General features: G+C 55.4%; 49 protein-coding genes (2 of these 49 running past the window's edge). 30 read left to right on the forward strand and 19 right to left on the reverse strand.

The window, feature by feature from the left end:
- Window positions 1-1,046 carry the 3' portion of a GNAT family N-acetyltransferase gene (locus DTL42_RS25425; RefSeq protein WP_114373658.1) on the forward strand. The gene continues 103 nt to the left of window position 1, outside the view, so 1,046 of the gene's 1,149 nt are visible here — the last part of the coding sequence; its start codon lies off the left edge, out of view; it ends in the stop codon at window positions 1,044-1,046.
- A gap of 480 nt (window positions 1,047-1,526) precedes the next feature.
- Here DTL42_RS25425 and DTL42_RS25430 read toward each other — a convergent pair whose 3' ends face one another.
- Window positions 1,527-2,798 carry a DUF1501 domain-containing protein gene (locus DTL42_RS25430; protein WP_234824359.1) on the reverse strand — a complete coding sequence of 424 codons (1,272 nt, stop codon included), beginning with the start codon at window positions 2,796-2,798 and terminating at the stop codon, window positions 1,527-1,529.
- 84 nt (window positions 2,799-2,882) lie between these two features.
- On the reverse strand, window positions 2,883-4,562 hold the full coding sequence (locus DTL42_RS25435) for a DUF1549 and DUF1553 domain-containing protein (protein ID WP_234824360.1): 1,680 nt from the start codon (window positions 4,560-4,562) through the stop codon (window positions 2,883-2,885).
- Window positions 4,563-5,536: 974 nt separating this feature from the next.
- Between DTL42_RS25435 and DTL42_RS25440 the strand changes: the two genes are divergently transcribed.
- The 4 genes from DTL42_RS25440 (at window position 5,537) to DTL42_RS25455 (ending at window position 9,123) form a co-directional block, all read left to right on the forward strand.
- Entirely contained in the window at window positions 5,537-6,199 is a 663-nt protein-coding gene (locus DTL42_RS25440) for an RNA polymerase sigma factor (protein WP_234824361.1), read from the forward strand.
- A 55-nt stretch (window positions 6,200-6,254) separates the two neighbouring features.
- Window positions 6,255-6,767: an anti-sigma factor gene (locus tag DTL42_RS25445; RefSeq protein ID WP_114373661.1), complete on the forward strand. Its 513-nt coding sequence runs from the start codon at window positions 6,255-6,257 to the stop codon at window positions 6,765-6,767.
- Window positions 6,757-7,869 carry a hypothetical protein gene (locus DTL42_RS25450; RefSeq protein ID WP_114373664.1) on the forward strand — a complete coding sequence of 371 codons (1,113 nt, stop codon included), beginning with the start codon at window positions 6,757-6,759 and terminating at the stop codon, window positions 7,867-7,869. Before DTL42_RS25445 ends, DTL42_RS25450 begins: the two co-directional genes overlap by 11 nt.
- A gap of 138 nt (window positions 7,870-8,007) precedes the next feature.
- Window positions 8,008-9,123 carry an alpha/beta hydrolase family protein gene (locus DTL42_RS25455; protein WP_234824362.1) on the forward strand — a complete coding sequence of 372 codons (1,116 nt, stop codon included), beginning with the start codon at window positions 8,008-8,010 and terminating at the stop codon, window positions 9,121-9,123.
- A gap of 34 nt (window positions 9,124-9,157) precedes the next feature.
- Here DTL42_RS25455 and DTL42_RS25460 read toward each other — a convergent pair whose 3' ends face one another.
- Together DTL42_RS25460 and DTL42_RS25465 are read right to left on the reverse strand one after the other, a co-directional pair.
- On the reverse strand, window positions 9,158-10,876 hold the full coding sequence (locus tag DTL42_RS25460) for a mechanosensitive ion channel family protein (RefSeq protein ID WP_114373668.1): 1,719 nt from the start codon (window positions 10,874-10,876) through the stop codon (window positions 9,158-9,160).
- Between the two features lie 167 nt (window positions 10,877-11,043).
- Window positions 11,044-11,799, reverse strand: coding sequence for a hypothetical protein (locus tag DTL42_RS25465; protein ID WP_114373671.1), 756 nt, complete (start codon window positions 11,797-11,799; stop codon window positions 11,044-11,046).
- A 386-nt stretch (window positions 11,800-12,185) separates the two neighbouring features.
- On the opposite strand from DTL42_RS25465, the gene DTL42_RS25470 reads away from it, so the two are divergent.
- Window positions 12,186-12,434, forward strand: coding sequence for a BON domain-containing protein (locus DTL42_RS25470; protein WP_114373674.1), 249 nt, complete (start codon window positions 12,186-12,188; stop codon window positions 12,432-12,434).
- 74 nt (window positions 12,435-12,508) lie between these two features.
- Here DTL42_RS25470 and DTL42_RS25475 read toward each other — a convergent pair whose 3' ends face one another.
- The 3 genes from DTL42_RS25475 to DTL42_RS25485 all read right to left on the reverse strand — a co-directional run bounded on the left by DTL42_RS25475 (window position 12,509) and on the right by DTL42_RS25485 (window position 18,535).
- A complete protein-coding gene (locus tag DTL42_RS25475) occupies window positions 12,509-16,819 on the reverse strand; it encodes a DUF7133 domain-containing protein (protein WP_114373677.1) in 4,311 nt (1,436 codons plus the stop codon).
- A gap of 206 nt (window positions 16,820-17,025) precedes the next feature.
- On the reverse strand, window positions 17,026-17,436 hold the full coding sequence (locus tag DTL42_RS25480; protein WP_114373680.1) for a YidH family protein: 411 nt from the start codon (window positions 17,434-17,436) through the stop codon (window positions 17,026-17,028).
- Window positions 17,437-17,449: 13 nt separating this feature from the next.
- Window positions 17,450-18,535 carry a fatty acid desaturase family protein gene (locus DTL42_RS25485; protein WP_234824363.1) on the reverse strand — a complete coding sequence of 362 codons (1,086 nt, stop codon included), beginning with the start codon at window positions 18,533-18,535 and terminating at the stop codon, window positions 17,450-17,452.
- Window positions 18,536-18,999: 464 nt separating this feature from the next.
- Here DTL42_RS25485 and DTL42_RS25490 point away from each other — a divergent pair, with 464 nt between their 5' ends.
- The 7 genes from DTL42_RS25490 to DTL42_RS25515 all read left to right on the forward strand — a co-directional run bounded on the left by DTL42_RS25490 (window position 19,000) and on the right by DTL42_RS25515 (window position 23,777).
- A complete protein-coding gene (locus tag DTL42_RS25490) occupies window positions 19,000-20,262 on the forward strand; it encodes a beta-ketoacyl-[acyl-carrier-protein] synthase family protein (RefSeq protein WP_114373683.1) in 1,263 nt (420 codons plus the stop codon).
- Between the two features lie 31 nt (window positions 20,263-20,293).
- Window positions 20,294-21,454: a hypothetical protein gene (locus DTL42_RS25495; protein WP_114373687.1), complete on the forward strand. Its 1,161-nt coding sequence runs from the start codon at window positions 20,294-20,296 to the stop codon at window positions 21,452-21,454.
- 46 nt (window positions 21,455-21,500) lie between these two features.
- A complete protein-coding gene (locus DTL42_RS25500) occupies window positions 21,501-21,986 on the forward strand; it encodes a hypothetical protein (RefSeq protein WP_147274438.1) in 486 nt (161 codons plus the stop codon).
- Window positions 21,983-22,174, forward strand: coding sequence for a hypothetical protein (locus tag DTL42_RS25505; RefSeq protein ID WP_114373693.1), 192 nt, complete (start codon window positions 21,983-21,985; stop codon window positions 22,172-22,174). Before DTL42_RS25500 ends, DTL42_RS25505 begins: the two co-directional genes overlap by 4 nt.
- Window positions 22,161-22,328, forward strand: coding sequence for a hypothetical protein (locus DTL42_RS26460; RefSeq protein ID WP_158545552.1), 168 nt, complete (start codon window positions 22,161-22,163; stop codon window positions 22,326-22,328). Before DTL42_RS25505 ends, DTL42_RS26460 begins: the two co-directional genes overlap by 14 nt.
- Window positions 22,297-22,725, forward strand: coding sequence for a hypothetical protein (locus DTL42_RS25510; RefSeq protein WP_114373697.1), 429 nt, complete (start codon window positions 22,297-22,299; stop codon window positions 22,723-22,725). The genes DTL42_RS26460 and DTL42_RS25510 overlap by 32 nt, the downstream gene beginning before the upstream one ends.
- A gap of 134 nt (window positions 22,726-22,859) precedes the next feature.
- Window positions 22,860-23,777 carry an alkaline phosphatase family protein gene (locus tag DTL42_RS25515; RefSeq protein ID WP_114373700.1) on the forward strand — a complete coding sequence of 306 codons (918 nt, stop codon included), beginning with the start codon at window positions 22,860-22,862 and terminating at the stop codon, window positions 23,775-23,777.
- A gap of 224 nt (window positions 23,778-24,001) precedes the next feature.
- Here DTL42_RS25515 and DTL42_RS25520 read toward each other — a convergent pair whose 3' ends face one another.
- Entirely contained in the window at window positions 24,002-25,660 is a 1,659-nt protein-coding gene (locus DTL42_RS25520) for a 30S ribosomal protein S1 (protein WP_114373703.1), read from the reverse strand.
- 252 nt (window positions 25,661-25,912) lie between these two features.
- On the opposite strand from DTL42_RS25520, the gene DTL42_RS25525 reads away from it, so the two are divergent.
- The 5 genes from DTL42_RS25525 to DTL42_RS25545 all read left to right on the forward strand — a co-directional run bounded on the left by DTL42_RS25525 (window position 25,913) and on the right by DTL42_RS25545 (window position 28,765).
- Window positions 25,913-26,467, forward strand: a complete 555-nt coding sequence (locus tag DTL42_RS25525; protein WP_114373706.1) for a hypothetical protein — start codon at window positions 25,913-25,915, stop codon at window positions 26,465-26,467.
- A gap of 91 nt (window positions 26,468-26,558) precedes the next feature.
- Window positions 26,559-27,059, forward strand: coding sequence for a MarR family winged helix-turn-helix transcriptional regulator (locus DTL42_RS25530; RefSeq protein WP_114373709.1), 501 nt, complete (start codon window positions 26,559-26,561; stop codon window positions 27,057-27,059).
- A 210-nt stretch (window positions 27,060-27,269) separates the two neighbouring features.
- The gene (locus DTL42_RS25535; protein ID WP_114373713.1) at window positions 27,270-28,139 is read left to right on the forward strand and encodes a radical SAM protein; all 870 of its coding nucleotides are present in this window, start codon (window positions 27,270-27,272) and stop codon (window positions 28,137-28,139) included.
- Between the two features lie 13 nt (window positions 28,140-28,152).
- Complete coding sequence (locus DTL42_RS25540; protein ID WP_114373716.1) at window positions 28,153-28,383, forward strand: hypothetical protein; 231 nt, start codon at window positions 28,153-28,155, stop codon at window positions 28,381-28,383.
- A 172-nt stretch (window positions 28,384-28,555) separates the two neighbouring features.
- Window positions 28,556-28,765, forward strand: coding sequence for a CDGSH iron-sulfur domain-containing protein (locus DTL42_RS25545; protein WP_114373719.1), 210 nt, complete (start codon window positions 28,556-28,558; stop codon window positions 28,763-28,765).
- Window positions 28,766-28,865: 100 nt separating this feature from the next.
- Here DTL42_RS25545 and DTL42_RS25550 read toward each other — a convergent pair whose 3' ends face one another.
- Window positions 28,866-30,980, reverse strand: a complete 2,115-nt coding sequence (locus DTL42_RS25550) for a DNA topoisomerase VI subunit B (protein ID WP_234824364.1) — start codon at window positions 30,978-30,980, stop codon at window positions 28,866-28,868.
- Between the two features lie 451 nt (window positions 30,981-31,431).
- Here DTL42_RS25550 and DTL42_RS25560 point away from each other — a divergent pair, with 451 nt between their 5' ends.
- Entirely contained in the window at window positions 31,432-31,797 is a 366-nt protein-coding gene (locus tag DTL42_RS25560; protein ID WP_114373725.1) for a hypothetical protein, read from the forward strand.
- Between the two features lie 60 nt (window positions 31,798-31,857).
- The gene (locus DTL42_RS25565) at window positions 31,858-32,484 is read left to right on the forward strand and encodes a hypothetical protein (RefSeq protein ID WP_114373728.1); all 627 of its coding nucleotides are present in this window, start codon (window positions 31,858-31,860) and stop codon (window positions 32,482-32,484) included.
- 513 nt (window positions 32,485-32,997) lie between these two features.
- Here DTL42_RS25565 and DTL42_RS25570 read toward each other — a convergent pair.
- The 6 genes from DTL42_RS25570 to DTL42_RS25595 form a co-directional block, all read right to left on the reverse strand.
- Window positions 32,998-35,496, reverse strand: a complete 2,499-nt coding sequence (locus tag DTL42_RS25570) for a tetratricopeptide repeat protein (RefSeq protein WP_114373731.1) — start codon at window positions 35,494-35,496, stop codon at window positions 32,998-33,000.
- Between the two features lie 246 nt (window positions 35,497-35,742).
- The gene (locus DTL42_RS25575) at window positions 35,743-36,186 is read right to left on the reverse strand and encodes an ExbD/TolR family protein (RefSeq protein ID WP_114373734.1); all 444 of its coding nucleotides are present in this window, start codon (window positions 36,184-36,186) and stop codon (window positions 35,743-35,745) included.
- Window positions 36,183-36,614 (reverse strand): ExbD/TolR family protein, encoded by a 432-nt coding sequence (locus DTL42_RS25580; RefSeq protein WP_114373737.1) that lies wholly within the window; start codon window positions 36,612-36,614, stop codon window positions 36,183-36,185. Before DTL42_RS25580 ends, DTL42_RS25575 begins: the two co-directional genes overlap by 4 nt.
- Window positions 36,615-36,618: 4 nt before the next feature.
- Entirely contained in the window at window positions 36,619-37,449 is an 831-nt protein-coding gene (locus tag DTL42_RS25585; protein ID WP_114373740.1) for a MotA/TolQ/ExbB proton channel family protein, read from the reverse strand.
- Between the two features lie 9 nt (window positions 37,450-37,458).
- The gene (locus DTL42_RS25590) at window positions 37,459-38,406 is read right to left on the reverse strand and encodes a tetratricopeptide repeat protein (protein WP_147274439.1); all 948 of its coding nucleotides are present in this window, start codon (window positions 38,404-38,406) and stop codon (window positions 37,459-37,461) included.
- Between the two features lie 112 nt (window positions 38,407-38,518).
- On the reverse strand, window positions 38,519-39,514 hold the full coding sequence (locus DTL42_RS25595; RefSeq protein ID WP_114373746.1) for a hypothetical protein: 996 nt from the start codon (window positions 39,512-39,514) through the stop codon (window positions 38,519-38,521).
- A gap of 559 nt (window positions 39,515-40,073) precedes the next feature.
- Between DTL42_RS25595 and DTL42_RS25600 the strand changes: the two genes are divergently transcribed.
- From DTL42_RS25600 to DTL42_RS25610, 3 genes are all read left to right on the forward strand, one after another.
- The gene (locus DTL42_RS25600; protein WP_114373749.1) at window positions 40,074-41,888 is read left to right on the forward strand and encodes an alpha-amylase family glycosyl hydrolase; all 1,815 of its coding nucleotides are present in this window, start codon (window positions 40,074-40,076) and stop codon (window positions 41,886-41,888) included.
- 262 nt (window positions 41,889-42,150) lie between these two features.
- Complete coding sequence (locus DTL42_RS25605) at window positions 42,151-42,999, forward strand: PRC-barrel domain-containing protein (RefSeq protein ID WP_114373751.1); 849 nt, start codon at window positions 42,151-42,153, stop codon at window positions 42,997-42,999.
- 346 nt (window positions 43,000-43,345) lie between these two features.
- Window positions 43,346-44,326 carry an NAD-dependent epimerase/dehydratase family protein gene (locus DTL42_RS25610; protein WP_114373754.1) on the forward strand — a complete coding sequence of 327 codons (981 nt, stop codon included), beginning with the start codon at window positions 43,346-43,348 and terminating at the stop codon, window positions 44,324-44,326.
- A gap of 92 nt (window positions 44,327-44,418) precedes the next feature.
- On the opposite strand, the gene DTL42_RS25615 is transcribed toward DTL42_RS25610, so the two are convergent.
- The gene (locus DTL42_RS25615; protein WP_114373757.1) at window positions 44,419-45,465 is read right to left on the reverse strand and encodes a transaldolase family protein; all 1,047 of its coding nucleotides are present in this window, start codon (window positions 45,463-45,465) and stop codon (window positions 44,419-44,421) included.
- A gap of 416 nt (window positions 45,466-45,881) precedes the next feature.
- Between DTL42_RS25615 and DTL42_RS25620 the strand changes: the two genes are divergently transcribed.
- The 6 genes from DTL42_RS25620 (at window position 45,882) to DTL42_RS25645 (ending at window position 53,466) form a co-directional block, all read left to right on the forward strand.
- Complete coding sequence (locus DTL42_RS25620; RefSeq protein WP_158545553.1) at window positions 45,882-49,226, forward strand: efflux RND transporter permease subunit; 3,345 nt, start codon at window positions 45,882-45,884, stop codon at window positions 49,224-49,226.
- A gap of 145 nt (window positions 49,227-49,371) precedes the next feature.
- Window positions 49,372-49,950 carry a peptide deformylase gene (def, locus tag DTL42_RS25625; RefSeq protein ID WP_114373764.1) on the forward strand — a complete coding sequence of 193 codons (579 nt, stop codon included), beginning with the start codon at window positions 49,372-49,374 and terminating at the stop codon, window positions 49,948-49,950.
- Between the two features lie 11 nt (window positions 49,951-49,961).
- Window positions 49,962-50,936, forward strand: a complete 975-nt coding sequence (gene fmt / locus DTL42_RS25630; RefSeq protein ID WP_114373766.1) for a methionyl-tRNA formyltransferase — start codon at window positions 49,962-49,964, stop codon at window positions 50,934-50,936.
- A gap of 159 nt (window positions 50,937-51,095) precedes the next feature.
- Complete coding sequence (locus tag DTL42_RS25635) at window positions 51,096-51,332, forward strand: hypothetical protein (RefSeq protein WP_114373768.1); 237 nt, start codon at window positions 51,096-51,098, stop codon at window positions 51,330-51,332.
- Window positions 51,333-51,374: 42 nt separating this feature from the next.
- Window positions 51,375-52,805 carry a tRNA (N6-isopentenyl adenosine(37)-C2)-methylthiotransferase MiaB gene (gene miaB, locus DTL42_RS25640; RefSeq protein ID WP_114373770.1) on the forward strand — a complete coding sequence of 477 codons (1,431 nt, stop codon included), beginning with the start codon at window positions 51,375-51,377 and terminating at the stop codon, window positions 52,803-52,805.
- A gap of 286 nt (window positions 52,806-53,091) precedes the next feature.
- On the forward strand, window positions 53,092-53,466 hold the full coding sequence (locus tag DTL42_RS25645; RefSeq protein ID WP_114373773.1) for a hypothetical protein: 375 nt from the start codon (window positions 53,092-53,094) through the stop codon (window positions 53,464-53,466).
- 46 nt (window positions 53,467-53,512) lie between these two features.
- On the opposite strand, the gene DTL42_RS26465 is transcribed toward DTL42_RS25645, so the two are convergent.
- Window positions 53,513-53,659 (reverse strand): hypothetical protein, encoded by a 147-nt coding sequence (locus tag DTL42_RS26465; protein ID WP_158545554.1) that lies wholly within the window; start codon window positions 53,657-53,659, stop codon window positions 53,513-53,515.
- 205 nt (window positions 53,660-53,864) lie between these two features.
- Window positions 53,865-54,803, reverse strand: a complete 939-nt coding sequence (locus tag DTL42_RS25650; RefSeq protein WP_114373775.1) for a hypothetical protein — start codon at window positions 54,801-54,803, stop codon at window positions 53,865-53,867.
- A 719-nt stretch (window positions 54,804-55,522) separates the two neighbouring features.
- On the opposite strand from DTL42_RS25650, the gene DTL42_RS25655 reads away from it, so the two are divergent.
- Window positions 55,523-57,511 carry a HAMP domain-containing methyl-accepting chemotaxis protein gene (locus DTL42_RS25655; protein ID WP_114373777.1) on the forward strand — a complete coding sequence of 663 codons (1,989 nt, stop codon included), beginning with the start codon at window positions 55,523-55,525 and terminating at the stop codon, window positions 57,509-57,511.
- A 95-nt stretch (window positions 57,512-57,606) separates the two neighbouring features.
- Here the strand turns inward: DTL42_RS25655 and DTL42_RS25660 are convergent, their stop codons facing one another.
- A protein-coding gene (locus DTL42_RS25660; protein WP_114373779.1) for a Gfo/Idh/MocA family protein crosses the window boundary here: on the reverse strand, window positions 57,607-57,671 show its final stretch. The gene runs 1,294 nt beyond the window's last position; the window shows 65 of its 1,359 coding nt (coding positions 1,295-1,359); the start codon falls outside the window, past its right edge; it ends in the stop codon at window positions 57,607-57,609.

Below are 57,671 nucleotides of genomic sequence, written 5' to 3' on the forward strand. Positions count from 1 at the left end.
CGCTTGAGTGGCTGCTGATCTACTGGAAGCATTTCCGCGAAGACAAAAAACTGCGTGTATTGCTGGTCTTGGAAGACGAGCGGTTAGTAGGCGTAGTCCCGCTGGTCGTCGTGAACGAGCCAACCCGCTTGGGAAAAGTTCGCGTTCTGACTTATCCCTTGTCGGACTGGGGCTCTCACTTTAGCGTGCTGGCAGCAGAACCACGCCAAACCTTGTATCGGGCACTTCGGCACTTGCAAGAGACGCCCCGCGACTGGGATATGCTCGACTTTCGTTGGCTGGATGAAGAAGACCTCGAACACCACTTGACCGCCGGCGCTATGCAAGATGCCGGCTACACGGCCCATGAAGGCATCTGGGACGAAACCACCCTCATCGATTTCGAGGGAAACTGGGACGACTACCTGCGTTCGCGCAGTCCTAAGTTGCGCTCGGATATTCGTCGTAACCTTAGGCGATACGAGAAAACGCAACGTATTAACTTCGAACGTTATCGTCCGCTAGGCAAACAGGCCGGCGACGATGATCCACGGTGGGATCTGTTCCACGAGGCCATGAATATCGCCGAACTAAGTTGGCAAGGGCATTCCACCACTGGTACCACGATCTCGCATCGCACGATTCGTTCGTACATCAAAGACTGCCACATCGCAGCGGCCGAACTAGGCATGCTTGATCTGGCGATTCTGTATTTCGAGCATCAACCAGCAGGCTTCTGCTACAACTACGTCGCCAATGGCCGTGTCTTTGGCCTTCGCAGAGGGGACGCTCCCGAAGGCCGGGCCCACGGCCTCGGCACGGTGCTCACCGCGATGCTGATCCGCGATAGTTTTACCCGAGGTGACAAGTCGCTCGACATGGGGCCAGGCTCGTTCGAAGCGAAACGCCGCTGGATGACACGCATCGCCAAGGTTGGCCGCATGACGCACTATCCTCTGACCGTACCGCGGATTCAGCTACTTCGTTTGAAGCATTGGTGGCAAGCATGCCGCGACCGAAAATCTGGTCGTATCCCTAACAGCGAGCTGAATAGATTGGCCACGTAGCCGGTATTCCATGATCAATTGGATAATGGCTAGTCATCTGTTGCTGCAACGAATTTCTTGGGGCACGTCGCGGCAGATTTTAGCAGGAGAACGCTGTTTCGCACTCCTTCTTACTGAGAAAGAGTTCCTAACAAACTATCGACTAAGTTCTTCTGACATTATGACGATTGCTGGTAACACTCGCGTATCAGAGAAATAGTCTGGCGGTAGTTACAGAAGAGAGAACATCTCCCGCTTTCACCCGCGACACAGAAACAAGTGTCAAGAAACGAAACACGGCCGAAAGTCTTTATTACCACGAGGTAACCAGGGGCTTTCGACCGTCGCGCTTCGTTGGTCTGTATTCCTGATTGCTTTTACTGGCGATCAGGCTTTTATCCCGGAGGAGTAAGTTTCCTGGGGGATTACTTTTATTTGCTATTAGTAGTTTCGTAAGTACACGAGAAAGTTATTCCCACCCGACAAATCTTTTTCGCATTTTTATGCGATCAGATCTTTGATCAACTTCCCGCCGTTGGCAATCTTCATCGGACGACCACTCTTGCTGGTGAAGGTGGTATCGAGCGAGATGCCCATGGCGCGAATCACGGTGGCCATCAAGTCTTCCGAGCTGTACGGTTCGGTTTCGACTGCGGTACCGTCCGAGCTGGTTTCGCCGATGGCTAAACCACCCTTGATACCGCCACCACCAACCACCGTGCTCCAACTACGAGCCCAGTGATCGCGACCAGTGTTGCCGTTGATGCGAGGTGTTCGGCTAAATTCGCCCATCCACACAATCGTGGTGCTTTCCAACAAGCCACGCTGCTTGAGGTCGGTCACGAGGGCACTCATGGCGCGGTCGAGGACCGGCAGTTTGTTGTCGGAAAGGGTAGTGAAGATGTTTTGATGGTTGTCCCAGCCACCCAGGTCAACTTCGACAAAAGGAACGCCAGCTTCCACCAAGCGGCGAGCCAGCAAGCAACCACGGCCGAAGCTATCGTTGCCGTACAGTTCCTTCATCTGTTCCGGCTCTTCGTTGACGCGGAAGGCCTTCATTTGTTCGCTCTTCATCAGCTTGACGGTCTTGTCGAGGATCTTGGCATGATCCACGGCAGCTGGACCGCGATTTTGGCTGACGAAACCACTTTCGATCATTTGCAACATGCCCAAACGACTGGTCAACGTATCGTTGCCCCAGTTTTTTAGGCCGCCCAGGTTACGCACTTGGCCGTTGCTGCTGACGGTAAACGGAGCCCAAGACATGCCGAGGAAGCCAGGCCCGACGCTACCACCACCCACCGAAACGAACGGCGGAATTTCTAGGTCGCTACGTTCGGTCGCCATTTCATGAGCAATCACCGAACCGTAGCTAGGATGCTCGATGTTAGGGTTCGGAACATAGCCGGTGTGCATGTAGTAGCGACCACGACCATGATCTGCTTCCCGGGTGCTCATCGAACGAACGATCGAAAGTTCGTCCATGACCTGAGCAACTTTCGGCAGATGTTCGCTGATCTGCATGTCCCCCTTGGTGCTGATCGGACGGAACGGCCCACCGGTGTTCATGCCGGGCTTCAAGTCCCACAAGTCCATCGTGCTTGGGCCGCCACCCATCCAAAGCATGATGCAGCTTTTGCCCTGCTTCTTCAGCTCTTGTGCGTTGGCTTGAATGGCGTTGCCCATCATCAACGATGGAGCAACCATCGCGGAAGCCCCCGCCAAGTGAGACATGAAGTGACGTCGGGTCATACCTTCAGGGAGAAAGCTCATCGATAAGTTCCTTTGTATCTTAGGTGCCCGACGACTCGGGCCAGTGTTCGTGGTGATAACTGGTATTGAGTTCGGTCGACACGCTTAGTGATTCAGGATGAACTCGTTGCTATTCAAAAGGGCCCAGAAAACATCTTGCAATGCCTTGGCGGTGTCTCCCTTATGAATACCAATCAAGTAGTTCGCGGCATCGACCTCTTTACGGGTTGGTCGACGCGCGATCGTGGCCATGTAGAGGTGATTGATCGCTTCTTTTCCATCTTGGCCTTCGGCGGCCATTGTGTAGATGAAGCTGCCTGGCTTGGTGCTCACCGCATCCATCACCAGATCACCGTTAAACATCATCAAAGCCTGCGGAATGGTGCCGTTGAACGTCGTCGCTTCGTCCCCTTCGTCGGTTCCGAAAGCGGTGACGAACTGCTGCATCCATTCGCTCTTCTTCTTTTCTTGCTCTTCGTAGTTGCCCCGGGTTTTGTGGGCCTGGGTCGCGATGAGCAACGATTCGTACAATTGTTCGGCCTGCATCTGACGCAGATAAAAATGGCTGAACTTAGGTGGCTCGCCGACGGTGGGATCATCGAGGGCATTCCCCTTGGTAATCTTGCTCGACAAGCTGTAGGCTTCGCTTAGCGTGATCCAGCGAATCAACTGTTTCAGGTCGAAGCTGTTTTCGCGGAGCTCTTGCCCGAGATAGGTCAGCAGTTCGGGATGGGTCGGACGATTATGCGGGCCCATGTCGTCGACCGGCTTGGTAAAGCCATAGCCGAGGAAATGGCCCCAGTAGCGATTCACGATCGCTTCCTGCAAGTTGTCTGACCCGACAATAAACTTGGCTAGTTCATCACGACGATTGACTTGCGAAATACGGCCGCTGGTCGGAATCTTCTGGCCATCGAGAAATTCGGGGTAAGCAACCTTCAGCAAACCGTTGCGAAGTTCGTAATAGATTTCGGCGTTGTCGATGTTGCGACCTTCGCCCATGAAGTCGACATTGTTCAGCGTCATGGCCCGCATGCCGTTGTTGGCATTGCCAGGCATTTGCCCACGCATGGCCCGCGTTTGCCGGAAGAAGGCGTTCATATTCCAGAACTTCTCTTGCTTCCACTCGTTAAACGGGTGGTTATGGCACTGCGTGCATTGCACTTGAAGCCCTAGGAAGATCTGAGCCGTCTTGGCGGTCGCCTGAACACCGTCTTCGTCCAGCTTATCCATATAGAAGTTGACCGCACCGTTGAAACCTGGCATGCCGGGGGTATTGGCCCCAGTGGCACTGACAAGTTCCTCGACCATTTTGTCGTAATGCGTGTTGCGGGCGAACGTATCTCGCAAATACTTCTGCATGCCGGCGCGGCTGATTTGCGAGTTGTTAGCGGTTCCGCCATTGCGACCGATCAGCACATTCGTCCAAACGGTGGTCCAATTGCGGGCATACTCTTCGGTATACTTCTCGTCGAACAGCAGGCGATCAACGAGGTTTTTCTTTTTATCGCGAGAGCGATCACGCGAGAATTCGCTCAATTCATCAACCGAAGGTACCCGCCCCAAAACGTCCAAAAACAGGCGGCGAGCCCAAACGGTGTCCATTTCTTCTGGAGAAGGGGAGATACCATAGTCTTCCCAGCCCTGGCGGATCTTCTCGTTGATGGTGGCAACCTGAGGGATCCCGTAATCCGCCGCTGTGGCGAATGCCCCAGAGGTCAAAACACACACCATGCCTAAGAAAGTAGGAATGAGAGTGACGGGAGATAATTGCCATCGCAACATAAGGAATGCCTTTTCTGTTTCGATCATGGACTACGAAAAGCTTCGCAGGGTGCGTTTTCGCAAATTCCTACGAAATGGGTGTCCATTGCGAGTTACTCTTCTGACGAGACATTGCTACAATGTCGTAACTCACCTGGATAAACGATGTGGTACTTTGAATGTACTCAGCGGATTTTCCGATTCGGCGGGATTTCTATCACTTTTTTCCGCAATGCGAAAAGTGAAGCCCCGTTATCTCTATATTCCGCATGAAACGCGAAGTTTATTGCTGCTTTCCAACCGATTGTTTTTTTCAGTCATTTTCATTTTTTCGGTTTGGTATCGCGATTCGCAGCAGATGACCCCCCACTCGGAGCGTAGCAAAATAGCACAGTGTTGCATTTCGCTACGCGCAAAATAAAACAGGCGAGTCATTTTTGAGAAATGAACTCGCCTGTTCTATTCGGGATGGAAGGGGGAGATCCTTCCAACACTTGCCTCTTATCATCCTTTCGGAGCGACCTTAACCCAATGCCTCTAAAGGATTAAGGCCAAAAACCGGTGTGCCTCTTCTTATTACCGGCCCCTGTTATCCAGGATCCTCTTCTCTGTTCCGACCCTGTCATCGTTTCCGTTAGGATGCTAGGTATATATGCAACAGGCGTGCCAAAAAAATGACTTACCAATGATTGGCTTGCTAATTAAATCCATCCACTGGGATACCGGTCCAATCCGACCAATGCACCACCCAATGTGACTGCGAAGCGATCGCCTGCGAATTGCTGCGTGCCTTCTCGGTCAGAGAAACCTATTTGTTTCCGTGGGGTTTCTATTTAGGTTGCCCCAGCATGTCGTTGCCGCAGCACAAGAGCCAGCGTTTTGGTGACTGCGGCGGCTACAGCCATAGAGGGGCGGGCCGCTAGTTTTTGCCGACGCGAGTCCCTAGACTGCATTTTAGTTGTGCAACCGAAAGGCCTTGGCAGCCTGGTAAGTAATTGTCGGATCGCGGAGAAGATGCTTTGTCGATTTCGGAATCGACTGCTCGGAAATACGAACTGCAGGACCCTGATGTCCGGCTGATGCTGTTGGTGCGCGATGACGATGCCGCAGCGTTCGAGGAGTTGATGCTGCGATACCAACGCCGAGTGGTTACGGTTCTGGAACACCTGGTCGGTAAACGAGATTTGGCCGAGGACTTGGCCCAAGATGTCTTCATGCGTGTTTATCGTTCGCGGAAGACGTACATCCCAGGGTCTCGTTTCTCGACGTGGCTCTTTACGATTGTCAACAATGTGGCCAGCAACGCCCGGCGGAGCCTGGCCCGACGCAAAGAAGTTCAAATCACCAATTCCCCCGATCAATCAGGTTCCCAGCCTGCCGATCCGTTGGAACGTATGGCCACAGCGGCCAGCGGGCTCATGCCAACCCGCCAACTCGATAAGACAGAAATGGGGAGTATCGTTCGGCAAGCCGTCCAGTCGCTGAACGAGCGACAGAGGATGGCCGTGTTGCTCTCGAAATTCGAGGAGATGAGCTATAACGACATTGCCGAAACCATGGGCATGTCGGTTCAGGCCATCAAGTCGTTGTTATCCCGCGCCCGAGCAAACCTGAAAGAAGCCTTAGCACCTTACCTGCAGGAAGGAATCGTTCCTTAAGAATGAGCAAGAGTCCATTCCTATTGGATCGCCTTTTTCATCAAGCGACGTAGCCATGATCGATCCCACTGCACAACCTGACGAACAAACCGAGACCGACGAGCTGTTGGCCGCCTATCTCGATAACGAGCTTTCCGATCAGGAAAGGTCGATGGTCGAAACGCGCCTGGCCGACGACGATGCATTCCGGCTACGGCTTGTCGAACTCGATCGCACGTGGGACATGCTCGATTCGCTTCCCAAGGCCGACCTGGACGACGAAAAGTTTGTCCGCACAACGGTCGAGATGATCACCGTCCAAGCCGCTCAAGAGGTGCAAGAGTTTGAAGCCAGCCAGCGCCGTACCGACAAAGCACGCAAGCTCGGTCTGGTGTTGGGGATGGTCGCTTTGGTGGTCGTGGGATATCTGATCACTCAGTGGCAATTAAACCGCCCCGACCGCATTCTCGTTGAAAACCTAACCGTAATCGAAAGCGTCGACGAGCTACAGCTGATTGAAGACATCGAGTTCTTAGAAGCCCTCAAGTCGGAAGGGCTGTTCACCGGGGAGAACGACGATGAATCGTAGCGCGATCCTGGCCGGTTTCGTCACGCTGGTTCTACTGACCACACTAGTCGGTCATGCGCAAGAGTCCGAATCAGAGCGGGCCGCGCGGATCGCCGCGATGTCGGACGCCGACAAATTATCGCTGCGCAACAAGCTAGAACGCTTCGAACGTCTGCCCACCGCCGAACGCGAGCGGCTGCTTAACCTGAACGCGGAGCTCGAACAGCGGCCCGATGGCCCGGAGCTGCGCGAGTTAATGCACCGTTATTACGACTGGCTAAAAACAATCAACTCTGGCCAACGCCAAGAACTGCAAGAACTGCCAGCCCAAGAGCGGATAGCCAAAATCAAAAGTCTGCTGGACGAACAAGAACGAGGTCGCTTCTTCGCGCTGATGAAAAACATCATGACCGACGTGAAGCACGAAGAACTGGATGATATTCACCAGTGGATTGTCGACGATTGGCTGGTCAAAGATAGAGACCGCATTCTCGCTTACGAAGAGAAACTGTACGAACACAAACCGTGGTTGCGTTCTCGCCTAGCCGAGAAATCGCTTTCTCCAAACCGCAAGGTTTATGACTTGTGGGTGAATATGTACGGCGTGCCTGGCATCCCCGATATCATGCCCAGCGAAAGCGACTTTGAAGAACTCAAGTCACACCTCGGTGAAAAAACTCGGAAGAAGCTCGAAAGCGAGCCAGATCGCCAGCAAAGCTTATTGGTGCAGTTGATGCGAGCCGCCATCGTTTCGCAGTTTCGCACGCGTGTCGACGACGAGGATCTTAAAAAGTTCTACGCCGAATTGCCCGAGAAAGACAAAGCGGAACTCGCAGGCTTCCCGCCGGAACGATTCAATTTCGAACTGCGGAAGCGTTATCGCGAAGAGAACGGTCGCCGCTTCGTCGGCAACCGTCCACCTGGGCCACCGCCGTGGGATCGCGACAACCGACGGGGGGATGGGCGCGGTCCTGAAGGGAGAGGCCCTGGCATGCGCGGCGAACGAGGGCCACGCCCTCCGATGCCTTCCGACGACAAGCTGCCACCAACCAAACCAGAAGAGAAAACGCTCGGCAATGACGAAAAACCGGCGGCCGCAAGCCCAACGCCTGATTCTCCATAAAACGCGACCAAGTTGTCGCAGCCACTCCGCCGCATAGTCACCTGTGCGGCTTTTTTTATGGGGCAGGGCAGGGCAACACTCGCTAAAATAGCACCACGTCTTCTCAAGCCCGCCTGACTAGCCTGCCGAGTTTTTGCCATGCGAATTGGTTTGCTGCTTTCTTTCGTTCTCGTGATCTGCTTTTCTTCAATTGCCGTTGCCCAGGACGTAACGGCCCCCAAGCGATTGCCGCGTGAGAACCTGTTAGTCTATCGCGACGCAGCGAATCAGCTACGTCCTGTTGAGTCACAAGCAGACTGGCAACAGCGGCGGGCCGAAATACTGGCTGGCATGCAGTCGATCATGGGGAAGCTGCCCGGGGACGAGAAACGTTGCCCGCTCGACGTGCAAGTGCATGAAGAGGTTGACTGTGGCCAATACGTGCGGCGGCTGATCAGCTATCAAGCGGAACCAGGCTCACGGGTACCGGCCTATCTGTGCGTGCCGAAAGTCGTGCTAGAAAACGACGCGTTGCCGGTTCATGCCGCCCTTTGTTTGCATGGTACCGACAACGTTATCGGGCACGGAACCGTTGTCGGCCTGGGGCGACCGAATCGAAATTACGCTGGCGAACTGGCCGAACGTGGCTGGGTCACGCTCGCCCCCAACTATCCGCTGTTGGCCAAGTACCAGCCTGACTTGGAAAAGCTAGGCTGGGAAAGTGGCACGATTAAAGCAGTGTGGGACAACATGCGGGGGCTCGATCTGCTGGAAACGCTCCCCTACGTGAAGCATGGCAACTACGCGGCAATCGGGCACTCTTTGGGCGGACACAACTCGGTTTACACGGCGGTTTTCGATCCGCGAATCGGGGCGGTCGTCACCAGTTGCGGGCTCGATTCGTATCTCGATTACTACGATGGCAAGCCGGAAGTGTGGCAGCCAGGGCGAGGCTGGACTCAGGTTCGTTACATGGCCAAGCTTGGCGATTACCAAGGGCGGCTGGCAGAAATTCCGTTCGATTTTCACGAAATGCTCGGGGCCATTGCTCCTCGTCCGGTGCTGGTCATTGCTCCACTTCGCGATAGCAATTTCCGCCACGAAAGCGTCGACAAGGTCGCCACCGCCGCGCGGCAAGTGTATCTGCTGTATGACCAGCCGAATTCGCTTCAGGTGTTGCACCCCGATGTCGAGCACGACTTCCCGCCCGCGATGCGCGAAGCGGCTTATGCGTTTCTCGCAAGCTCGCTACCTGATCAGCCCACCAAGCCGTAATCCGATCTCTGGCTGTGTTGGCAAGCACTTTCCTTTAGCGAGCGCCAACACGGTTATCCTCTTCTTGGTTGACCACCCGAACGCGTTCACGGGGCAGATAATCGCCACTTTCCAATTGCTGCACAAAGGCGATTAGCTTCTCGCGCATCTCGCAGTGTAAGTCCCATGCGTCGCCAGGGTTCTTAGCGTGACAGAGCGCGCGAATTTCCATGGTCTCTTCCGAACAACCGGTCACTTGTACCGTCGGCTCGCTCCGTTCATCCCACAGTTCGTGCTCGGTGGCCAACTGCTCGAACTTTTCACGAATCTGATCGACGTCGGTGGTGTAATCGACGTAGACCTTGATCGGACGCGTCAACTCGGGACTGACCTTGGTCCAGTTTTCCACCGGCTGCGAAATCAAATATTGCAGCGGAACAATCAATCGTCGCTTGTCCCACGTACGAATCGTGAGATAGGTGAATTTGATATCTTCCACATGCCCCCAGTTTCCTTCGAACAAAACGCTATCGCCAATCCGCACCGGCTGCGTCATGGCAATCTGTAGCCCGGCCAACAAATTGCCTAAGATCGGCTGAGCGGCGATCCCCAAGATAACCGTGGAAACGCCCGCCGATGCCAACAAGCCGTAGCCAACGGCATCGAAAATATTCAGCTGCACCAGCAAGATGCCAACCACCACAAAGGCCGCAACGACCGTCACCAAGCGGCGGGCCACGCTGATTTTAGTCAGCAGCCCTTGCTGCGCCCCATCGACATCGTCGTCGAGCGTGTTGACGTATCTCTCCATGGTGAACTGGGTGGCAACATCCAAACATCGCAGCAGGAGCCAGGCAATCGCCCCGACCACAATCAGCAGCATGAGCGGATCGAGAAACATGTTGACAGGGCTGGTAAGCGAGAGAAATGTCTTTTTCAAAAGGTAAACGGCCAGCGCCGCACTCGCGAAGACTAGGGGCAAGCTCAACGCACTAATCAAGCGTTCAAACCACATCCGCTCTTTATTCTGACGATGCAGAATCGCATAGCCAATCAGATGCTGCGTAAGGTATCCGATGCCGACTCCTAATACGATAAAGACGAACAACGCGACCCATTCCCACAGCGGAACTCGACCAACAAGACGGACTTTCGCCCAAGCAGGAATCCATTGTTCAATCCAACTTGGGCCATACGCGGCGTACAGGGCCGGTATCTTTTCCACGGTCTGGGGGGAAAACAACCAGACTGGTTCGCTATCCCCCTTCTTGACGCGTTGGATCCGAACTCGCACCTCTTTCCAATCGTCGATACTGATTTTACCGAGCCGAATACTACGACGTGGCTTGCCCGCCATCGGGTTGTCGTTGCCCAAGCGGTTGATCATTTGCCCATCAGGCCGATCGGGCAAGTCTTCTAAGTCGATCCACAGTCGCTGGTTCAGGGCGTAGTAAAACTTTCGAGCATACTCGGCAGCTTGGCCTCGCTTGCTCTCGGGGATCAACGCGAAGTTCAGCGACTGTGCGGCAAGCTGAAAGTTCTCGTCCCGGCAGGCGAAAAGAAAGTTTTCGACCGTGGCCAGGGGCGTGCTGAGATCTGGCGGGTCGGAAACCGTGGGGACTCCTTGATTCAATTGCTCGACAGCATAGTAAGCATCGGTCGAGTTTTCAGCTTGCTTGGTGCTCTTCTCGTTGGCGATCGCCGTGTCGCCGGTCGCCGCCGTTAAGAGCAAGAAAAGAAGAAAGGAAGGAATGAGTTCGGGGATTCTTCTCATGAGGTTTTCTCGAATTCCGATCGGTTTTCTCTGAGAACGCCACGAAGACTTTTTGTCCTCCTAACGCCAATAAACGCGGGCCAGCTTGGCGCGCAGTCATACACCATGCCATTGCAAACGCAAATGAAATGCCAAGCGAGAAGTTTCCGGGAAAGAAGTCGCGTCCGCTACAGGGCTTTTTCGGCCAGCTTCAAGCGGATCGTATTCCGACAAGCATGCCGGACATCGGGACGCAGATATTTGAGCCAGGCAGGCTTCCACTCGCGGCGGGCCAACGCATACAAGCCGAGCGCATAGCCATACATATTCATCGAAAGATAACCGCAGCGCGACATGCTCCAACCGCTGGCCGCACCATTGTTCCAGTTTCCTTCCTGAATCACCGAGTTGGCCGTACAGATCCCCAAGCCTAAGAACACCGTTAAAAGGTCGGTCAATGGTTCGTGGTCATGTTCTTCCCGTGAAACGCGATCTTCCCCCAGCAGCCGTACGTGCCCGATCTCGTGAGCCAATGTCGCAACGACACCTAGCGGATCGTTCAAGCCGTCGACATTCAGCTGAATGCGGTAGAATCCACTCTCTTCGACTTCACTATAAAGCCCCTTGGTCGATTGCCAGTTATCGCGGGCCAAGCTGTTGCGGGCCTGATTGCCGTCGCCGTAATAGCTTAGCCAGAGACAATCGGGGTCGACATCCATGTGCTGGGCGACGATCACTAGCAAATGGTGGATTTCGTCCTCGGTGGCTCGATAGTGCCCCGGAAAGAACTGCGTGGTCGGCAGCACGGTGATGCCTTGGCGGAGACGCTCCATGCCGAACTCTTCGATCAGCCAGGCGAAACGGTCGTCGATCCATTCTCGCTCTTGCTCATTCACCGGACAGACCGGCGGCGAAGCAAAGAATGCACGAATCCATTGCAACATTTTGAGAGTCCTACGCAGTGCAGGCGATGACACCCCAGCGGTGATCCAACCTTATTTATTATGCTCGTCCCTGCCCACGCTGGCCACCGAAATGGTATCCGTTTAGGGAATCCACAGCCAATATCCGGCCTGAAACGTTGTTTGTTGCCACGATCTATTAGCCGCTTCCCAGGCAGTTGGCAGCAACGCTATCGGAGTGACTTGTTAAGTCTTTTTTGGTAATCCGTGGGGAATTATCGCTGTGAGGTACCTAAACACTGCTAGACTGGCGGCACGGTTGGGTCATCCTCAATACTCTCCATCGGACGGCCTGTGCGGTCGATTCCCCTCCCATACGACCGATATTTCTATCGGTTCGTCATGCTCTTCTTCTTAGGGAATCGCCCATGTTTGGCAATCAAGTCCCAGACAAAGACCTTCAGAAATTGGTCAATCGCACGCTAGAACGGACCGGTGTTGGGTCGCAAGCGAAGATCATGGCCCGCGTCAACGCTGGCACGGTCATTGTCAGCGGCACCATTAAATACGAAAACCAGCGCCGACCGATCCTTAAAGCGATTCAGGGCGTCGCTGGCGTTCAGCGCGTTAGCGATACAATGGCCTGCGCACCAAAGGCCGCGCGGACCGATGCTTAACCTTGGCCCGCTAACAACCTACGGGATGGCTATTCTCCGTTAGCCATCCCGAAAGCAAACTTCCACGAAGCAATCTACTTCGTGTCGGCCTTCGCAGCCAAGCTTTCCAGATAGGTGACCAAGTCGGCCAGCTCTTGCACGGTGACTTCGTTCGCCAAGCCGATGGGCATGACGGAGACTTCGTCTTTCTTCTGGCCTTCGATCTCGTCGGGATTCAACGTGATCTCGTTCCCTTGATTGTCACGAATGACGATCTTATCGGGACCTTCAAAGGTGATGAAGCCGGAAAGAAGTCGCCCGTCTTCCATTTGGAAGATGTTGGTCACAAACCCTTGCGCCAGCGACTTGCTCGGCAAGACGATCGACTCGGTGAGTTGATCTCGCTTGTAGGTCTTGGCGACCTGAGGCAGGTAAGGACCACGCGGCGTTTCTTTCGGATCGACGGTGTGACACTTGTTACACGTCAGCTTGGCAAATAGCGGTTCGCCCCGCGCGGCATCTCCCTTCGTTGCCACCACCAGCTTGACCACCTCTTCAGGATCGATCGTGCCGACCTTGGGACCGGCGGGCTGATCCATTTTGGCTTTAAGCTTCCAAGCAGCGGCCACGTGGGCAGCGGCATGGGCGACACTGGTGTCGGAACTATCTTTCAGGGCCAGTACCTTTTCATCGAAGTTACGATCGTTGAGGATCAACGCCGCTTTGAGCAAGTCCACCTGACGGGCCGGGTCGTTCCAACCGGCGTCGAGCGAGCTTTTCACGGTGCTGGCAACTTCCGGCGAAAGCTTTTCTTGCCCGGCCAGGGTCAACAAACCAACATCTCCCCAAACCGCAAGCGGAGACGAAGTATCCTTGGCCAACGCGTCGATGATACCGATTTGCCGGCTAAGTTGGTTCTTATCACGGAACGCATTAAGAGCACCCTTGAACTCCGCACTTTTACCATCGGCCTGGTTCAGCTTGGCCAGCCCGGTGAGAGCCGCGATAACGACCTCTTTCTCGGTGCTTCGGAGCAGGGCAGTGACTGCCTGGGCACGAACTTCCGGCTTGGTCTCTTTGGCGGTCGCGGCCTTCGTCAGCAGTTCAATCGCATCGCGAGGCAGTTCGTTTGATTCGGCCACCAGGCTGATTGCTCCAGCGGCGAACGCAGGATCGTTCTTTGCTTTTTCCAAAGCCATTTGCAGCGTGCCGTCGAGTTCGACGCGATTGCGACGCAGCTCTTTCAGCAGAAAGGCCGATTCGTCCGAGGCCGCCGAAGCGAGCGTCTTTTTCAGCACGGCACCGATCTTGTCGGATTGCTCCCACTTCTCTGGCTGGTAGTAAGGGCCACGCGTATCTGGCCGAGTTCCCCAACTGTTTCCTTTCCAGGTCCCGTCAATGTTGTAGAGGCGGCAGAGGGCCGAGAGCAAACCTTGGCGTGCCTCGGTCGAGGTCGCCGACTTCAAGCGTTCGATCAAACCATCAACCACTTCCGGCTGGTGAATTCGCTGCAACGCGAACAAGGCAAACTGCCGCTGTTGCGGGCTGGCCTGGCTGTCGTCGATCACGGTGAACAACGCTTCCGCCGCTTCCAACTTGGCCAACGCCTTATAAGCAGTGTGACGAATGACCGGGTCTTCACTATCGAGCGATGGCAAAACCAGCGAAGCCAACTCCTTCTTACCGCTACGGCCTACAGCGATGATCGCTTCCATCTGACGGCGTGGATTGTCGGAACCAAACAGGCTCTCAACCCGCGACTCGAAGAATTCGACCGCCGCTTGATTGTCTGGGTTCAGCACAATCATGTCGGCCAGGGCTCGCACCGCATTGGCACGCACATCTGGGTTATTCGCTAGTTCGCTCGATTCGCCGAAGGCGAGAACCTTGAGCGGGTCTGCCGAGCCTCGGGCTTGCATCAGCAGATAAACAACGGCAACCATGACGTCGGGGTCTTTAATGTTCCACTGCTGAATTTCTTCAATCGTTTCGTCATCGAGACCACGGGCTAACAGTTCGCGCTGCGCCCCCAGACGACGACGGTGGCTGTCGGAGCGTAGCAGCTGCAACAGCGTGTCGTTGTCGGCTTCGCGGAGGTTCGGCATTGGCTCGGCCTGGTAACCTTTGGGGGAAACCCGCACCAGGTAGCCGACGTCTTCGCCGTTGTAAGTGAACGTGGCACCTTTCCAACTCGCCGCGTAAATGTGGCTGTCGGCGTCGACGTCTAGGTCGGTCACGCGCGGGATGCCGAGGAACTCTTCCTGGTTCGCTTCAAAGGTGGCACCTTTGCGTGTGGGGTTATGGCGATAGATCCAACTGCGTCCCCAATCGGCCGTGTACAACGCATTGCCAAAGCCTTCGGGGAAGCCAGGTTCGTCCATGTACAACGTTCCACACCCGGAACCACCACCGTAGTCGGCCAGCGGCTGGATGATTTCGTCGTTGAAGTTCATGTACAAACGAGGGTAGCCGTGATCTTCCAGCCCGCTGAAGTGATGCAGGCGAATATCCCAGCCGCCACCATCGTTGGTATTGTCGCGAGTGAAGCCGTTCATCAGCGGATCGATGGCGACTTCCAAGATGTTACGTGTGCCGTAGCTATAGACTTCCATGTTCGATCCATCAGGACGAACTCGCAGCACGCCGCCGCCACGCATTTGCAGCTTGCGACCATCGGCCCCTTCCGCTTCCATGAAGCCAAAGTCGCCAATCGCCAGGTACAGCCAGCCATCGATGCCAAGGGTCACGCCGTTCGAGGTATGGTCGGCCGGACGGTCTTTGAAGGTGAACGCCAGGTTCTTGATTAAGATCTCTTGCCGATCGCTACGGCCGTCGCCATCTTCGTCGATAAACGCACTCAGGTGGGGCGGATGCAACACATACAAGCGGTCACGATCCCACACCAAACCACGAGGCGAATCGACATCGGGCACGAATAATTTCACTTCGTCTGCTTTGCCGTCGCCATCGGTATCGCGAAGACGATGAATGGCCCCGCGTCGTGGCTCGCGATCGAGCGAACCGTTTTTATCGACCGAAACGTATACGTCCCCTTCGGGCGAAGCGGCCACAAAAACAGGATAGTTCACCGCCGGTGGGCCAGCGAAGTAGGTCTTCTCGAAGCCGTCCGGAATTTTCACTTCCGCTAGGTCTTCGGCGTTCTTTTCTTCTTTCGTCGCGATTGGGTCGACGGTAACCATTTCGGTACCAAGCAGCCGCAGCTCGCGAATCGAAGCCCAACCTCCGTGCTTGCTGCTTAACGCGTTGACGCGAATGTAGCGGAAGCCACCAGCGACGAATTCAAAGTCGTAGTCACTGCCGTTGTTCTCGCTTTGGTCGACAATGGTTTTCCAACTCTTCCCGTCGGCGCTGCCGTCGAGGGTGAAACGATAAACGCCGTTGGCCGATTCCCAATCGATCTGTGCGCCGCGTAGCTCTTTCGGTTCGCCCAAGTCGACTTCCAGCCACTGCGGATAGCTACCGCTGCTGGCGCACCAGCGTGTTGCCTTGTTGCCGTCGACGGCCAGCTTGGCGAAATTGCTTTTGCCTTCTTCTTCGCTGGATGCCTTGGCAGGCTTATCGAGGGCCAGGTTCTCTGGCACCATCTGCGGACCAGTACTGGCCGAAGAAGGTTTCAGGTAGTCGTCGTTCAGCTTATCGCACGCCCACAGTGTGCCGCGGGTGAGCAGCGAAAGGAACTTGTCGTCTTCGACCGTTTCGTTATGGTGCCCCAGCGTGGTGCCGAAGATACGGGCATCGCCATATTGATTGGTCCACACACACGGCTGTTCAGTCCCATCGTTCTGCTCTTTGGAAGCCCCCAGCACATGCGCCGTGTCCCACACCTTGGCAATGTGATACAGCTCGCCTTGCGGGTTGTACCAAGCCGGGCCGAAGTCGGCCATGATCGGATGATTGGCGTCGTAGTTATAGACGGCATGCGGATAGTGGGCTCCATGCTTGTGCGAAGTCACCCCGCAGAAACGAAACCACTGATCGGTTCCGTCGCGGTAACAGTGCATCGCACAGTGAATCACCACGCCCGGCAAACCTTGTTGATGGGGCTTCAGCACGCGTTCGGTCCATGCCGGGTCTTTCACGCCGGCAAAGCACTCGTCGTGCAGGACGATATCGTAACCGTCGGCCCAGTTCGGATCTTCGTAAAGCGGAATCTTCGTGTCGGTGGTCGAGCCCCCTTGCTGCACCACGGTCACTTCGATGTGGGCACGCGCTTCGAGCCCTTCTTTGATCAAGTTCTTCTGCGTGGTGTAGTCGTGGCAACAACCGCCGGTGACGAGCAAGGCCTTGATTGGCTTCGGAGCATCGGCAGCGAGAAGTGTTGCCGGCATCATAGTAATTAGCGTAAACAGCACCAAGCGGGCAAAAAGCGAGCGAAAAGGTGTCATTAAGGAAAACCTGTTTTGACCAAGATATTCGGGGTAGGAAACGTGGGGTATCGTCGGTTCTACTATAGTTCAAACGAGACAAGCCAGCACCTATCTTCTCCGCTTGTAGAGGGGAAAGCGCGGCAAGAAAATCGCTAGTTCGTGCAAGATTTTGGCTTCTCGTCGAAAAACTCAGGCCGAAAGCAGCCCGCGAATGGGGACGATCGTCAAGAAGCCGCGCCGTTCAATCCATTGAGCGCGGTTCCCTCAAACACGCTCAACAGCAGATAAACGGCCAAGGCCATTCCCAGCAAGGCGACAAACGCCGAGATCACAATCGCAAACCGGGTGCTATAGGCTTGGGGCAACTGGGTGAACGTTAATGCTCGAATGAAGCGAGCGTGTTGCCAGGCAGAAATACCAATCAGCGTAGCCCCCAGCAACACAAAGCCGATACCAATCAGGGACGATGCAAGGGGTGGCGAGAGATCGGCGCCAGGATGCCGCAACATCCGCAGAAAGAGCCCAAATCGAGCGACCAGAAACCCGATGCCAATCACGGCCAGCCCGGTCCGCAACCAAGCCAGCATGGTTCGCTCGGCAGCGAAGAAAACGCGGGGATCTGAATCATCGGACACGAATTTGAATTCCTTAGGCCGAGTTGGCCATCTCGCTAGAGACCGATTCGTTATCAGCCCTATCTATCTGAGACGATTCGCCGGAGAAGCTCTCTTCGTGGTTCTGCCCACAGCGGACCCACAAATCGGCAAACGCATGCGTGAACGAGTCTTCGTTGGTTTGATGGTACGGCGAGCCATCCGGCAAGGCCTTCATCAATCGCTTGTGCGCTTCCGGCATCGCATGGTACGGCAGCGAAGGGAACATGTGGTGCAATGCATGGAAACGCGTTCCGATTGGAGCCCACAGTTCGGTCAGCCACATCTTGGTGGGGAAGTTGATCGAATCCAACAACTGCTCCAAGAAGGTCATTTCTCCTTCACGGTTGTGCCAGCGATGGGCGACCAGCGTTCGCACAGCGTTAATCGTCAGGATAAACACGCCGGTGCAGTACGCTTGGATCAAAAACGGGTAAGGATACTTGCCAATGGTTAGCGTCCCAATCAGCACCCCCAAGCACCACAAGAAGCACAAACCTTCTTGAATGCGAATGATTCGCATGGCGTCTTTGGTGGGTAGCGGGCGGATGTATTTCGGATCGATCACCATCGACGAGGCATGCTTCAAAGCCCAGTCGCGAAAAGCAGGGCTAATCCACGTCAGCGGGGTGAGCACCAGAAAACGAAACACCGCCAAAAAAGGCACGACGAAGCTAGCGGCCAAAAAGGCAAAGATCTGCCAGCGACCTTCATGCTCGATCGGCAAGTATTCGCCATCTTTGTCGGTGCCGTAATGCTTGCGGCGGTGATGATCCATGTGGGTGTAATAGACGAACGAAGGCATCAAAAACGGGACACCAACCAACAAGTTCCACGTCACGCGGAAAGCATTCATGGTGCCGGTTCGCAGATGAACCAGTTCGTGAATAAACATCGCCAAGCGATAGAACAGCAAGCTGCTCACAATAAAGCAAGTGATCTGCTGCCAGCTGAACAGTTCGCTTTGACGAACCAGCCGAAAGCAAACAATCGCCACGCTGAAGCTCAGCAGAAAGTCCGTCCAATAGACCCAGGGCTTCGGCTGAAACAAATCACCGATCGTCTTCCGAGCCTCAGCCATCGAAAAATCTTCGCTCTGATTACAATGCAGAGGGGCCTGGCTTTTTTTTGCTGAAATTTCGCTCATTGGAGTACCGCAGGTCAAAAATGGCTGAACCTGGTTTGAAATGGTTTTAGAACCATCCATGGATCGAAATACTTCCTATGCGTCACAATCGGCAGAACCAACTGCAATGATTCCGCAAATTATCCGCTGAGGGTGGGGTTTTTGGAGGAAAGTGCGATAATTATGGCGATTGCTTCGTCCTCGTAGGCGGGGGCTCTCTTTAGAATATGCAGTTTCGGTGAAATTATAATATCCCACCCTTCCATGGCAGCAAAATCCTCCTAGATTATCAATATTGCCATGGAATTTCGTAATTGGCGGCGGCGGGACCGATAGGCCGATCTAGGGAAGGCAAGAGCCGACCGATATAAAACAACAATCAATCTTTCGTGATCGCTGCAGGAAAGCCAAGTTAACGGATGCCCTCCTCAATCGAAGTCGTGATTACCGGAACCGGAATTGTCAGTCCGATCGGAATTGGCAACGAGGCCGTGTGGGAAAGTCTTGCCCAGGGTAAATCTGGCATTGCTCCCCTTACCGAATTCACTGCGCCGGAATACCCCGTCGCCTTTGGGGGGGAACTCAAAGGCTTCGACGGCAAAAAGTACGTCAAGCCGCGCAAGGCCATGAAAGTGATGTGCCGCGAAATTCAAACTGGCTTCGCGGCTGCTGCCATGGCGATGGATCAGGCCCAGCTCCAGCCAGGCAGCATCGATCCTGATCGCCTCGGGGTCGTTTACGGCAGCGAGATGCTCTATAGCGATTTCGAAGACCTACGCGCCGCCTACGAACAATGCGTCGAAGAAGGCTGGTACAAGCACGATCGCTGGGGGCCCTCGGCGATGAGCGAAACCAACCCCCTGTGGATGCTCAAATATCTGCCCAACATGCCTGCTTGTCACATCGGCATCTACTACGATGGCAGGGGGCACAACAATACGATTTGCCTAGAAGAATGTAGCTCGCTGGGGGCTATTTCCGAAGCCCTTTCGCATTTGCGACGTGGCACGATGGACTGCATGATCACCGGGGCCACCGGTTCGCGTTTGAACATCAATGTGCTGATGTATCGCGGCGACTCGCTCCTGTCGCATCGCAACGACGCCCCTGAAAAAGCCTCGCGGCCCTTCGACCAAGATCGCGATGGGATGGTCAGCAGCGAAGGGGCGGCCGCGTTCGTGCTAGAACCCCGCGAGAAAGCGGAGGCCCGCGGCGCTCAGATTTTAGGTCGCCTGCTGGGTGCGGCCTCGACATTTGGTCGCATTACCGAAGACGCGGCCATCTCGCCGACGGCGGTCGAGGCTTGTATCAAGACGGCACTGCGCGACGCGAATATCACTGCCGATGACGTGGCGTGCGTCTTCGCCCATGGTACGAGCATTGTCTCGGACGATCGCTTGGAGGCGGCTGCCATTCATGCCGCCTTGCCAGGCGTTCCCGTCGCGGCCATGAAAAGCTATTACGGGCACGCTGGGGCAGCCGGAGGGGCCCTCGACGCTGCCTTGGCAGTTCTAGCTCACCAGCACGGCCAGGTTCCTCCTACGCTCAACTACGAAACGCCTGACCCGGCTTGTGAGATTCCGGTTATCCAAGGCGAAGCTCTTTCGATTAACAAGCCCGCGATTTTGGTTCTCAGCCAAACGCGTCGCGGCCAATGCACCGGCGTCGTGATCGCGCGATAGCAATTCACGGCGGCGGGAACTAGACTGTCGCGTGCGTAATCGGCGCGAGCTGCTTTTTCCCGCTTTGGTGGAATCGACGACAATGGTCAAAGGGTGTGGTCTGGCCTTGGTGCTGCTGACCGGTCTGGTCGGCGGCTATATGTACTGGTTCGATCTCTACTTCAATCGCCCCGAGGCACTCATCTTTGGCGCCGTGGCTGGCTTGATTGTCTTCTTCTGCGTCGGGGCGTTAGAAAATGCTTGGCGGGCGTTTAGCGACTGGACACTTGTCTCCCGCGCTCAATTCGGTTCGCCGCTGTACGATGGCCAGAAGACCGCTGTGGTCGGGCGAATCCGACCGGAAGGAGAACCGCTGGCCGCACCGTTCTCAGGCACGCCCTGCGTGATTTGCGAGTACGCCATCTCACGTCCCCCAGTCTCGACCTCGGGCAAAGCGAAAGAGACTTCTGGTTCGGACTATGCTGGCTTTCTGATGACGCCTGCCAAGATCGATACCACCTCAGGCGAAGTGCGGCTGTTGGGCTATCCCTCGCTAGACCAAGTGCCGGAACAAAACATCTTATCGCGCGAGGGGATTGCGAACGCCCGTCGATTTTTGCACGAAACCAATTTCGAGGATCGCTCTGGCTTCAAGCTACTTTCCCTGATGTCGATCTTCGGCGAGCTGTGGTCGGACGAAGATGGCAAGGTCGAAAAGCACCTCAGCTTGCGGAACATTCCTGCCGAAGAAATCTTGCCCCTTGGACTGGAAAACGACTTTCCGCCCCAAGCCGAATTCGACGCGACCAACGCAGGGGGAGATTTGTTCGACGAGGACCAAGCAGAGGACGAGGATCTGCACGAAGCGGCGACTGCCTACAGTTTGAGCTTGAAGCTGATTGAAAAGCGGGTCGACGTGGGCGAAGCGGTGGTGGTGTTTGGCATTTACGACGAAGCCCACCGTGGCTTGCTGCCCCCTTCAGGGACCCTGACCCCCAATCGTTTACTGCTGGGCAGTGGCGAAGAAGTCGAGGCCCGCTTACGATCCAGCATGCTCAGCTACAGCATCGGCGGACTTCTGTTTCTGATTTTGGTGCATGCGGCGTTCTACTTTGCCCTGCAACTACCGGAAGCTCGTAAGCCGATTCCCGCGCAACAGAAAGCCGCCTGGCAGGGGCAATTGGTTGGCGTGGTGCAGCCTTCGCTTTTATAATCGCCGCAGTAGCTAGACTTGCCGAAACTTTCAGAGAGCGGACCTTTTGATGGAGCCATCGCCGTTTGAATCGCCGCGCGTGTTCGAGGAGAACCTCGTTGAAATTACGCCGCTAGAAGAGAAAGCGTTTCGGGTCGTGCGATACTTACGCTTAGTGATCGTCGCTTTGCTGGTGCGTAACTTACTGGTCCTCTTTCCCCTGGCAGTATTGTTCGGCTACGAGTTTTCCAAGGAAGCGTGGAGTTTTCATTTGAAGAACATCGAGGGCTGGTTCCAGACGTTTCTGATTTTGTTTTCACTCATCGCGTGCTATGCGTTGGCCCGTCAATTTTTGCCTCGCCCTCCTGCCGTTTTAATCGCCCTCTCGCAGATCGTGGCCTGTTTCTCGGCTTTGCCCCAGATCTTGTTAATCGTCATTGCCTTTCGCTGGCTTGCGCAACAAGATCTTTCCTTCGACGTAGTGGGCCTCAGAAAGCAAGCTTTGCTGCAGCGATTGGCCATGCGTGACGAGCGAGGGCCGAGGTTTCCATGACATCCAGGCCGGAAATCACTTTGCCGTTTCAATCGCCGCAAGCGGATGACTACGAATCGATTCGTGTGCTGATTGGTGAAACGAACTTCGAGATCGGTCAGCGGTTGCGGTCGGTTTATCTTGCCCTGATCTGGCAAGCCATCAGCATCAACCTGGTGGGAATCATTACGTTTGATGCGTTCGCTTAACGCGACTTGGCGTGGTATCACGTATGGGGGCATCCTCCTAGTACCAGTGCTTGGCTTTATCGGTTTGGCCCTGGCCGATTTCGCCGCCGGACGTTTCCTGAAACAAAGTAACGGGCTTGATCATGACACCCAAGCATTCCCTCCCCCCTCGTAATTCCGAGCCGGACGAAGAGCTTGCCCAAACGACGTTTGCCACTTTGCGGCGCGATCGCATCATGGCGATACTGGCCGGGATGGGCCTGTTGCTGACTTACGGCTTGACCTTTTTCGACGGTTACTTGCTGAGTTGGATTTTCGCGGGAGACACGCCTGCTTTCGATTGGGTCGATCCGGTTTACTTTGGTCTCTTTTGGGTTGTGATGGTCCTTCTGCCAGTCACGCTGCTGTTGGGAATGTTCGCCGCCTATCGCCTGGCCCGGCACTCACTTTCCTTTCCTGTGGCAATCGCCGTGGCGCTGCTGGCTGGTGTTCCTGTGTTGTCGGTCCTGATTCTGGCAGGGCTAGTCGTGCGAACCACTCGGCTGTTGCCTGCAGAAACGGCAGATCCTTGAATATGAAGAGTTGTTGAATCACCCCGTTCTATCAATAGACATTCTTTCTCGCAGCAAATAGACTGGCGGCGGAGAACCATCCAACCTTTCCCAACAGCCACATTTCCCCCTGTAACTTACCGGGAGTCTCCCTCATGGTACGGTCGTTTTTCATCCTTACGTTGCTCTTCTGCTTGCCGCTCAGTTCCCTGTCAGCGGCCGAGAAATCGAAGCATGTGCTGCTGCTGGGGATCGATGGTTGTCGCTTCGATGCCCTGACCAAAGCTAACACGCCAAACCTCGACAAGCTGCTGGCCGACGGCAGCTATTCGTCCTCGGCTTTGATTTTGGGGAAACGTTACCAAAAGAACGACACCGTCAGCGGGCCTGGCTGGGGAAGCATTGTGACCGGCGTGTGGGCCGACAAACACAACGTGCAAGACAACGGCTTTAAGGAACCACACTTCGACAAGTTCCCGCACTTCTTCCACCACGTGAAGCAGAGCATGCCGGAAGCGAAAACGTTGTCGATCATCAACTGGTCGCCGATCAAGAACTACATGGTTTCGTCCGCTGATATTTCCATCGACACAACCAGCGTCCCTAAGTCGTACCAGATGTGGGATGACGCCGCCGCTGAATACGCGGTTGATTTGATCGAAAAGGAAAAGCCGACCGCCATGATGCTTTACTTCGGCGAAGTGGACGAAGCTGGCCATGCCCACGGCTTCCATCCTTCGGTGCCAGAGTACATTGCAGCGATCGAGCATGTCGACTCGCTGGTCGGTAAGGTGTTGGCAACCATCGACAAGCAAACCGACCAACAGTGGCTCATCGCCGTCGTCAGCGACCACGGCGGACTAGGCACCGGGCATGGAGGCGGACACAACAAACCAGAAATCTTGAACAGCTTCCTGATCGTCAGCGGTGCAGCGGCGGAGAAAGGAAAGTTCGACGAGCAAGTTTACATCGTCGATGCCGTGCCGACGTTGTTGACTTACCTGGGCGTTGAAATTGACGACGCCTGGCAACTAGACGGGCACGCAGTTGGCTTAAAGAGCGAATCGCCGTAACGCATCTCGCCGAGGTAAACTAAATTCACGTAGGGTACGCTGTGCGTACCAAGCACCTGAATCCGAGTACGCACTGCGTCATTTCATAGATAGATCTCTCCCGCTTTGCATGCTCACGAAGACGTGAACATGGCACCCGTTTCAATGCCCGAAACAGCCCAAAGAAAAAGCCACCGTGTAATCACACGATGGCTTTTTTGTTTTCTGCGGTGGCGAACCAAGCGTTACCACTTCAAGCCGAACTTGGAACCTTCGCTCTGGTCGTTGGTGATGCCACCCTTGAGCGGTTGATTCGAGCTTTTCTTGACCGAGACTTCGCGATCGATATCGCCCTCGAAGTCGTCCTTCTTGCGGCCCCCTTGGCGGGCGTCGGCCGGTGGTGGTTGGGTCGCTTTGATCGAAAGGCTGATGCGGCGTTTGCCTTGATCGATGCTCAGGACCTTTACTTCAACCTCTTCACCCACCTTCAGCACGGACGAAACGCGGCTGATACGGCTGTAGCTGACTTCGCTGACATGGACCAGGCCTTCGATGCCAGGGGCGATCTCGACGAACGCGCCAAATTCCATCAGTTTGGTCACCTTGCCCGGAATCACCTTGCCGACGGCGAACTCGCTGGCCACCTTCTGCCACGGGTTTTCCATCGTGTCGCGGATCGAGAGGCCGATCTTGCCGGTCTCGGGGTCCATCTTGGTGACCTTCACCTTCACGATCTGGCCTTCGGCCAAGACATCGGAAGGATGCTTCACGCGTTCCCAGCTGATTTGGCTGACATGCACCAAACCATCAACACCACCCAAGTCGACAAACGCGCCGAAATCTTGGATGCGGGTTACCTTGCCTTCGCGAATCTGACCGACGGCCAAATTGCCCAGCAATTCCTTCTTGCTGTCTTCTTGCAGCTTCTCTGCTACGGCCCGGGCACTGAGCACCAGGTTTCGTTTTTCGGGGTTCGCTTCGGTGACCAAGCACTGCAGCTTGCTACCGAGGAAGTCTTCCAGCTTGTCGACATGATAAGTGGCCGCTTGGCTGGCCGGGATGAAACCACGAACCGTACCCACGGCACATTCGAGACCACCCTTGTTCACGCCATCGACGACCGCGTCGACCACGACTCCTTCACGAATGTCACCCCAGTCTTGCACGCTGATCGACGAGCCGGGAATGCCGACTTCGTACAATCGCTGACCGGCTTGGAATTCGCCGATCGAGACTTCCATCTTGTCGCCAACCACTGGGGTAGCAACAAAGTTACGAACGGAAGCAATCCCTTGATTGCCGCCAGGTAGATCGAAGAAGACGTCTTCGCGATGCACACGAATAACCACAGCATTCACGCGAGCGCCATCTTCCAAGCGGGAAGCAGACGGGGCGACCGTTTCCGGGCCCATGACATCGTCGAGCGAACGATCCCCCATCACGGCTGCGATTTCGGCTTCGATGTCGTCGAGCGTTTCGCGGCGGTTGGGGACTTGGACCTTGCCCCCTTCAACCGGCAAGCGATAGTCAGGCTCGCCAGCTTCGGCCTGAGTGGCGTCGGCCAACGTGGCGCTGATGTCGGCAGGGATTTGGGTCGGATCGTCTTTGTCTTCCTGCGGACGAGCAGGGCGAACCGGCTTCTTCGGCTGCGGAGGTTTCGGCTGAGCTGCTTGTGGCGGGGCATTACGCTGCGAACCGATCAGCACCTTTTTGCGATCGTCGCTCTCTTCACCCTCGGCGCCCGACTCGCCGGCAACCGCTTCGGGGCTGGCCGGAGCCGGCTGCTCTGAGGTTTGCTGCTCAGGGGCCTGAGTTTCCGGAGTGGATTGACCTTCTGCCGAAGCTTCGGGATTTTGCTGGGAGGGGTCCGCAGAAGCGGGATCCTTTTGAGGATCGGTCGACATGGGTTACGCCTTGGACGAGATACAAAAAATCGAAAGCGGATGTAACTATTAGCGCCCTCCAGGTCACCATTACTTTGGAAGGCGAAACCTCTGAGTTTATCAGCCCAAAAACGGCCTGAACAGGGAATCTAGCCGCCATCGTGTGCGGTAGTTGAATTTTAGATTTGCTGGTCGCTAGCCAAGAAAAACTTGTTAAGCTGGATGTACGGCTAATTCCGTAGTTCGCTGGCTTACCGACTTCCCCGAAATTGCATGACGATCGACCACTACCCGACTGAAATTGCGGAACTCCTCCAAACTGCCCAAACCTGCCCTTTGGGGCCAGGCAGTCCCGTTCCAGAGGCGTACGAGAAGCTGAAGTCGCTAAACGTAAACTCTTTGAGCCAAAGAGCTTTGCAAGATCGAGCAATGGCCGAAGCTTGTCTAAGCGGGTTGTGGCTCCGCTTCAACTATTTGGACCAATCCCACACTATCAGCCAGGATTTGCCTGATAGCACTGGTAGCTATTGGCACGGGATCATGCACCGGCGAGAACCAGATTATTCCAACGCGAAATATTGGTTCCGCCGTACAGGAAACCATCCAGCCATGGTAACATTAGCAAATAAAGTAAATTTTTTAGTTGCAAATGAAAAATTAGACCGGAAGACACAGTTCCTGTCCGAAGTAAACTGGGACCCCATGGCGATGGTTGATGCTTGCGAAGCCGTCGCCCGGGGAAACTGCCAACAGCAGGAACTCTTAGAGAAGGTTGCCCAGACGGAATGGGAAACCTTATTTGAATACTGTTATTCCCGTGCGTATTAGTCCGGAATGGCCGTTTCAAGGCACAGAAGAAGCAGGCTGACTCGTCTTTATCCTTATCTCGTCGACAGCCTCCTAACCTGAAGAGAAAAGAATGCTCCGTTACGATTTCGAAGATAGCCTGGGATATTGGGTGTTTAGTGTCGCCCATCTGATGACTCGCGCGATGAATGACGAACTTGGCAAGCTCGGCATTACTTATCGCCAATGGGAAGTCCTTTGCTGGCTTTCTTACATGGGCGAAATCACCCAAAGTGAACTGGCCGACCACATGCGGATTGAAGCCCCCACGTTAGTGGGAGTGATCGACCGCATGGAGCGCGACGGCTGGATCGTTCGCGAGACTGATCCCACCGATCGCCGTAAGAAGATCATCCGGGCCACCGAAAAAGTGGAACCAATGTGGGAACAGATGGTCAATTGTGCCAAAGATGTTCGTGCCAAAGCCCTGCGCGATGTGCCCCCGGAAGACGTGAAGAAAACCAAAGAAATCCTCACGCAAATCCGTGGCAACTTGCTTACGGAACTACCGGGACATATCCCTGCCGAGCCAATCGGTCAGAAACAGCCGACCGAAGCTGGCTCGAATCGCTAACTGCGGCAGTCGGCAAGCTGCCTTCGGGTAGCCGATCCATTTTCGTCAGGGAACCAGCGCGCGGCAGCTGTTCCCTGAACCATTCGCAGGCAGGAATTCTCTTTCCTATGAACCGCGAAAAGCGATCATGGATTATGCTATAGGGACGCGCTGCGAAGTGCATCCCTTTCGAGTGGGCGAATAGCCCCTGCCGTTTTCCCTAGCTGCCTGATGACCACGCATCGACTACACACGCAACACCAGCGCAACTTCGACGGCAATCGGTTCGTCTATCCTGTCCTTTCTCGACGCAGCAAAGGTTTGTCGATCGGGGTGAACTTGAACCCTGACAAAATCTGCAATTTCGATTGCATCTATTGCCAGGTCGACCGCCGCACCGAGAGCGAAGTTCGCTTTGTGGAGAGCGAACGTTACTTTGCAGAGCTGGAAGAAATGCTCGATCTTTGTGCCTCGGGCCAGATCTTCCAAACGGGAAAGTTCGCCGAAACGCCTGACCATTTGCGGCGGGTAAACGATATCGCGTTCAGCGGCGACGGCGAACCGACCACCTATAAGAATTTCGACGAACTGATCGAACGCTCTGCCGAGATCAAACGGCGACACGGCTTAGATGACGTCAAAATGGTGCTGATCACCAACGCCACCATGTTCCATCGCCCGCACGTGCAGCGAGGGCTGGAAATCTTAGACGCCAACCAAGGCGAGATCTGGGCGAAGCTCGACGCCGGGACCGAACCCTATTATCGCACGATCGAACGGACCAAAATTCCCTTTCAGCGCGTGCTCGACAACCTTCTGCTGGCCGCACAGGCTCGACCGATTGTGATTCAATCGATGTTCCTGAAGTTACTCGGACAAAGCCCCTCGGCGGAAGAAATCACTGCCTATTGCAGCCGCTTAAGTGAAGTGCGGAGCAGGGGAGGGAAGATCAAGCTCGTGCAAGTTTATACCGTGGCCCGCAAGCCTGCCGAGTCGATCGTCGCCCCCCTGGCAGACGACGAAGTGGATGCGATCGCCCAACAAGTGCGCGACCAAACCGGTCTCGCCGCAGAAGTTTACTACGGCAGTTCCGACTATTAATTGGCAAACCGCAATGGCCTCGCAATCGAAGCAAACGAACTACTTAATCGGCGGAATCATCGCGGCACTGGCGCTGTGGGGTATTTATCTGGCGATTGGCTCTTACCTCGGCATGGGTGAAAAGACGCGTCAGTTCGATATTCGGCGCGGTTTGATCGTGGCAGGCTGCATGGCAACTTTCCTGCTATTCTGGGGGGCGCTGCTGTGGAATCGTCAGCGGAACTTGCCCTCGGACGACGAGTAATGTTCGCAAGCTTCTCGGACGCCGAAAATCAGCCTACGGCGCAGTAGGCACAAGGGTGCGGGCTGGCTTCTTTCTCTCACTTCCCTAGAATGTCGGCAGGCAGTCGCTTTGCAAGCTTCATCGCGTTGCCACAGGTCCACGTAGCCAACCTCTTGCAGTGAAGGATCGGAATATGTCCGAAACCAAGATTCGCATCCGAGACAATGGTCCGTTTCTGGTCGAAGGCCCCATCACGTTGGAAGACGCCGATGGTAATTCGTACACCATCGACAAACCGACCATCGCCCTCTGCCGCTGTGGGGCATCTGAAAACAAGCCTTTTTGCGACGGCAAGCACAAACATTGCGGCTTCGCCTCGGAAGAACGCGCCGAGACGGAATAGATCAACGCAACGTTTCCGGCGGTCTTCCTCGCAGCTAATCCGCCAGGAAGACCGTTACGGATCGCCAACGTTTACGCGAGCCTGTAAAGAGGAGGCTTGATTAGTCCTCTTCGTCTTCATCCGCTTCGTCGAACAGTTCTTCCTGCGATGCTTTGCCGTTGGATTCCGTTTCCACTGGGCGGTTAATCAGGTCGGCCAGCATTTCGTCGTCATCTTTATCGACGATCAGCACACCGCCGCCGTAGTTCGCTGCCGCAGGATCAACGGCCTTGCCGCTTTCGTCGAAGACCATGTCGGCTTCGGCGGTTTTCTTCTTGGCGACTTCTAGCAGCTTCTCGTAGATATCGTCTTTAGGGGCTCCATTGATGTCGCTGACCGCTTGGGCGACTTCCCCTAAGTAACGGCGGAAGATGCTGCGGCGGTCGGCTTGCTGCTTCACCTTCATGCGACGACGCAGGAACATGCCTAACTTTCGCCCGACCGTTTGCAGGGCCAAACGCATTTCTTTTTGAATATCGTCGTAGCTGGCGACTGCTTCCTTGGCCTGGTTGGTGAAGGGAACCCACACGCTCGCGATGTGAACCATGATGGTCACCGGGCCGCTGGGCAAGTTGCCTCGCGACTGCGAAAGGCCATACGAACGCCAGTTGGTTTGGGCGATCGTCTTGGTAATCGCACAGTCGCCATGCTGGAACTGCAGCGGTACGCGGTTGGCATAGCGATAGACGTTCATCGACTGGCCTTCGTTCACGTTGACGTTCTGCATCGCGTCGAAAAGGATGTCGACTTCTTTCGGCTTCAGCTTGTTCGGACTCTTCCGTGTGCCTAGCTTGGACACCTTTAAAATCTTATCCGCCGCGTCGGGGCCCAAGCCATTGAAGGTCAGGATCAAAAACTGGCGGACCGTGCGGGCGTCCGTTTCGTACAGCAGTTCTTTGAGGAGGTCTTTGGTAATCTTCTGCGTTTCGACGTTGCCGCCGTAGGCCAGGGCGACTTCGATTTGAAACGGATTGCCTCGGTAAACAGCCGGCGGGCGAGTTGCGGCAGCGTAGAACTCGGCCGGCACCACGCTGTGCAGCCCCTTCAAAAGCTGCTCTTCGCCGATCGGCACAATACAGTCGGTGGTCGGGTTGCTGATCTTGGTATCTTGAATCGCGGCGTAAAGCTGCTCGGCATGATCGCGGTCGATCCGCTTCACTCGCATCCGAGTGCTGAGCTTAGCCTTATCGCAAATCTGCTTGGCGATGGTGGGGCTAACCCGCGAGAACGACGTAGTCAGGAAGCCTGACAAGCTGCTTTCGGTCGATTCTTTGCACATCGAAACCAACCGGCCCAGCTCGACCCCATACGGGTGCGGCTTGATTTCGGTGGCCTCCGGCGGAAGTATATCGGTCGAGCGACGATAACTTCGTGTCGTCCCGCTGGGGTCGGTGTAGTGCAGCGTCACATGCGGGTTGGCGATCGCCGTTTGTTCGAGGTATTCGTCGACACTTCCTTTGCCGCGTTGGTATTTGGCTTCCAGGTCGAGCGTGACCCGCGTGCCGTGGGCGATGGGCTTGGGTTCGGCCCCAGGCGTCTCAGGTTCGTGATGGGTAACCCATTCGATCCCTTGATCTTGGATGTACTTCTCTCCCTTTTCGCCTGGGGGAATATCTTCGCCGTCCCCCTTGCCGTTGAGGATTTCTGGCTTGTTGACCTTGGTATCGATCCGCAGTTCGTAGTAGTGGGCCGGCTTGTTCTTGCCGGTCTTGCTGACGATTTTAATTGGCTTGCCGGTCGTTAGAATGGCGTACATCCCGGCCGCGCTAATCCCGATCCCCTGCTGACCACGGCTCATCCGCAAGCGGTGAAACTTCGAGCCGTACAGCAGCTTGCCGAAGATCAGCGGGATTTGTTTCTTGAGAATACCGGGCCCATTGTCCTGGATCGATGCCTTGTAACGGCTTTCGCCTGTTTGCTCGACATGCACCCAAATCTCGGGCAAGATACCAGCTTCTTCACAAGCATCCAGCGAGTTATCGACCGCTTCTTTGATGGTGGTAAGAAGCGCCTTTCGCGGATTGTCGAAGCCAAGCATGTGGCGGTTCTTGGCAAAGAACTCGCTCACCGAGATATCGCGCTGCTTCTTGGCCATCGTCTCGGCCGTGGCTCGACGCGGAGCTGACTTCTTACGGGGTGCGTTTCCGTTCGCAGTAGAGGTGGCGCCTTCCGACAACGTGGAGTCTCCCTGGCATGGAATGGAGTTCAGTCTCGTCCTTGTTGGGGGTACGAGAGAGAGCAAGGATCTGGCTTAGTCCCTTCACCCTAGCCATCTTGCCGCAAAAGGGCGAGAGGGGACAGGCCGAGGAACAAGCCGCCGATTGTAGTAAAGTTTGCCGGTTGCGGGGATAGCGGCAGAATCTGGAATTTGGGGATGACTGTCACACTCGGAAGAATAGGGGTTTTTAGAGCGACAGCATTAGAAAGTTTCACCAGCTCGATCGGAACAGCCGATCTAATCAACGACGGGAGGTCTAGACTTATCTGCCCCGCGCAGATTGCCGAAGTACCCATTGGCGGCAGTTTGGGCCAGTTTCCCGACATAACACCATTTCGTGAAGCAAACCCACCCACGAACTAGCACGTGGCTGTCCCGTTGCCGCAATACGGCAGGAGCTATCAATCGGATGAAACGCATTGCTACAACTTGTTTGTTTGCCCTGGTATTGACCGCGGCAACGTTATCCAATGGTTCGACGGCCCAAGCCAACGAATACGCCAGCCCGCCTGCCTATCCGGACGTCATGAATCAGTATTACGTGCCGGATCAATTCTACGGTTACCCGGCTGGGATGTATCCCTCGCCGATGACCACTCCGCCGATCGCCGGTCGGACGTACGTTACCTATCCACCGTTGGATCCGCACGAGTTTCTGTATCGCCATCACCGCACGTACTATCACTACTACAACGGTGGACAAGGCTTCAACCGTACTCACGTTAAGTGGTACGGCGGCAAGACCTGGCTGAAACCTTACAACCCGTTCTTCTAAAGAGCTGCGCCAGCTCGACGACCGAGCAGCGACCCTCGCTTCACGTAGGAATTTATGACGATGACCCAGACACGACTGATTCTCGCACTCCTCGTCGGGCTGACCGTAGGCAGCGTGCAGACGGCCGAAGCCGGATGGCTTTGGGGACGCGGCTACAGCAACAACTCGAACGCCCAGCATGCCGAGAACCTGCCTTGGCACGGTGGTTACGCCTATCAAAACTACCAAACGCCGGTAGCGATGGTCGTTCCGCCGACTGCCAACATGCAAACCAACTATAGCTGGGGTGTGCCCAGCAGCCGCATGACACCGGTTTATCACCAGTTCAACCGAGCCAACCCAGGCGGCATCACCGGCAGCCCGGCCAGCTTGGGCATCACGCCGTACTACCCGAGCGACACCCGTCAGTTCGGCGTTTACAACGTGCGTGGTCCTTGGAACTACCACATGCAGCAAGACCTGCACTACGGTTGGCACCTGGGCTTCCACCATCGTCCGGCTTGGAACGGCCGCACCGGTAGCTGCCCCAGCGGCAACTGCTACGGTGGCGCTCCTTACAACACTGCTGGCAACAGCGGCCAGTCGGTGATCAACGACGAAGGCTACGTGCCGGGTACCTACGAAGAACACCCGGTTTCGCCTTCGGACGCCGTGCCAACTCCGGCTGCCCCGACCAACGAAACCTAATCGGCCAGGCCGAACGATATCACACAGAAAGCCGAACTTGCCTAGCGAGTTCGGCTTTTTTCATGCGCTGCCAGCACTGCATCGCTTTCTTAGAACGCATCTAACTGCGCTGTGCTGGCCAGGCAAAATGAAATTACTGCAAAGCCAACCCTGGCCGCGACATCTCATCCCGCGAAAGATGTTATCGAAGCGACAACCACGCCCCCTTCTTCCACGTTGCGATTCTGTCAAGGTTTGACGCTTAGACCCGTTTTTGCGGGCGTTTTCAGTGAATACCGAGGTTCAAACGGTTCGTTTCTCGTTTTGGCACGGGGAATGAACTTAAGTCACTCAGCAATTCACCCCCTGGAAACTTTTTCGCAAAGAAACCTTCCGATGCTTGAAATTCAAACCATGTTGATCTTCTTCGGTGCCTCGATCGCAATCGTGTTGGGCGTTCACATTTCTCGCCCCATCAAAGCGACCAACCCTTTTGGTGGCTAGTCAGCCGTTTTTTAAGCATCTTTTTTTTGGTTAAGGACGCGACCCTTGTTGCATCAACTGGACAAAACGAGCTTTCATCTCGGGGCCACCCATGTCCGGGTACAGGGTCTGCAAATAGCGGACAATTTGTTTCGCTTCTTCAGGGTTACCAAGCTTCAGATGGCAGCGAGCAATTTCCAACTTGGCCTCGTACCAGGCCGGCGACTCCGATTTGCTTTTGCGGCTAACCTCGCGCCAGGCTGTCAACGCTTGCTCTTGCAACGCCTTGTCCGTGCCACGCGATAACATCCGGGCCAAGCTAATCTGGGCGTCAATGTCATTCGGCTTCTGCTGCACGATTTGTTGTAGCGCTCGAATACCCGCTTCCAGCTTGCCACTATTCGCGAGTGCCTCGGCCTCTTGCTGAGCAATCACGTCTCGGGTTGGTTCGTCGAACTGGGCGAAGTTGGGCCGAAGCATTCCAATCACGGCCAGTTCAAGTTCGGCAATTTGGCTACGCACTTGAGGCGAAGCGGAACTGGTCATTTGGCCGAGGGCCTGCAGCGTTTCCAAGAGTGTGAAGGGGCTACTATCTTCCGCTTTTTTTAACCGGGTTTTCGCTTCGTCCAATTTACCGAGCCCCGCCAAGGCGATCACTTGCAACGCTTCCAACCGGCTTTGCCAACCTTCTGGTGCATCAGGATTGCTTCGCTGGGCGACTTCCAAAATTGCTCGGGCGTTTTCGTACCCGTTACGGCCATAGTTCAGCCACAACTGGGCGGCCGTTTCGGCGGCGGCCCGCATGGTCGGGGTCCACTCTTGATTGACGGACTGCCCTCGCAGGACGATCTGTTCGAAGTAATCGATTATCTGCTGCACGTCTTGCTGCACGAGTTGGTCTTTGCTGACCGCATCTTGAAACCACTTGAGCGACGACTGACGCACACCATCGACCGCTAAGACAAAGTGGCTGGAAGTGGGGGGCACCTTCATGTAGGCTTCGGTTGCGGCTCGCCAGTTGCCTCGGGTGAACTCGATTTGCCCCAACCACATCGCGGCCTGATTGCCTGCTTCCCCTTCAGGCCAACGCTGAAGGTTTTCTTTCAGCAGGGCAATGTAAGGCTCTAAGTCAGGCGGGTTCGATTTCCGAGCGATCATCGATTGATAGTAGGCCGCCGTCAAATGCCGCAGCGAGGCATCGTCGGCAGAAGGAAACGCCAGGGCTGCTTCGCGCAGGCGTTTCACACCATCGGCCAAGTCGCCCGCTTGAATCGCAGCCGCAGCAGCGGCCAGGCGCAGTTCATATTCGCCGTTGATATCAAGCGATTCGTGAGCCGCCGTTACGCCCAGATCGTAGGTCTTGATCGCATCGGCCCATTCTTTTTTGCGGACATACCCTTCCGCCGTCCGCCGCAACAGATCGACGTTTTGGGTGCCTCCGGAAGTCGCGTTGCCGGTGAGTTGCTGCTCGGCCCGGCGCGCCCAATAGGGGCCGTATAGTTGGTCAAGCTGTTTGACGACCGCTGCGGAACGGTTTTGCCACTTCTGAATCTCGTCTTGCTTCTTCTCTTGCTCCGCCTCTTTCCACAACGCCAGATACGTTTCAAAGCAAGCGTAATCCATCTCTGGCGAAGTTTGTCCGTCGAGTTCGCGTCCTTGGTTGATCAGTTGAATCGCGGCTTGAAGTTCCCCCTGGGCAAGCTTCGCCCGAACGATCTCGGCTTGGGCAGCGAGGGCAACTTGAGGTGGTGGCATCAATTGCAAGACGCGGGCCGCTTTCGCTTCTGCTTGATCGAGCCGCCCCAGCGAGCGCAACGCCCGGATTTCCAACAGCAACGACGGCCACAAAACGCCCGTTTCGGGGCGCAGCTTGGTGAGGGGTTCAATCTCGCGAACGGCCAGGGCCATGCTGTTGGTCCGGTCGAGCGAGTCGGGCGGATAAGCGAGCCCTTGCTCTTCCAACGCTTGAATCGCGTTCAACGATACACGCCGCGATAGCGCCAACAACTGGTCGGTGCTGAGACCACCTTTCTTGCTGGTGTTGTGCGATTCCCGCAGCAACTGGTCGACGTGATCTTGCAGCTTGGTAAATCGCTGAAGCGTTTCCAGGGCCAGGTGCTGGGCGTCGGCCAGCTTATCAGTGTCTCCCAGGACTTCGCCTTCTTGCCGCAGCAAACGGACACGGGCCAACTGCGACAACGCATCTTGCACTTCCACCAGCACCAAGGCAGGCTGATCGGGGAATTGCTGAGTGAACTGGGGCAGCACTGCCGCAGCAGAACTCCACCAACGATCCTGTTCGCCGGTACGTGCATTCAAAGCGTGTAGCGTGTAGGCCCTGACCAACTCGGCGGCCATTTCGGCCTGGGCCGGAGGCGAGTTCTGATCGGCTACCACCCGCTGGGCAGCGTACCGTTCAGCCAACTCGAACAGTTGCCGATCGAGCAAGCCACTGATCATCAGCCGATCGTCTTCCAGCGTATCTTGCCCCCACAAACCACTGGGGACCAGGGCGATCAGGCAAATCGAAATGGCTAGGCGTATGTTCATATCGTCAAGTTAATCGGGCCCATCTCCGCAGGGTGCGTCTCGACGCACCAAGCCCTGCGAAGCGATTGGCAATGAATTGGGCGTTTGCGTTTCCACGCGTTGTTGGTGGTGGTTATCGTATTGCCGTGAGTGTTTTTTGTTGTGGCGGGCGTATTTTAAAACCCCTCACCCTAGCCCTCTTCCCTCAGGGGCGAGGGGACATGAGGTTGCCGTTGGTCAGGCTGGTCGGTAAGCGGCAGCTTACGCTTAGCCTGGCTCGACGGCGAATTGAATTTGTTGGAAGTTTAAGCGTCGGGACATATCGTAAACGTCGATCACCCGCCCGATCGGGACCGAATCGTCCGGGTCGATGATTAAGGGAATGTCGTTTTTAATCGAAGCCAGTGCGGCCAGGCGGTTTTCTACTTCGCTCAAGTCTGACGTGCTGGCCTTATTGATGGTGTACAGGAACTGCCCTGGCTGACCGGTGATGCGGACCACGACTTCGTCGAAGTCTTCCACTTCCAACGGTTTCTCCGCTTCGGAACCGATTTCATTCGGCGGGGTAATGCTGCTAGGAAGTGCGTACTCGACAATCTGAAAGCTGGCTGTCCACAAAAAGAAGACCAGCAGCAGGAACACAACGTCGATCATCGGCGTCATGGCAATTTGCAGGGGCTGGCGATCGCGATAGGGACTGGGGCGTTTCATCGGGCGGCATCCTCCGGGCGAATCACCGAGAACGCCACGTTCCAAATGCCTGCTTGAGCGGCGGCCAACATCACCGGTTTCACATTCGCGAACGGTGTTTCACGATCGCAGCGAATACGCACCTCAAGCGCTTCGCCGATCCTTTCACGTTCAACGACAAGCCGTTCCTTTAATTCCGCCGGCGGTACCCGATGTCCGGCCAACGACAGTGAACCGTCCGCGCCGATGTTCACGACAACCCGTGGTTGCTGATCGTCGATAATCTCTTGGCCACTTTCCGCCGTGGGCAAAGGAAGCGGCAACTGCGATTCCTGCTTGGCCAGGTGGCTGGAAACCAGGAAGAAGATGATCAGCAGAAACACGACGTCGATCATCGGCGTCATGTTGAATTCGGCCTGGCCTGATTTGAGGTTGGTCGGCACACGCACGCGACTAGCTCCTGGTGGCTTGGGCGGCGGCTTGCCGTTTGCGACGCTTGAGGGGCGTGAAGACCTGCTGCGCGACGTAGGCCGCTTCAGCGACCAGCTCGTCGACCCAGTTACGGAAGATGGCAAATGCCCCCAGCGATGGAATCGCCACCAACAAACCACCAACCGTGGTGACCAGGGCCTGGTAAATGCCTTCTGCCAAGTCGCCTGCCCCAGCAGCACCTTGGGTGGCGGCCACTTGTTGGAAGGCGAAGATCATCCCGGTCACTGTCCCTAGCAGACCCACCATCGGGGCGATGTTACCGATCACGGCTAGGTATTCGATCTTGCGAAACAGCCGGGCCGACTGTTCGGCGGTGGCATCTTCCAGCGCTTTTTCAACCGCGTTCCAACCACCGTCAAGTTCTGCAATGCCACTTAACAAGACAAACGAAAGAAAGCTCGGTCGTTCGCGGCAAACGCGTTCGGCGTCTTGCACTTTCCCTTGCAACAACAAGTCGCGCACCGTGTCGCCCAACTCAGGCGGCATGATCTCGGACTTGCGGATGGTCATGATATGCTCGAAGACGAGATAGGCCGCCGTCATCGAAAGGGCCAGCAGGAAGATCAGAATCAATCCACCGGTGATGCCGCCGCTCAGGATGATCTCGACAATGCCGGTCTTCTGCGGTGGTGGCGCCGGTGCGTTAGCCGGCGTTTCCGCTGGGGCGGTTCCTTGCGCAATCGCTGGGGCGGGCCCGGTTGCCGGAAACCACGCTTGGCCAGGGCCAAGCATGCCCAAGCCGAGCACCACCAGGCAAACGCTCCAGATTCCGATTCGAGTCAAATTCGCCAAGGTTGCCTCCTAGTTGCTACCTGAGTTGGCCAGTCGTTTGAGGGTCTGTGCCGCTTCTTGCCGGGCTGGCTGATCGCCATACTTTTGCAAAACTTCGCCAGCCACACGGCGAGCATCTTCGACCTTTCCGCTGCGTTCTAACGCTCGCGCGGCTTGCACCAGGCTTTCCGCAGCGACCGCTTGATGGGTGGGATAAAGGATCGGGGGACGCATCAACGTGAGCGCGGCTTGAATGTTGTTGTCGAGTTGTCGCCACGCTTTGCCGACAACCAAAGTCGGCCCTGCCAACGCCCCTTCGCGGAGGATGCCGGCAGCGAGTTGTCTTTCCCACTGGGCGACATCGTCAGGGGTGGCGGTGACGATCTTGGTTTGCCAAAGCTGGGCTTCCGCCAGCAGCGCGATCGCAGGCAGCTTGTTGCGGCGGAGGGTTCCTAAAACTTCGATCGCCTTCGAACGATCGGAGGTTCCCAGCAGCCAACTGGCGCCCAGCAGTTGCGCGTACGGCGAAGGCATTTCGAGCCACGTGCGGGCAGCGCGGTCTCGCTCGAAGTCGGGGGGTAAAACGAACCAAGCCAACGGCAATGCGTCGAGATGAATCGTTTGCGGGTCGTCTTCGACGATCTTTAGAAACGTGTTGCCTGCCTCGACAATGCGTCCTGAGTTTTGCAATGCGATGACCGCTTGGGCCATGATTTCGCGGCGGACCCATGGCCTCGATTCGGCTGCGGCAGCGGCTTCCAAGGTGCGGACGGCTTCGTTCGAGCGTGAAGCGGCTAACAGCTTGAGCCCTTCCAAATAGCTTGGTCCGTAATCGGTTCGCACCGCTTGAACCTTCGCGGTAGGAATGCTCGATTGGCCGGTCGGCTTCTGCAACACGAGCGATTGCCCCGTGTAGTCGACAATCGTGCCGTAGACCTGGGTGGGGGTATCATCAGGAGATCTGGGGTACAACGTCACGACATCATCCGCCGCGCAGCTTCCCAACCACCAGCCCCAACCTGTGGCAAGGCAAGCCAACCAAAGCAACCAACAAATCGCGGGGCGATGCAACGGAGTTTCCTGTTGGGGATTAGTTCGAATGGGAAGCACCGAGCCCGGAGATGTCTACGTAAACATGCTGCCCGTCATTTCCTTCCGCTAGTTTTACCAGAAAGTTGCGACGACCATCATACTTACCGTAGCCGAATTCAATCGCGTGGATCGAGATGCCGCGATTCAGCCGATGAATTTCTTCCAGTTCGTGGGGCAAAAGGGTTGGTTGGTCGGCGTCGGTCAGGAAGAAGACAACGTCCGGGTTCATTTTCAGGGCGATCTTCAACGCATCGACATGCTTCGTTCCGCCGCTGGCAATGACACCCCCGACAAACTGTTTGGCCAGATTCTTCCCTTGTTCATCGGCAAACACCAAGCGAGGCCGATCGCCGCGGGGGCTGAAGACAAACGGTTCCTGGTTGTAGAAAATGATGGCGAACTGGTGCATCTTATCGAGATCGTTCAAGCTTTTCAGCAGTTCGGCTTTGGCGGCGTCCAAAGGGGCGCCGTTCATGCTGCCGCTGCGGTCGAAGACGTAAACGAACTTGGTTCCCTTGCCCTCGGCCCCGAAGACGCTGGTCTTCCCTTCTTTACCGAGGCCACCTTTCGAGGGTGCTCCTCCTTCCATTTGACTGCCAGCCGCAGGAAGCCCATCGGCCTGCTGGCCGCCGATCGACTCGTCGCCGCGAGGAAGTAAGTTGCCGACATCGCTAGGGGGCAGGTCGAGCGCCGGCAGGGCGTTATCGAGCGATTGTTCGGCTTGCTGCGAATCGGAATTTTGCTGCCCGTTGGCATTGGCCGACTTGTCGTTGGTTTCGTATTCGGTGGTATCGTCCGAACGGTTGGCCAGGGCGATCGTCCCTTTACGGGCCGGTTCGTCGCCGATTCCTTTGCTGACCGTTTGTACGGTTAAGATTAGCAACACGCCAATCAGCATGTGAATCAACAGCGACATCAGCCAAGCCGGCATCGTTCGCCGCGATTTTACCCAAGCCGTTTGATCGGCAGGATGGATCGATTCGAGTTGTGCCATGTGCGTTGCCCTAACAACCGAAATAAGAAGAAGTTTCGCAAACTGGTTTGTATCGAGCCAATCACGTCGAAACAAGCTTGATTTGCGACCAGCCCGGCAGCGTAGCTGTGATAGCTCCCCCCTTGGAAATCTGGAGTTAGGGGGAACGAATGTCCTATTTTACCTGCCAGCAGGGGGCTAGTCGGCTGTTTTGTCACGATTTCGGACTTCTCTCACGATTTTGGCACGCCCAATGCTTTCTAACCCTGCCAGTCCTATCCACGTGGGCATCCGCCCAGGCCTACTTACGGAATTTTCATCCGTCCACGGGGGTAGCGACCTTGGATGTCTGTGAAAATCACCAGAAAGCAGGCAAGTGACCCGTGGATAGTCGGCAGGGAAACCCCCGATTTCTCGCCGACGTCCACGGTGTCCTTTTATCTTCTATGGCAAAAATAATTGCTATCAATTCGGGATTACTTTTCGGCAATCGTTGGCAATCCCAGTGATTGCCGTTCGGTCGTTCGAACGCGAAGCAAGCTTTTTTCTTCCGAGACCCACTGAACCAGGAACAACCACGATGGCTACCGTTACCCCTTCCACTTCCGATCAAACCCAAGCCCAGCCCGGCATGGGGCCCATGCCACACGAGCATGGAGTCGCTTTCCGCTTATGGGCCCCTCATGCAGATCAGGTGAGCATCGTCGGAACGTTCAACGATTGGGACCCCCTAGCCACTCCCTTGACTCGCGAAGAGGCAGGGCAATGGTTCGTCGATATTCCGAACGCCAAAGCGGGTGACGAGTATCGTTACGTGCTGCAGTGTGGCGACAAAGAGGTCAGCCGGATGGATCCCCGGGCTCGGGAAGTGACCAACTCGGTCGGCAACAGTGTTGTCCATCAAACCCAATTCGATTGGGGAGACGACGACTATCAGTTGCCCCCTTGGAACGAAGTAATCATCTACGAGATGCACCTGGGAACGTTCAACCGCACCGACGAAGACACGGTTGGCACGTTTGCCGATGCCATTCACCGGCTCGATCACTTGGTGCACTTGGGAGTTAACGTGGTGCAGCTGATGCCGCTCTGCGAGTTCGCTGGCAATATCAGTTGGGGCTATAACCCAGCCCAGATCTTTGCGGTGGAAAGTTCGTACGGCGGCCCGGAAGGTCTGAAACGCTTCGTCAAAGCTGCCCACAAGCGTGGAATCGGTGTGATCCAAGACGTGGTGTACAACCACTTCGGTCCAAGCGATCTCGACATCTGGCAATTCGATTTGTGGGAAGAGAACGGCAAAGGGGGGATCTACTTCTACAACGATTGGCGCAGCAAAACCCCTTGGGGCGACACGCGCCCAGACTATGGCCGAGGTGAAGTGCGTCAGTTCATTTACGATAACGCGATGATGTGGGTCAACGACTACCACGTCGATGGTTTGCGTTACGATATGACCTTATACATGCGCAGCGTCGACGGAAACGACGATTTGCCAGACGGCTGGAGCCTGGCTCAATGGATCAACCGAGATATCCAAGAGAGCAAGCCAGGCACCTTGTTAATCGCCGAGGACTTGCGCACAAACGACTATATCACCAAAGATGCCGGCCAAGGCGGGGCGAACTTTTCGAGCCAATGGGACGCTGAATTTGTGCATCCCATTCGTGAAGTCGCTAAGCAGCCCAGCGATGCCGGCCGAGATTTAGATAAGCTGATCCATGCGATCACCTATCGATATAACATCAATTCGTTCGAGCGCGTGATCTATACCGAATCGCACGACGAAGTGGCCAACGGCAAGCAGCGGCTCCCCTCTGAAATTACTCCAGAAGCGCCTGACGACGGCTACGCCCGACATCGTTCGACCTTGGCCGCCGGGGTAATGCTGACCTCGCCAGGGATCCCGATGCTCTTCCAAGGCCAGGAATTTCTGCAAGATGGCTGGTTTCAAGATACCGATCCACTGGATTGGAGCCGAGTTGAAGAATTTCCTGGGGTGGTGCTGCTGTATCGCGACTTGATCCATCATCGCCTCAATCACGAAGGGGTGACCAAGGGGCTGATCGGGCAAGACGTTTTGGTGCATCACCGAAATGACGAGAAGAAGTTGATCGCGTTTCAACGTTGGTACGACCACGGCCCTGGCGACGATGTCATCGTGGTGGTTAACTTCTCGCATGAGGCCGTCGAGGACTACACGATTGGTTTACCTTGCGGTGGAAATTGGAAGTTGCGCTTTAACAGTGCGGCCTCGGTTTATAACGCAACGTTCGTCTCGACCACGATCGCCGAGCTAGCAGCCGAAGAGCAGCCATGCGACGGAATGACTCACTCTGCATCCTTTTCGATCAGCCCTTACAGCTTGCTGATCTATTCCCAGGATCCTGAATCATAAGACTCTGGTCGTCGTCAGAGCGAACTCTGACGGCTTGACGAGCAGAGTGTCCGGTGAACGATCAATCGCCCCGGAAACGAAAGCTCTCATTCGCCCACAACGATGGATGGATGAGAGCTTTCTCGCTTGAATATCCCAAGAAAACCAGGGACTTACGCGTATCTTCAGCTTTTTTCCTCAAGCTTTCCGAAAGTCGGCACGGCGGTTGCAACTTACCTTCTGCAACTCGAAACAACCCTCTGGTTTATTAGGAGATTTTGAAATGTTAGTTACTAGTTTTTTAGGAATTATGCTTGCTGCCGCGATGGTCATGCCGGCGATCGCCGACGACAACACGACCAAAAACGACCAGGAAAAGACAGTATCTGTCGACAAGCAGAAGACCAAAGACCGCATTGCTGCCAGCCAAGTCATTGGGGCTAGCATTTACGGAAGCAATCAAGATGACACGATTGGCTCCGTAAATGACATCGTCATGACCAAGGATGGCAAAGTCGCCTACCTGATCGCTGGTAGTGGTGGCCTCGCTGGTGTCGGCGAAACCGAACATGCGGTGCCCGCGAAAGCGTTCGACATGAAGTGGGTCAAAGATGGCGACGACAAGATGCTGAAGCTTAGCCTGCCGATGACCGCCGAAGACTTGGCCAATGCTCCGGCTTTAAATCTGGAACATGCCAGCGACCTGACCGTTGCTTCGTTCGCCGATCGTAACGGTAAGTACTTCAAGTCTGCCGACACGAAGAAGATGTCGCCCGAAAACATGTACTTGGTTTCGGAGATCGATGGTCTCGACGCGACCGGTAACGACAACAAGTCGGTAGGTGCCATTGAAGACATCGTCTTCATGCACAACGACGTCTGTAAGGCTGAATACTACATCATCGGTACCGGTGGTGTGGTTGGTATCGGCGAAAAGTACACGCCTGTTCCAGCCGATCATGTGAAAGTGACCAAGACTGCCGATAACCAGTATACGGCTTCGGTTCAGGCCGACAGCACGATCGTTGGTGCCGCTCCGAAGGTGACCTCGGATCATTACTACTCGGAACTTGGTGACAAGAACGTTCGCGACAACGTGAAGACGGCTTTTAACGAAGCTGACAGCAAATAAGTAGGAAACATGGTCCCACGAAATTAGGACCATCCCTGCCACGCAACCCGCAACAGCGGAAGGACGCACTCGAGCAATCGAGTGCGTCTTTTTTTGCGCGCACGATCGTCGGGAAATGCCGAAGAAAGAATAAAAACGCAACCACTTGGTCGATCCAAGGAAATCAACACGCGGTAAGGCGTACGATCTTAATCAACGCACACGTTTCAACGCAGAGCCCCCTCTGCAGCGGCATTTATGGTCATCAATAAGCGAATGCCCACGCCAATGATACTGGAGATTAAGATAGGTAAACTCGATAAACAACTCATGGCCAGAAATGTTTAACGTCAGTGGAGAATAAGCAGTGCGGGTACTCGTCACCGGGGCAACTGGGCTCGTCGGAAATAACATCGTTCGCATGTTGCTGCAGCAAGGGCATCAAGTTCGCGTCATGGTTCGCGACCCACGAACCGATCGAAGTTTGGCGGGGCTCGATCTCGAAGTCGTACAAGGCGACGTCAAGGACGAAGACAACGTTCGCACCGCCGCACTTGGGGCCGAGGCGATCATTCATGCGGCGGCGATGGTCCATATCGGCTGGACCAAAGGGAAGATGATGCACCAAACCAACGTCGAAGGAACGCGAATCGTTGGGCTGGCCGCGCTGAAACATAAAATTCGGATGGTTCACGTTTCTTCGGTCGATGCCTTGGCGATTGGCCAGGAAGACGCCCCGGCCAACGAGGAAACGCCCCGCGAAGGCAAAATTCCCTGCCCCTATGTAATCACCAAACGAGAAGCAGAAGAGGAACTGCAAAAACTGATCGCCGAAGGGCTCAACGCCGTGATCGTTAACCCAGGGCTCATGTTTGGTCCGTGGGATTGGAAACCTTCGTCAGGACGCATGTTGATATCGGTCGTCAAAAAGCAGCCTCCTTTGGCGCCAAACGGTGGCGGGACAACTTGTGACGTGCGAGACGTAGCCCAGGCCTGCATCAATGCCCTGCAGCAAGGCCGAGTGGGTGAAAACTATATCCTCGGAGGCGAGAACCTCACTTACTTCGATCTGTGGACACGCATGGCCGCAATCACCGGCCGTCGTCCTCCCTGGCGAAAAATGGGCCCTTACTTCACGGCGGTCGTCGGCTACTTCGGCGACATGTGGGCCACCATGGAAGGCAAAGAAGGAGAAGTCAACTCCGCCGCACTAAAGATTGCTTCGCAGTTTCACTACTATTCCAGCGACAAAGCAAAGGCCGAACTCGGCTATCAGAATCGCCCGCTCGACCAAACGTTGGAAGACTCTTGGCAGTGGTTCCGCCAAAACGGCTATCTCCCCCTTTAGCAGGCCGTTAGACCTTAAAAAAAAAAGACTTCTTCCTGCCCAAGCTAGGCATGAAGAAGTCTTGGAAAATCAACAGCACGGTTCAGGCGTCGTTAGACGGCTGCTTTCTTCGATTCAATCAATGAAAGCAGCGACTTTTGTGGATCGGCGAACTTGGCGATCCCTTCGTCCATCAACACCTTTTCCAGATCGGCATAGTCGACCTTCGCTTCCAATTCGTCGAGCACCTCTTGCGACGGCATCTGATCGATTTGGCGATCGAACGTTTTGCCGCTTGCTTGCACTTGGTCGTTGGTCTTGGGCGGGTTGGTTTCGATGCCATCGCCAGCAAACGCGGCCACATACTTCCATGGCGGATCTTCCGGCAATTTGGTTCCGGTCGACGCGAAAATAAGCTCTTGCTGCAGCTTCAGATTCTTATCGGCCCAGAACTCAGCATTGTCGCGCCAGATGTTCTTGGCGTTCACAATTCCCAGTTGTCCTTGAGCGTCATCGCTTAAATCTGGCAGATGCTTTTCGGAGTAAACATCGACCCGAGAAACGAAAATAGAGTAGACACTTTTGAAACCATCCAGCGAACTGCGCCGCTGAGCACCTCGCCAAACCGCTTCGCGGGCGGCGTGATATTGCCGCATGGTGAAGCAAAGGGTGACATTCAGCGTAATCCCTGCCGCACAAAGCTCTTCCAGGGCGTCGATCCCCGCTGGCGTGGCCGGGACTTTAATCATCCGGTTGGGACGTCCGAGGCCCCAGTATTTGCCTAGCTCGATATACTTGGCCACTCGCTCTTCATGGGGCATGTCCCGTTCGAGATCTTCCAGCAGCGGATCGAGCTCGAAACTAACATAGCCATCGTTCCCCTCGGTCTTTTCCCAAACCGGCAGAAAAACGTCCTGAGCCCGCTGAACAAGGCGGTCGGTAATCGTCCAGGCAATTTCGTCAGCGTCTTTTCCCTGGGAAGTCAGTTCTTCGATCCACTCGTTGTAGTTCCCGGAATCAATCAATCCTGAAACAATCACAGGGTTTGAGGTTGCGCCACTCACCCCCAATTTGTAATTGGAATCGACCAAATCAGGATCGATGGAATCAAGCCAGACTTTGGTGCCAGCTTGGATTAAAGACTCTAGAGGTGTCGTCATCGATTACTCCTTACGGGGGAGGCAAAATCAAAGATTGGTTTCAGCGTTAGCGGTATTCTACCGAAGCGAGTAATAGGTTTCTTGTCTTTACTCGCTTAATTGGGCTAGCAATTCGCCCTCAAATAGCAAATGGTGGAAATACGCAGGATGGGGTAAATGCGCCTGCGGTAGACTGAATTTGAAGAAAACTGTAGCTTTAAACGATTCAGCGCGCAGAAAATATAGCCTGCAATACGCACTTTTGTGCGGTCCGTCCAAAATTTTAGGATCGGTGAAGTTTCGCTGATCAAGTCCATAGGCGGAAAATAACGATTCTTGTTTAGGCTGGCAGGGTATTTGCGGCTTGGCAACGAGCTTATTACCACAACTTGCTTGTCAGCTGCTTCAGGATTCTCAACGAGCGAAATTTGATGCAAATGCGTCGTCCAACATTTTTCGAGCGATACGCTATCTGGATCCTTTGCGGGATCTTTTTCCTCGTCCCGTTTGCTTTACGCGGAGCTCGGCTCTCGCTAGAGCAAATGAAGAACGATGTTAAAGACTGGCTGCCCGACGACTTCGCCGAGACTTCCGAACTCGATTGGTTTCGCGATCACTTTATGGGCGAGCAGTTCGTCCTGATTAGTTGGGATGGCTGCACCGAGGATGACCAATCGCTGAACTACCTCGCTCGGTTGCTCGTGCCAGAGCCTCCTGCCGAGGGTGAGAAAAAGGGAGAGCCGCTCGATCACTTCCAGCCTAATTTCATTGGCGACGAACTGGCCCTCTATTATCCCGATACGCCAGGCGATGCCACCGAAGACTATCGCAACTGGGGTGGTGAGGACGAAAAGTGGTTTCTCGGCAGAGGAAACCAATGGTTTTATTTGCTACCCAACGGCGAGATCTATAAGTGGGATGGCAAGAGTACCGTCCTCGGGGCAATGGGGCGGATTAGCGAGCGCATCTTCTATGGCGGCAACTCGATTAAGGGGGAGTACGTTAAGAAGGTTGATAAATTCTATTACGATAATCCCCGTCGCTTACAAGCACGCCTCTTTAAGTCGGTAACATCGGGGCCTGATGTCCTGGCGGCTTTATCGGCGCCTGGCGGAACTCTCGTTCGTGACGAAGACCCGACGCCGCAAGAGCTGGAAGACGCTCGTAAAAAAGCGCTCGCCCGCCTAACCGGCACCTTGTTTGGCCCCGATGGCAAGCAAACCTGCTTGATTGTCACCCTGACCGATGCCGGCAAAATGGATCTCCGCCGCACCATGGGGCACGGGGTACTAGGCCGCCAAGAAGGGCAGTTAGAACAACTCGCCGAACAGGCTGGCATTCCGCCTGAAAAGCTTCGCCTTGGTGGCCCTCCGGTCGACAACGTTTCGATCGACGAAGAAGGGGAACGGACCCTGGCCCGCTTGGTCTCGTTTAGCGTGATCTTGGGCTTGGGGCTTTCGTACTTCTGTTTGCGCAGCATCAAGCTGACGATCATGGTCTTCTTCGTCGGCGGAATCAGCGCGGTGACCAGCTTGTCTTTGGTTTGGTGGACAGCCGGAACGTTCATTTGGTGGCTCGATCCTACGACCGATGCCGTGATGATGTCGATGCCGGCGGTGGTGTATGTGCTCGGCTTGTCCGGCGCGATTCACATTGTGAACTACTACCGCGACGTGGTGAAAGAAAACGGCACACTCCGCAATGCACCAGAGCTGACCATTGCGCATGGTTGGTACCCTTGCACCATCGCTGCGGTGACCACGGCGGTTGGTCTCGGTTCGCTGGCGACCAGTAGCATTACGCCCATTCATAAGTTCGGGATCTTCTCGGCTTTGGGGGTGTTGGCAACGCTGTTCTTGCTGTTCACCTACCTGCCAGCCGCGCTACAGATGTGGCCGCCTGATCCGGCGCCCAAAAAGGGAAGCGACTTCAAGCCGAAAGAGCCTTCCCCAACCGCCCTATGGCTGCGTGGGCTGGGGGATCGTATTGGCGATTTCATCATCAACAACAACATCAAAGTGGCTGCCACGTGCATGGTAGTCTTCTTGTTCTTCGCGTTCGGGCTGCAGTACCTCAAGACCTCGGTCCAACTGCTGAAGATGTTCGACGAAGACGCGCGTATCATTCAAGACTATGCCTGGCTAGAAGGGCACCTCGGTAAGCTCGTGCCGATGGAATTGGTGGTTCGTGTCGAGCCCGAAGTAATGTACTACGACGAGTCGAACGAAGAAAAAGGTGCCGACCCCTTAAATCCGAAGGCCGCGGCCGCCCCCGATAAACTCGAACCGAAGTTCCGCTATTCGTTCCTCGAACGGATGGAAATGGCAGGTCGCGTGGCCAATGTGGTCGAAGAGTATCTTGGTCCTGAAGGGGCTAAAGTGGTTGGTCCGCCCACTTCCGCACTAACCTTTGCCCCAGAACTGCCGAGCGCAGGCAGCAGTACCGCTTCGTTCTTGGAACGCGGTGCTTATAGCCGTCGTTTGGAAGCCTCGTTCAACGAGTTCGTCAATTCCGATTATTTACGGGTCGACAAAGAGAACGGAGCCGAACTATGGCGGGTCAGTCTTCGCCTGGGTGCGCTTGAGAACATCGATTACGGCAACTTCGTCGACGACTTAAAGCAAGTCACCGAGCCGATCATGGACGCCTATCAGGCCCGCGATCGAATCCTGCTGCAGTTGGACAAAGATCGAGATGGCAAAGGATTTGTGAATGCCAAAGTCGGCTTGCTCGGCGTTAATTATGCGTCTCTGGACAAGGCCGAAACGAAGGCGGATGTCAGCCAGGATGGTAAAGAACGCTACAATCACCTCGACGCAACCAAGGTCTTTTCCGAAACCTTGCGCGATCTGTTAACCAACGCTCGCGTCAAGCTGATCGATCACGATCCCGATTTCCATACGCAAGACCGCTTGGACTATATCGCCAAGAATTGCGACTACGTCGTGCTGGTCGAGCCGAACGCCATGTACGACATGGACGCATTTCGCAAGACCATGAAAGGGACGTTCGACGTCACCCAGCACGAGTACACCGGCCAAGAGATTCCCCGGATGTACGATCCCGAGCGGCCACCCATTTCTTTGGTTTACACCGGCGTGGTCCCCGTCGTTTACAAAGCAGCCCGAACGCTGCTCTCGAACCTGATCGAAAGCACGGTGTGGGCGTTCGTCTTGATCGCGCTCGTGATGTCGCTGGTGCTGAAGAGCTTCCGCGCGGGGCTCATTTCGATGTTGCCGAACGTCTTTCCGATTTGCGTGGTGTTTGGCTACATGTCGTGGACCGGCATGGAAGTTGATATCGGCACCATGATGACCGCCAGTGTGGCGATGGGTGTCGCGGTTGACGATACGGTTCACTTCCTCACCTGGTTCCGCTGGGGCTTAGACGAGGGTTACACCCGTGCCAAAGCCATTAAAGAAGCCTACAGCCGCTGTGCACTGGCTATGTTCCAAACGACCATCATCGGTGGTCTCGGTTTAGCGGTGTTTGCCTTCAGCACGTTCACCCCGACCCAGCGATTTGGTTACCTGATGGTCTCGCTGTTGGCGGTGGCCTTGGTGGGCGACTTGCTCTTCCTGCCGGCCCTCTTGGCTGGTCCGCTGGGACGCGTCTTCCGCCCCGATCATAAGGCGCGATCGAAGAAGGAAGACGATGACGGCAATGAAAATGCCGAACAGGAAGTGGAAGCCCCGGCAGCTTCGGAATCGGTGCAATCCGAAGCGGAAGAATCCGAAGAACCACGCGTCTACCCGGTGCATGGCCGCAGCCGACCGGCGTAAACCTGGCCGCGGCGCTTGAACCCATCAGGGGGCGGCTGTCGACCAGTCGGGCATTCTTTCTATAATAAAGCGATTACCCGCCTCCTGGCGAGCTTGCCAAAGGCGGGGTTAAATCGTTGTTGGCTCGGCTCTTAGGACCGTTACGTTGCAGATTATTCACTACCCTCACCCGACCCTAAACTACAAGTCGAAGCCTGTGAAACGCGTCGATGCAGAGCTTCGCGGCATGATTGCCGAGATGTTCGAGCTGATGTACGCGGCGCGCGGCATCGGTTTGGCTGCCAATCAGGTTGGCTTGCCGCTGCGATTCTTCGTGATGAATCTGGCCGGGGCGAAAGGGGAAGGGGAGGAACTAGTCTTCATCAACCCCACCATTAGTCGCACTACCGGGACCGACGAAGCGGAAGAAGGTTGCTTGAGCCTGCCAGGCGTCTACGGCCCTGTGCTCCGCCCCGCCGAGGTCTTGTTTAGTGCGTACATGCCTAACGGTGAGAAGTTCGAGCAAAAGGTAAGCGGCATGTTTGCCCGCTGCGTCCAGCACGAGACCGACCACCTGGATGGGATCATGTTCATCGAGCGGATGGATGAAGATTCCCTCTACCAGATTCAGCCTGAAGTCGACCAGTTTGAACTGACCTTCGAACGCCTCCGCTCGGAAGGCAAGTTGCCTACCGACGAAGAGATCGCCGCGTTCCAGAAGGATATGGAAGCGAAATACGCTTAGAAGTAACCGGCATGCGCATTGTCATGATGGGAACCGGCCCTTTCGCCGTTCCCACGTTTGAAGCCCTGCTTGCGAGCGACCACGACGTGGTTTGCCTCTTCACGCAACCGCTGCGTCCCACGCGCGGCAAGCGTCCTGCTCCGCCGACCCCGATGCGAGACGTCGCTCAGCAGCACGGCCTGCCGATTTACGATCCGGAAAGCATCAACACCGACGAAGCCCGGCAGATTTTGCAGCAGCAAGCGGCCGATTTGCTGGTCGTGTGCGATTACGGGCAAATTCTTTCTCGCGAGTCGTTGGCGCTAGCTAAGCTGGGCGGAATCAACTTGCACGGTTCGATCTTACCCAAATATCGCGGCGCGGCTCCCGTGAACTGGGCCATCTACAACGGCGATGCCGAAACCGGCGTCACTGTGATTCACATGACTCCGAAGCTAGACGGCGGCCCTTGCTTGAAGGTCGTACGAATCCCCATCGAGCCAACCGAAACAGCCGTTGAGTTGGAGCCTCGCTTGGCGCAAATGGGCGTTCCGGCGGTGCTGGAATCAATTGCCCTGCTTGAAACGCACGGCGGCGAGTCGCTCGTGGGCGAGCCGCAAGACGCCAGTCTGGTCTCGAAGGCACCGCGGCTAAAGAAAACCGATGCGGACATCGATTGGACGCAGCCTGCCCAGCAGATCTACAACCAGTTCCGCGCTTTTCAGCCCTGGCCTGGCTGCTACACCCATTTGTCGCGCGGAGACAAACCGCCGCTACGGTTGATCTTGGTCGAGATTTCGCTGCTGGGCGAGCCTGCCGAGAACGATCCCCAACCAGGAACGGTTGCCTCAGCCACCGCCGACCAGCTACGAATCGCCGCCCCAGGCGGGCAGATCGTGGTTCACAAGCTTCAGCCTGCCGGTAAGAAGGTAATGGAAGCCGCCGAGTTCATTCGTGGCTACCAACCAGCAGTGGGGGATCGATTTGTGGCGGAATCCGAGCTTTAAAGCCTCGCTGCTACCCCGCCGATCCCAGGCAAATGGCCAGAAAACCGTCGATTTCCGCCTGAAATGCCCCCGCAGGCCTGAAAATCCCTCTCGCCCTCGGCGGTAGTGGTTGTTTAAGATACACCGTTGGTTTTCTGCACGGACGCGGGATTATAAGCTGTGAGTCGCTGGGATATCATTCTGTTCGCGATCGCCTCCTACTTCGCCATCATGGGATTGGTGCGGCTGATGCAGGCGCGGCGTAATCGTCTGGTGCGGCAATTCCGTGAGGAATTCCGTAAGCAACGCGAACTCGTTCTTAAGCAACAGGCCGAAGAAGAACGCAGAGCAAGCGAACAGGCGCAGCAAAAGCAATTTGAAGAATTCATCAAGCAGAAACAAAAAGAGGTCGCCTAGTCTGCCTGGCTTGGCCTGACCGTCTCCCCCTGATTCGTCCGCATGGAAAAACGTCTTTACATTGAAACCGTCGGTTGTCAGATGAACATGCTCGATAGCGAGCTGGTAGTGGCTACGCTGCGCAAGCAAGGCTACGTACTGACAAATTCTCCGGACGAAGCCGATACTCTGCTGTTCAACACCTGCAGCGTTCGCGAACAAGCCGAAAACAAAACCTACAGCCATCTGGGCGTGCTTCGCGATTTGAAGAAGCAGCATCCTGAGAAGATCATCGGCGTGATGGGCTGCATGGCGCAGAATCACCAGCATAAGATCTTCACCCGGGCGCCTTACGTCGACTTGATTGTCGGCCCTGGTCAGCTACATCAGATCCCATCGATGATCGACAAGATCGCTGCCGGAGAAGGAAAGCAGATCGAAGTTAGCCTTGGCCGCAAAGATGGCACGCGCGATCAGATTACTCGCAGCCACGAGAGCTTCGATCCACTGCGCGACCCTGAGATGCGTCCTACGCCGTTTCAGGCCTACGTGCGCATTCAAATTGGCTGCGACAAGTTCTGCACCTACTGCATCGTCCCCAGCGTGCGTGGCCCCGAGCAAGGCCGTTCGCCAGAAGACATCCTCCGCGAAAGCCGCCACCTGGCCGAACACGGCACCGTCGAGATCACCTTGGTGGGGCAAACGGTCAACAGCTACAAAGCGACCGATTCCAACGGCAAGCTGTGGCGCCTGGCCGATCTGCTGGCCGAACTACAAGAGATCGAAGGGCTCGAACGAATCAAGTTTGTTACCAACTATCCCAAAGATATGACACGGGAACTGTTGGAAGCCGTACGCGATTTAAGCAAGGTTTCGCCTTACCTGCACGTGCCGCTGCAAAGTGGCTCGGACGAAGTACTCAAGCGGATGAAGCGTGGCTACACCGTGGCCGACTACCGCGAAATGATGGCCCGCATTCGCGAGATTGTGCCTGGCTATGCCGTCAGCAGCGACTTTATTGTCGGTTTCTGTGGCGAGACCGACGAAGACTTCCAAAAGACGGTCGAACTGGTCGAAGAATGCCGCTTCAAGAACAGCTTTATCTTTAAGTACAGCGAGCGCGAAGGAACCCGCGGGGCTGACCTGTTTATCGACGACATCCCGCACCACGTGAAGCAGCAGCGGAACAACGACCTGCTGGCCATTCAAAACCGGATCAGCTTAGAAGACAACCAGAAGTTGATCGGCGACACGGTACAAGTGTTAGTAGAAGGTCCCAGCAAGACTGCCCTAAAAAGTGGAGAGGGAATCGAGAACTCTCATGCCACCCAGCTCATCGGGCGAACCCATTGCGACCGCATTGTGGTGTTCGATGGCAATCCTCGGCAAATTGGCAAGATTCTGCCGGTAGTGGTCTACGATTGCCACGCCCACACCCTCTTTGGCGAAGTGGTCACGCAAGAATGCGGGCCAGAGTTATTCGCACTCGGTTAATGCCGCTTGGGCATTGACTGACTGACGAATCTAACAGCCTGCTAAGCGGCCCATGTTGCTCTCTCGTATTGCTTAGCGATTAACAATCGCTGGATCAGAGAAGTCAAAGCGCTTTCCGCCCTGCGGGCATGGCCGACATATTTTAATGCTGAATGTTATTTTTTTATTGGCAGGCAAAAATCAACATGTCATGATTGATGTTAGTTGAATGGGGCATCGTGTTATCTCTTGCGATTGGAGGAGACTAACTTGCTTTGTTCATCACCGATTAGGCTGGAGCCGAACTATGTCGGTAGTTGATTTCGACATCTTAGAACATCCACAATTTCTTGAGTTCATCATGTCAGGCGATCCCACGGAAGAACAGTGGGTTGAGTTGCTGCGACGTATTGTGGAAGAGCTAGAGCGGCGGGACAAATCTCGGGTATTGGTCGACGCCTCGGCAATGACGACGATGCCTAGCTCGATGGTGCGATATCGGATGGGATTACGAACCGGCGAATCGCTTCATTTGAATGCCCGCATAGCGGTACTCTATCCGCAAAACAAAGACGACAACTTCTGGGAGACCGTGGCAACCAATCGCGGCGCATTGGCCCGTTCTGGCATTAGCCGTGCAGAGCTTGTTGCGTGGTTACTTCGCGAAGATGTTCACTTGTAAGAGAAAGCCCAACGGCCCTCTGAGCATTCCGACAACCGCGCCGCGATTACCATTTCGGAATTGGCAGCTTACGGTTCATGAGTACGGCCCAAATGGTGAGGCCAATCAGAATAATCCCTGAGGCAAGCGCAATGCTTAGGTCTAAATAGAGCGAGATTCCCAGCAACCCGGCGAATACGAGTAAGTAAGACATGCAACTTTTCCAACAAGAAAGACGAGTGTTTGTTGGAAGCCTTGGTCGCATTCTTTCCAGAGGCAAGTAGCACGCCACACGCTTGAGAAACTACTCAAACGCTAATGCCGGCAAAATAAGAACAATCGCCACAGACAGGCTTTATGTGCCCGTCCCTCCCCTAGTTACGAGGGGAGAGACGGCAGTTTCCCTCAAGATCAACACCTTAGAAGGGTGCGGCTTCGCCGTCGCCACGTGGTGCTTTGGGCTTATCAGGCTCGCCACTCGGAGCATTGACCAAAACTTTCAGCGACTCTAAGCAACTGATCATGTCTTCCTGGCTGATCTCTTCCCAGCCAGCGGCCCGATGACGAATCACGGCCAACTTGAAAGCCTCGAAGGCGTCGAGCACGTCGTCTGGCAGATTACCGATTTCGGCGAACGGTTTTATCAGCGAGGGTGGCGACAAGACGTCTCCCACTTCCCCTTCGGCCACGCCGCTCGATTCACGTGCTTGGGCACCCTGTTCTTCGTCGCCGAAGTCAGGCCCTTCGTGGGTTGGGCCGGTGGGAGGATCCATCTCGTCGATGCTGCCACGGACTTCCCCATCTTGCCCTTGGGCAGGTTGGAAGTCTTCGTCTACCTCGGCAGAGATAATATCTTTCTCATCCGGCCGCTCGGAATCGAGCTTGCCCATCGTCTCCCAGCGTTGATTCCGCATCGAAGCGACCGACCAGGAGTTCTCGACGGCCCCTTCCAGCCACATTTCAGCATCTTCCCACTCGATGGCAGCCTGGAAGTGGCTCCAGTAAAGGCCATTGTAAGTGGGATAGTTGTCACCGAATCGCTCGAACACGCGGCGCAAACGTCCGACGTGTTGACCGGTAACGCCACCTACGCGGCGAGCCCAGGCCTCGTCGGCATACTCAGCGGCTGGGGCGCCAGCTTCCTGTAGCGACGTGCGCCACTTGTAGATGATCATCCCCTTATCCCAGTTGGTGGTACTGATCAGCGTATTCCACTGGCCCAGGTAAGGGGCCGAGGCTGCTTCCAGTTTCGCCAACAGTTCGTCACTCAAGGGGAAGTCGGCAGCGGCTTTTTCCTCGGGGTTGGGGCTGGTGTCTTGCGATTCGACTGCGGTTTGATCGACAGTTGGTTCTTCCATGCGGACTTGGCTTCCTATCCTCTCGAAACGTTATCCAAGGGTTCCCCCGCACACAACGCACATCTTCTTACGGCGGCAGCGGGGCATTTTCTAAGCGGCACGAATTCTACGCACACCCCTTAGCTCGCATCCACCGACTACGCAGCGACAGAATGAATTTTTCGCAGAGGCAGATCAGAAACCATATGCCAGGCAACAACTTAACGCTTCATAAATTCTGCCGAACGAACCAATTAACTTGGGGATAACTTGTCAACGGCGTGTCGATGTCCCTAATCCCCAAAGTGGCTTTGCTAGCAGCCAGCTGCCAGAATCGCAATTTCGCCACAAACAACAACGGTAATAGCACTTACGGCGGTTGTTCTGAGATCCCGGATCAACCAAAGCCTACCGAGCCGACAAGGCAACGAACGGATACCAGATGTTAATAAATGCCACTTATTGCGCTATCCTGCCACCTCTAGGAAGCCCCGTCGCCGCCGATACGGTAATCCGCAACCAACGTCGTAAGTTGCTTGATTATGGCTCCTTTTTTCGCTTGTTAAAACGTTGAACCGCGTAGCCCCAGGCCAATCGGCTGGCATATTTTCCCTCAACCAAAAGCTAGCTCAGGGAGAAAACTATGTTTCTCTAGTTAATCAATCTCTAGGTAACCATTCCAAGAGTGGGACCCCCGAGCAAAACAACTCGCAATCTCAGACAAGACGGAGTTAATAAAGATGTTAAGTCGCCTGAATATCATGCAAAAGACCATCTTGGGTTTTGGCACCGTATTGCTCTTGATGATCGTCTCTGGCTTTGTCGCTTGGAACGGAACACGTCGTGCGTCTGAAGGTTTTGACGAGTACCGCAGGAAGACACTAAACGCGAGTACGTGCTCGGATGCCCTCGTAGAAATGATGCAGCTCCGCTTCCTGGTCAAAAGCTTCGACTTCACGGGGGACCCGGCAGTTGTCGAACATTTCAACAAGCTCGAGACCAAAATCAGTTCGCAATTGCAGCAAGCCGAACAATCGATCAGAAATCCCCAGCGCCGTGCAAAGGTGGTGGAGATCGAGAATGCCGTTCAGCAATATAGCGACGCTTTTACCGAAGTTGCTGAGAGCCGCTTGAAACGAGATCAGCTATGGAGCGGCACGATCGCAGGCAAGGGTTCTAGCATCGCCCAGAACCTGTTGCTGGTCATCGATTCCGAGAGCAACGACCCGCAAACCAAATCCGAAAAAGCAGCGGTCGCTTCGCTCAATAACCTGATGCGTGCGCGGGTTGGCTTGTATCGTCTGATCTATACGACCGACATGAACTACAAGACCGACGCGTTGGAAGCACTTACGCAGCTCAAAGCCAGTCTGGCTCAACTCGATTCGCTAACCGAAAATCCAGAGAGCAAACGTTTAATTGCTCAGATGATTCTGGATACCAACGCCTACCAAGAAGGGTTCGAGCAACTGTCTGCTGCCTTGGCGAACGAGCGCTCGTTAGTAGCCGAGAAACTCGACCTGATTGGTCCTCATGTGGCCGAGCTTGCTCAAACGATTAACCGAGAAATTGCCGACGATCAACAAGAATTGGGAGCCCAAGTTCAAGCTGCCAATCAAACGACCCTTTGGGTTTTACCTTTCGTCAGCATAGCTGCCCTGATGATTGGGGCCATCCTGGCCATTGTCCTCAGCCGCTCTATCGTGCTTCCTATTCGTCGTGTGATGACCATCTTGGGGCATGTGTCGGATGGTGACTTACGGCAACGTTTGGAAGTGAAAAGTCACGATGAAATCGGCAGCATGTCGAATTCGTTGAATCACATGGTCGAGAACCTGCAAAAGGCGATGACCGCCCTTTCGCAAAACAGTCAGGCCATCGCCCGTTCTGCCGAAGACATGAACTCGACCGCCGACAACATGACCAACATCTCGCACGAAACCAAAACACAATCGACCTCAGCGGCTGCCGCTGCGGAAGAACTTTCGGTCAATATGCGCACGATGTCCGAGATGTCGCTTGACATGTCGAAGAACATGGACATCGTGGCCAGTGCGGTCGAAGAGATGTCGATCAGCATCAACCAAATTGCTGCCAACATGGACCAAGTGAGCCACGTTGCTTCCGAGGCCCATCGCTTGACCGAAGGGAGCCGCAATCAGCTATCGCAGTTGAACCTCGCTGCCAACGAGATCGGCGATGTGGTTGAGTTAATCCAAGACATCGCCGAGCAAACCAATCTGTTGGCATTGAACGCCACCATCGAGGCGGCCCGCGCCGGGGAAGCCGGCAAAGGCTTCGCCGTCGTGGCAGGCGAAGTCAAGGAACTCGCTCGTCAAACCGGCGACGCCACCGGCGATATCGAACGCCGCGTGTCGAGCATGCAATCGAGTTCCAACGAATCAATGCAATCGATCGATGCGATTCGCGAAGTGATCGAGAAGCTCAACTCGATTTCGCAAAGTGTGGCCGCAGCCGTCGAGGAACAATCGGCCACCACCCAGGAAATCGCCAACAACGTCGCCCGTACCAATGAGGCCGTGCAGCAAGTCTCGCAATCGGTCAACGAATCGGCAACCGCCGGCGAAGAAATCGCCCGCTCAGTGGCCTCGGTCGATACCAGCGCCTTACGCGTCTCAGAAGGAGCCGGCCAAACCAAGAGCTGCAGCGGCACGCTCGGTGGCATCTCGCAGCAGTTGCAAACCTTGGTGGGACAGTTCCAGGTTTAACCCTTTAAAGCCAACTAAAGACAAACCGGCAGCAGAATCATAACGCCGGTTTGTCTTCGCTGGGTTACGCTGGCGCTAACGCCAGCCTACCTGGGTTACACGTTATCCGCTGTCGGGTGCTCGTATCCTTCGCGGTATTCGCGGGCCAGCATTTGGTTGG

It is taken from the genome of Bremerella cremea (genome assembly GCF_003335505.1).
GTDB classification, from domain to species: Bacteria; Planctomycetota; Planctomycetia; order Pirellulales; family Pirellulaceae; genus Bremerella; species Bremerella cremea_A.

Bases quoted from the DNA above. Each gene is read 5' to 3' on its own strand.
- DTL42_RS25595 (WP_114373746.1), bottom strand. From the start codon at position 39,514: ATGGCACAACTCGAATCGATCCATCCTGCCGATCAAACGGCTTGGGTA.
- DTL42_RS25465 (WP_114373671.1), bottom strand. From the start codon at position 11,799: ATGTTGCAATGGATTCGTGCATTCTTTGCTTCGCCGCCGGTCTGTCCG.
- DTL42_RS25570 (WP_114373731.1), bottom strand. From the start codon at position 35,496: ATGAACATACGCCTAGCCATTTCGATTTGCCTGATCGCCCTGGTCCCC.
- DTL42_RS25605 (WP_114373751.1), top strand. From the start codon at position 42,151: ATGTTAGTTACTAGTTTTTTAGGAATTATGCTTGCTGCCGCGATGGTC.
- miaB (WP_114373770.1), top strand. From the start codon at position 51,375: ATGGAAAAACGTCTTTACATTGAAACCGTCGGTTGTCAGATGAACATG.
- DTL42_RS25470 (WP_114373674.1), top strand. From the start codon at position 12,186: ATGTTTGGCAATCAAGTCCCAGACAAAGACCTTCAGAAATTGGTCAAT.
- DTL42_RS25460 (WP_114373668.1), bottom strand. From the start codon at position 10,876: ATGAGAAGAATCCCCGAACTCATTCCTTCCTTTCTTCTTTTCTTGCTC.
- DTL42_RS25530 (WP_114373709.1), top strand. From the start codon at position 26,559: ATGCTCCGTTACGATTTCGAAGATAGCCTGGGATATTGGGTGTTTAGT.
- DTL42_RS25655 (WP_114373777.1), top strand. From the start codon at position 55,523: ATGTTAAGTCGCCTGAATATCATGCAAAAGACCATCTTGGGTTTTGGC.
- DTL42_RS25600 (WP_114373749.1), top strand. From the start codon at position 40,074: ATGGCTACCGTTACCCCTTCCACTTCCGATCAAACCCAAGCCCAGCCC.
- DTL42_RS25560 (WP_114373725.1), top strand. From the start codon at position 31,432: ATGAAACGCATTGCTACAACTTGTTTGTTTGCCCTGGTATTGACCGCG.
- DTL42_RS26465 (WP_158545554.1), bottom strand. From the start codon at position 53,659: ATGTCTTACTTACTCGTATTCGCCGGGTTGCTGGGAATCTCGCTCTAT.
- DTL42_RS25565 (WP_114373728.1), top strand. From the start codon at position 31,858: ATGACCCAGACACGACTGATTCTCGCACTCCTCGTCGGGCTGACCGTA.
- DTL42_RS25505 (WP_114373693.1), top strand. From the start codon at position 21,983: ATGACATCCAGGCCGGAAATCACTTTGCCGTTTCAATCGCCGCAAGCG.
- DTL42_RS25535 (WP_114373713.1), top strand. From the start codon at position 27,270: ATGACCACGCATCGACTACACACGCAACACCAGCGCAACTTCGACGGC.
- DTL42_RS25615 (WP_114373757.1), bottom strand. From the start codon at position 45,465: ATGACGACACCTCTAGAGTCTTTAATCCAAGCTGGCACCAAAGTCTGG.
- DTL42_RS26460 (WP_158545552.1), top strand. From the start codon at position 22,161: ATGCGTTCGCTTAACGCGACTTGGCGTGGTATCACGTATGGGGGCATC.
- DTL42_RS25485 (WP_234824363.1), bottom strand. From the start codon at position 18,535: ATGGCTGAGGCTCGGAAGACGATCGGTGATTTGTTTCAGCCGAAGCCC.
- DTL42_RS25455 (WP_234824362.1), top strand. From the start codon at position 8,008: ATGCGAATTGGTTTGCTGCTTTCTTTCGTTCTCGTGATCTGCTTTTCT.
- DTL42_RS25575 (WP_114373734.1), bottom strand. From the start codon at position 36,186: ATGAAACGCCCCAGTCCCTATCGCGATCGCCAGCCCCTGCAAATTGCC.
- DTL42_RS25520 (WP_114373703.1), bottom strand. From the start codon at position 25,660: ATGTCGACCGATCCTCAAAAGGATCCCGCTTCTGCGGACCCCTCCCAG.
- DTL42_RS25450 (WP_114373664.1), top strand. From the start codon at position 6,757: ATGAATCGTAGCGCGATCCTGGCCGGTTTCGTCACGCTGGTTCTACTG.
- DTL42_RS25475 (WP_114373677.1), bottom strand. From the start codon at position 16,819: ATGACACCTTTTCGCTCGCTTTTTGCCCGCTTGGTGCTGTTTACGCTA.
- DTL42_RS25490 (WP_114373683.1), top strand. From the start codon at position 19,000: ATGCCCTCCTCAATCGAAGTCGTGATTACCGGAACCGGAATTGTCAGT.
- DTL42_RS25645 (WP_114373773.1), top strand. From the start codon at position 53,092: ATGTCGGTAGTTGATTTCGACATCTTAGAACATCCACAATTTCTTGAG.
- DTL42_RS25650 (WP_114373775.1), bottom strand. From the start codon at position 54,803: ATGGAAGAACCAACTGTCGATCAAACCGCAGTCGAATCGCAAGACACC.
- DTL42_RS25510 (WP_114373697.1), top strand. From the start codon at position 22,297: ATGACACCCAAGCATTCCCTCCCCCCTCGTAATTCCGAGCCGGACGAA.
- DTL42_RS25540 (WP_114373716.1), top strand. From the start codon at position 28,153: ATGGCCTCGCAATCGAAGCAAACGAACTACTTAATCGGCGGAATCATC.
- DTL42_RS25430 (WP_234824359.1), bottom strand. From the start codon at position 2,798: ATGAGCTTTCTCCCTGAAGGTATGACCCGACGTCACTTCATGTCTCAC.
- DTL42_RS25545 (WP_114373719.1), top strand. From the start codon at position 28,556: ATGTCCGAAACCAAGATTCGCATCCGAGACAATGGTCCGTTTCTGGTC.
- fmt (WP_114373766.1), top strand. From the start codon at position 49,962: ATGCGCATTGTCATGATGGGAACCGGCCCTTTCGCCGTTCCCACGTTT.
- DTL42_RS25445 (WP_114373661.1), top strand. From the start codon at position 6,255: ATGATCGATCCCACTGCACAACCTGACGAACAAACCGAGACCGACGAG.
- DTL42_RS25525 (WP_114373706.1), top strand. From the start codon at position 25,913: ATGACGATCGACCACTACCCGACTGAAATTGCGGAACTCCTCCAAACT.
- DTL42_RS25515 (WP_114373700.1), top strand. From the start codon at position 22,860: ATGGTACGGTCGTTTTTCATCCTTACGTTGCTCTTCTGCTTGCCGCTC.
- DTL42_RS25435 (WP_234824360.1), bottom strand. From the start codon at position 4,562: ATGTTGCGATGGCAATTATCTCCCGTCACTCTCATTCCTACTTTCTTA.
- DTL42_RS25620 (WP_158545553.1), top strand. From the start codon at position 45,882: ATGCGTCGTCCAACATTTTTCGAGCGATACGCTATCTGGATCCTTTGC.